Source organism: Azospirillum sp. TSH20 (genome assembly GCF_003115935.1).
Taxonomy (GTDB): Bacteria; Pseudomonadota; Alphaproteobacteria; order Azospirillales; family Azospirillaceae; genus Azospirillum.
Map to the genome: position 1 here is coordinate 1 of NZ_LGQU01000027.1, position 54,627 is coordinate 54,627.

At 68.1% G+C, this 54,627-nt stretch carries 59 protein-coding genes (1 of these 59 only partly in view); 24 read left to right on the plus strand and 35 right to left on the minus strand.

Annotated features, from left to right (window positions below):
- Window positions 1–197 precede the first annotated feature (197 nt).
- From TSH20_RS08320 to htpG, 4 genes are all read left to right on the plus strand, one after another.
- Window positions 198–719 (plus strand): GNAT family N-acetyltransferase, encoded by a 522-nt coding sequence (locus TSH20_RS08320; protein ID WP_247871075.1) that lies wholly within the window; start codon window positions 198–200, stop codon window positions 717–719.
- Between the two features lie 101 nt (window positions 720–820).
- A complete protein-coding gene (locus TSH20_RS08325; RefSeq protein ID WP_085087706.1) occupies window positions 821–1,489 on the plus strand; it encodes a glutathione S-transferase family protein in 669 nt (222 codons plus the stop codon).
- Between the two features lie 93 nt (window positions 1,490–1,582).
- Window positions 1,583–3,217, plus strand: a complete 1,635-nt coding sequence (locus tag TSH20_RS08330) for a hypothetical protein (RefSeq protein WP_109074292.1) — start codon at window positions 1,583–1,585, stop codon at window positions 3,215–3,217.
- A gap of 160 nt (window positions 3,218–3,377) precedes the next feature.
- Complete coding sequence (gene htpG, locus TSH20_RS08335; protein WP_109074293.1) at window positions 3,378–5,258, plus strand: molecular chaperone HtpG; 1,881 nt, start codon at window positions 3,378–3,380, stop codon at window positions 5,256–5,258.
- A 196-nt stretch (window positions 5,259–5,454) separates the two neighbouring features.
- Here the strand turns inward: htpG and TSH20_RS08340 are convergent, their stop codons facing one another.
- Entirely contained in the window at window positions 5,455–6,666 is a 1,212-nt protein-coding gene (locus tag TSH20_RS08340; protein ID WP_109074294.1) for an ATP-binding protein, read from the minus strand.
- 383 nt (window positions 6,667–7,049) lie between these two features.
- Between TSH20_RS08340 and TSH20_RS08345 the strand changes: the two genes are divergently transcribed.
- From TSH20_RS08345 to TSH20_RS08360, 4 genes are all read left to right on the plus strand, one after another.
- Window positions 7,050–7,481 carry a Fur family transcriptional regulator gene (locus TSH20_RS08345; RefSeq protein ID WP_085090580.1) on the plus strand — a complete coding sequence of 144 codons (432 nt, stop codon included), beginning with the start codon at window positions 7,050–7,052 and terminating at the stop codon, window positions 7,479–7,481.
- Window positions 7,482–7,676: 195 nt separating this feature from the next.
- Window positions 7,677–8,081: a hypothetical protein gene (locus tag TSH20_RS08350; protein WP_109074295.1), complete on the plus strand. Its 405-nt coding sequence runs from the start codon at window positions 7,677–7,679 to the stop codon at window positions 8,079–8,081.
- An 82-nt stretch (window positions 8,082–8,163) separates the two neighbouring features.
- A complete protein-coding gene (locus TSH20_RS08355) occupies window positions 8,164–8,901 on the plus strand; it encodes an HAD family hydrolase (protein ID WP_109074296.1) in 738 nt (245 codons plus the stop codon).
- A 76-nt stretch (window positions 8,902–8,977) separates the two neighbouring features.
- Window positions 8,978–9,352 (plus strand): response regulator, encoded by a 375-nt coding sequence (locus tag TSH20_RS08360; RefSeq protein WP_109074297.1) that lies wholly within the window; start codon window positions 8,978–8,980, stop codon window positions 9,350–9,352.
- Here the strand turns inward: TSH20_RS08360 and sigJ are convergent.
- The 10 genes from sigJ to TSH20_RS08410 all read right to left on the minus strand — a co-directional run bounded on the left by sigJ (window position 9,349) and on the right by TSH20_RS08410 (window position 16,069).
- A complete protein-coding gene (gene sigJ, locus TSH20_RS08365; protein ID WP_109074298.1) occupies window positions 9,349–10,233 on the minus strand; it encodes an RNA polymerase sigma factor SigJ in 885 nt (294 codons plus the stop codon). The two genes, TSH20_RS08360 and sigJ, sit on opposite strands and share 4 nt — an antisense overlap.
- Window positions 10,230–10,682, minus strand: a complete 453-nt coding sequence (locus TSH20_RS08370) for a carboxymuconolactone decarboxylase family protein (RefSeq protein ID WP_109074346.1) — start codon at window positions 10,680–10,682, stop codon at window positions 10,230–10,232. The genes sigJ and TSH20_RS08370 overlap by 4 nt, the downstream gene beginning before the upstream one ends.
- Window positions 10,683–10,766: 84 nt before the next feature.
- Window positions 10,767–11,024: a hypothetical protein gene (locus tag TSH20_RS08375; protein ID WP_109074299.1), complete on the minus strand. Its 258-nt coding sequence runs from the start codon at window positions 11,022–11,024 to the stop codon at window positions 10,767–10,769.
- Window positions 11,025–11,040: 16 nt separating this feature from the next.
- Window positions 11,041–11,517 carry a DsrE family protein gene (locus tag TSH20_RS08380; RefSeq protein WP_109074347.1) on the minus strand — a complete coding sequence of 159 codons (477 nt, stop codon included), beginning with the start codon at window positions 11,515–11,517 and terminating at the stop codon, window positions 11,041–11,043.
- 57 nt (window positions 11,518–11,574) lie between these two features.
- A complete protein-coding gene (moeB, locus tag TSH20_RS08385; RefSeq protein WP_199231842.1) occupies window positions 11,575–12,363 on the minus strand; it encodes a molybdopterin-synthase adenylyltransferase MoeB in 789 nt (262 codons plus the stop codon).
- Between the two features lie 85 nt (window positions 12,364–12,448).
- Entirely contained in the window at window positions 12,449–13,246 is a 798-nt protein-coding gene (locus tag TSH20_RS08390; RefSeq protein WP_109074301.1) for a hypothetical protein, read from the minus strand.
- Between the two features lie 168 nt (window positions 13,247–13,414).
- Entirely contained in the window at window positions 13,415–14,374 is a 960-nt protein-coding gene (gene cysK, locus TSH20_RS08395; RefSeq protein WP_109074302.1) for a cysteine synthase A, read from the minus strand.
- Between the two features lie 148 nt (window positions 14,375–14,522).
- A complete protein-coding gene (locus tag TSH20_RS08400) occupies window positions 14,523–14,978 on the minus strand; it encodes an Rrf2 family transcriptional regulator (RefSeq protein ID WP_042701959.1) in 456 nt (151 codons plus the stop codon).
- Window positions 14,979–15,131: 153 nt separating this feature from the next.
- Window positions 15,132–15,425, minus strand: coding sequence for a DUF2218 domain-containing protein (locus TSH20_RS08405; RefSeq protein ID WP_109074348.1), 294 nt, complete (start codon window positions 15,423–15,425; stop codon window positions 15,132–15,134).
- A gap of 20 nt (window positions 15,426–15,445) precedes the next feature.
- A complete protein-coding gene (locus TSH20_RS08410) occupies window positions 15,446–16,069 on the minus strand; it encodes a PadR family transcriptional regulator (protein WP_109074303.1) in 624 nt (207 codons plus the stop codon).
- Between the two features lie 251 nt (window positions 16,070–16,320).
- Here TSH20_RS08410 and TSH20_RS08415 point away from each other — a divergent pair, with 251 nt between their 5' ends.
- The 6 genes from TSH20_RS08415 to TSH20_RS08445 all read left to right on the plus strand — a co-directional run bounded on the left by TSH20_RS08415 (window position 16,321) and on the right by TSH20_RS08445 (window position 23,177).
- A complete protein-coding gene (locus tag TSH20_RS08415; protein ID WP_109074304.1) occupies window positions 16,321–18,249 on the plus strand; it encodes a hypothetical protein in 1,929 nt (642 codons plus the stop codon).
- Between the two features lie 53 nt (window positions 18,250–18,302).
- Entirely contained in the window at window positions 18,303–19,307 is a 1,005-nt protein-coding gene (trxB, locus tag TSH20_RS08420; protein WP_109074305.1) for a thioredoxin-disulfide reductase, read from the plus strand.
- A 294-nt stretch (window positions 19,308–19,601) separates the two neighbouring features.
- Window positions 19,602–20,612: an ABC transporter permease gene (locus TSH20_RS08430; protein ID WP_109074306.1), complete on the plus strand. Its 1,011-nt coding sequence runs from the start codon at window positions 19,602–19,604 to the stop codon at window positions 20,610–20,612.
- Window positions 20,609–21,529, plus strand: a complete 921-nt coding sequence (gene nikC, locus TSH20_RS08435; protein ID WP_109074307.1) for a nickel transporter permease — start codon at window positions 20,609–20,611, stop codon at window positions 21,527–21,529. The genes TSH20_RS08430 and nikC overlap by 4 nt, the downstream gene beginning before the upstream one ends.
- A gap of 2 nt (window positions 21,530–21,531) precedes the next feature.
- Window positions 21,532–22,392, plus strand: a complete 861-nt coding sequence (locus TSH20_RS08440; protein ID WP_247871074.1) for an ABC transporter ATP-binding protein — start codon at window positions 21,532–21,534, stop codon at window positions 22,390–22,392.
- A gap of 5 nt (window positions 22,393–22,397) precedes the next feature.
- Complete coding sequence (locus TSH20_RS08445) at window positions 22,398–23,177, plus strand: ABC transporter ATP-binding protein (protein WP_109074308.1); 780 nt, start codon at window positions 22,398–22,400, stop codon at window positions 23,175–23,177.
- A gap of 22 nt (window positions 23,178–23,199) precedes the next feature.
- On the opposite strand, the gene TSH20_RS08450 is transcribed toward TSH20_RS08445, so the two are convergent.
- Genes TSH20_RS08450 through TSH20_RS08460 form a run of 3 tightly spaced genes read right to left on the minus strand, consistent with a single transcriptional unit; the run spans window position 23,200 to window position 25,686 of the window.
- On the minus strand, window positions 23,200–23,445 hold the full coding sequence (locus TSH20_RS08450; protein WP_014248848.1) for a helix-turn-helix domain-containing protein: 246 nt from the start codon (window positions 23,443–23,445) through the stop codon (window positions 23,200–23,202).
- A gap of 31 nt (window positions 23,446–23,476) precedes the next feature.
- Complete coding sequence (locus TSH20_RS08455; protein ID WP_109074310.1) at window positions 23,477–23,752, minus strand: BrnT family toxin; 276 nt, start codon at window positions 23,750–23,752, stop codon at window positions 23,477–23,479.
- Window positions 23,753–23,802: 50 nt separating this feature from the next.
- Window positions 23,803–25,686, minus strand: coding sequence for a GGDEF domain-containing protein (locus TSH20_RS08460; protein WP_109074311.1), 1,884 nt, complete (start codon window positions 25,684–25,686; stop codon window positions 23,803–23,805).
- 612 nt (window positions 25,687–26,298) lie between these two features.
- Between TSH20_RS08460 and TSH20_RS08465 the strand changes: the two genes are divergently transcribed.
- On the plus strand, window positions 26,299–27,852 hold the full coding sequence (locus TSH20_RS08465) for an ATP-binding protein (RefSeq protein ID WP_109074312.1): 1,554 nt from the start codon (window positions 26,299–26,301) through the stop codon (window positions 27,850–27,852).
- A 22-nt stretch (window positions 27,853–27,874) separates the two neighbouring features.
- Here TSH20_RS08465 and TSH20_RS08470 read toward each other — a convergent pair whose 3' ends face one another.
- The gene (locus TSH20_RS08470) at window positions 27,875–28,396 is read right to left on the minus strand and encodes a substrate-binding domain-containing protein (protein ID WP_109074313.1); all 522 of its coding nucleotides are present in this window, start codon (window positions 28,394–28,396) and stop codon (window positions 27,875–27,877) included.
- Between the two features lie 193 nt (window positions 28,397–28,589).
- On the opposite strand from TSH20_RS08470, the gene TSH20_RS08475 reads away from it, so the two are divergent.
- Window positions 28,590–29,483, plus strand: a complete 894-nt coding sequence (locus tag TSH20_RS08475; RefSeq protein ID WP_109074314.1) for a LysR substrate-binding domain-containing protein — start codon at window positions 28,590–28,592, stop codon at window positions 29,481–29,483.
- A 19-nt stretch (window positions 29,484–29,502) separates the two neighbouring features.
- Here the strand turns inward: TSH20_RS08475 and TSH20_RS08480 are convergent, their stop codons facing one another.
- A complete protein-coding gene (locus tag TSH20_RS08480; protein ID WP_109074315.1) occupies window positions 29,503–30,528 on the minus strand; it encodes a zinc-binding alcohol dehydrogenase family protein in 1,026 nt (341 codons plus the stop codon).
- A gap of 241 nt (window positions 30,529–30,769) precedes the next feature.
- On the opposite strand from TSH20_RS08480, the gene TSH20_RS35280 reads away from it, so the two are divergent.
- Window positions 30,770–31,144, plus strand: coding sequence for a hypothetical protein (locus tag TSH20_RS35280; RefSeq protein ID WP_199231841.1), 375 nt, complete (start codon window positions 30,770–30,772; stop codon window positions 31,142–31,144).
- Window positions 31,145–31,150: 6 nt separating this feature from the next.
- Here TSH20_RS35280 and TSH20_RS08490 read toward each other — a convergent pair whose 3' ends face one another.
- From TSH20_RS08490 to groES, 6 genes are all read right to left on the minus strand, one after another.
- A complete protein-coding gene (locus TSH20_RS08490; RefSeq protein ID WP_109074350.1) occupies window positions 31,151–32,326 on the minus strand; it encodes a hypothetical protein in 1,176 nt (391 codons plus the stop codon).
- 153 nt (window positions 32,327–32,479) lie between these two features.
- Window positions 32,480–33,181 carry a LuxR C-terminal-related transcriptional regulator gene (locus TSH20_RS08495; protein WP_247871073.1) on the minus strand — a complete coding sequence of 234 codons (702 nt, stop codon included), beginning with the start codon at window positions 33,179–33,181 and terminating at the stop codon, window positions 32,480–32,482.
- Window positions 33,182–33,603: 422 nt separating this feature from the next.
- Window positions 33,604–34,521, minus strand: coding sequence for a DMT family transporter (locus TSH20_RS08500; protein ID WP_109074317.1), 918 nt, complete (start codon window positions 34,519–34,521; stop codon window positions 33,604–33,606).
- Between the two features lie 15 nt (window positions 34,522–34,536).
- Window positions 34,537–34,911, minus strand: a complete 375-nt coding sequence (locus TSH20_RS08505) for a hypothetical protein (protein WP_109074318.1) — start codon at window positions 34,909–34,911, stop codon at window positions 34,537–34,539.
- Between the two features lie 236 nt (window positions 34,912–35,147).
- Window positions 35,148–36,791, minus strand: a complete 1,644-nt coding sequence (gene groL, locus TSH20_RS08510) for a chaperonin GroEL (protein WP_109074319.1) — start codon at window positions 36,789–36,791, stop codon at window positions 35,148–35,150.
- Between the two features lie 48 nt (window positions 36,792–36,839).
- Window positions 36,840–37,130 carry a co-chaperone GroES gene (gene groES, locus TSH20_RS08515; RefSeq protein WP_042702035.1) on the minus strand — a complete coding sequence of 97 codons (291 nt, stop codon included), beginning with the start codon at window positions 37,128–37,130 and terminating at the stop codon, window positions 36,840–36,842.
- 355 nt (window positions 37,131–37,485) lie between these two features.
- On the opposite strand from groES, the gene TSH20_RS08520 reads away from it, so the two are divergent.
- The 4 genes from TSH20_RS08520 (at window position 37,486) to TSH20_RS08530 (ending at window position 39,832) form a co-directional block, all read left to right on the plus strand.
- Window positions 37,486–37,749: an usg protein gene (locus TSH20_RS08520; protein ID WP_109074320.1), complete on the plus strand. Its 264-nt coding sequence runs from the start codon at window positions 37,486–37,488 to the stop codon at window positions 37,747–37,749.
- Between the two features lie 106 nt (window positions 37,750–37,855).
- Complete coding sequence (locus TSH20_RS34910; RefSeq protein ID WP_158281972.1) at window positions 37,856–38,005, plus strand: hypothetical protein; 150 nt, start codon at window positions 37,856–37,858, stop codon at window positions 38,003–38,005.
- Between the two features lie 145 nt (window positions 38,006–38,150).
- Complete coding sequence (locus tag TSH20_RS08525) at window positions 38,151–38,645, plus strand: lysozyme (RefSeq protein WP_109074321.1); 495 nt, start codon at window positions 38,151–38,153, stop codon at window positions 38,643–38,645.
- A gap of 113 nt (window positions 38,646–38,758) precedes the next feature.
- Window positions 38,759–39,832 carry a COX15/CtaA family protein gene (locus TSH20_RS08530; protein ID WP_109074322.1) on the plus strand — a complete coding sequence of 358 codons (1,074 nt, stop codon included), beginning with the start codon at window positions 38,759–38,761 and terminating at the stop codon, window positions 39,830–39,832.
- Between the two features lie 232 nt (window positions 39,833–40,064).
- Here TSH20_RS08530 and TSH20_RS08535 read toward each other — a convergent pair whose 3' ends face one another.
- The 8 genes from TSH20_RS08535 to ccoN all read right to left on the minus strand — a co-directional run bounded on the left by TSH20_RS08535 (window position 40,065) and on the right by ccoN (window position 47,707).
- Window positions 40,065–40,727 carry a cyclic nucleotide-binding domain-containing protein gene (locus TSH20_RS08535; protein ID WP_244434101.1) on the minus strand — a complete coding sequence of 221 codons (663 nt, stop codon included), beginning with the start codon at window positions 40,725–40,727 and terminating at the stop codon, window positions 40,065–40,067.
- 182 nt (window positions 40,728–40,909) lie between these two features.
- The gene (gene ccoS / locus TSH20_RS08540; protein WP_109074323.1) at window positions 40,910–41,113 is read right to left on the minus strand and encodes a cbb3-type cytochrome oxidase assembly protein CcoS; all 204 of its coding nucleotides are present in this window, start codon (window positions 41,111–41,113) and stop codon (window positions 40,910–40,912) included.
- Window positions 41,034–43,550: a heavy metal translocating P-type ATPase metal-binding domain-containing protein gene (locus TSH20_RS08545; RefSeq protein ID WP_109074324.1), complete on the minus strand. Its 2,517-nt coding sequence runs from the start codon at window positions 43,548–43,550 to the stop codon at window positions 41,034–41,036. The genes ccoS and TSH20_RS08545 overlap by 80 nt, the downstream gene beginning before the upstream one ends.
- 45 nt (window positions 43,551–43,595) lie before the next feature.
- Window positions 43,596–44,126, minus strand: coding sequence for a FixH family protein (locus tag TSH20_RS08550; protein WP_109074325.1), 531 nt, complete (start codon window positions 44,124–44,126; stop codon window positions 43,596–43,598).
- 254 nt (window positions 44,127–44,380) lie between these two features.
- Entirely contained in the window at window positions 44,381–45,271 is an 891-nt protein-coding gene (gene ccoP / locus TSH20_RS08555) for a cytochrome-c oxidase, cbb3-type subunit III (RefSeq protein ID WP_109074326.1), read from the minus strand.
- A 3-nt stretch (window positions 45,272–45,274) separates the two neighbouring features.
- Window positions 45,275–45,436, minus strand: coding sequence for a cbb3-type cytochrome c oxidase subunit 3 (locus TSH20_RS08560; protein WP_012972963.1), 162 nt, complete (start codon window positions 45,434–45,436; stop codon window positions 45,275–45,277).
- A 15-nt stretch (window positions 45,437–45,451) separates the two neighbouring features.
- Complete coding sequence (ccoO, locus tag TSH20_RS08565; protein WP_109074327.1) at window positions 45,452–46,189, minus strand: cytochrome-c oxidase, cbb3-type subunit II; 738 nt, start codon at window positions 46,187–46,189, stop codon at window positions 45,452–45,454.
- 21 nt (window positions 46,190–46,210) lie between these two features.
- Entirely contained in the window at window positions 46,211–47,707 is a 1,497-nt protein-coding gene (ccoN, locus tag TSH20_RS08570; RefSeq protein WP_109074328.1) for a cytochrome-c oxidase, cbb3-type subunit I, read from the minus strand.
- A gap of 246 nt (window positions 47,708–47,953) precedes the next feature.
- Here ccoN and TSH20_RS08575 point away from each other — a divergent pair, with 246 nt between their 5' ends.
- Both TSH20_RS08575 and TSH20_RS08580 read left to right on the plus strand, forming a co-directional pair.
- A complete protein-coding gene (locus TSH20_RS08575) occupies window positions 47,954–48,526 on the plus strand; it encodes a hypothetical protein (RefSeq protein WP_109074329.1) in 573 nt (190 codons plus the stop codon).
- Window positions 48,527–48,580: 54 nt separating this feature from the next.
- On the plus strand, window positions 48,581–49,792 hold the full coding sequence (locus TSH20_RS08580) for a class I SAM-dependent rRNA methyltransferase (protein ID WP_109074330.1): 1,212 nt from the start codon (window positions 48,581–48,583) through the stop codon (window positions 49,790–49,792).
- A gap of 27 nt (window positions 49,793–49,819) precedes the next feature.
- Here the strand turns inward: TSH20_RS08580 and TSH20_RS08585 are convergent, their stop codons facing one another.
- Together TSH20_RS08585 and TSH20_RS08590 are read right to left on the minus strand one after the other, a co-directional pair.
- A complete protein-coding gene (locus TSH20_RS08585; RefSeq protein ID WP_109074331.1) occupies window positions 49,820–51,178 on the minus strand; it encodes a methyltransferase in 1,359 nt (452 codons plus the stop codon).
- 40 nt (window positions 51,179–51,218) lie between these two features.
- Window positions 51,219–51,641 carry a thioesterase family protein gene (locus TSH20_RS08590; RefSeq protein WP_109074332.1) on the minus strand — a complete coding sequence of 141 codons (423 nt, stop codon included), beginning with the start codon at window positions 51,639–51,641 and terminating at the stop codon, window positions 51,219–51,221.
- Between the two features lie 180 nt (window positions 51,642–51,821).
- Here TSH20_RS08590 and TSH20_RS08595 point away from each other — a divergent pair, with 180 nt between their 5' ends.
- A complete protein-coding gene (locus tag TSH20_RS08595) occupies window positions 51,822–52,067 on the plus strand; it encodes a hypothetical protein (protein ID WP_014248877.1) in 246 nt (81 codons plus the stop codon).
- A gap of 3 nt (window positions 52,068–52,070) precedes the next feature.
- Here TSH20_RS08595 and TSH20_RS08600 read toward each other — a convergent pair whose 3' ends face one another.
- The 3 genes from TSH20_RS08600 to TSH20_RS08610 form a co-directional block, all read right to left on the minus strand.
- Entirely contained in the window at window positions 52,071–52,898 is an 828-nt protein-coding gene (locus tag TSH20_RS08600; protein ID WP_109074333.1) for an ABC transporter permease, read from the minus strand.
- A 25-nt stretch (window positions 52,899–52,923) separates the two neighbouring features.
- Window positions 52,924–53,808, minus strand: a complete 885-nt coding sequence (locus TSH20_RS08605; protein WP_109074334.1) for an ABC transporter permease — start codon at window positions 53,806–53,808, stop codon at window positions 52,924–52,926.
- Window positions 53,809–53,921: 113 nt separating this feature from the next.
- Window positions 53,922–54,627 carry the 3' portion of an Hpt domain-containing protein gene (locus TSH20_RS08610; protein WP_109074335.1) on the minus strand. It continues 71 nt past the right edge of the window, so the window shows 706 of its 777 coding nt (coding positions 72–777); its start codon lies beyond the right edge, outside the window; it ends in the stop codon at window positions 53,922–53,924.

Genomic DNA, 54,627 nt, shown 5'->3' on the forward strand with positions numbered 1-54,627 from the left:
AGGCCCGCAAGGGGAACCCCCCCCGCCGACACGCCTCCCGCCGAGAAGCCCCCTGCCGAGAAGGCCCCGGCCGAAAAGACCGCCACCGGGAAGGCGGCCGGGGACAAGGCGACGCGCTGAACGCTCCATTCTCCGGACAGGACGAAAGGACCGTTCCCGGACGCCCCGCCGGTGGAATACTCTGACCGGAGATCCGGTTGATCCTCAGGATCGAGCGCAACGGGCAGAAGGAGGAAGGCATGCCGGCCGGGGAAGGGGTGCGCATCGCGATCCGTTCCGCCCGCAGCGCCGACTCCGAACGCTGTGCCGAGATCTTCCTGCACGGCCGCCGCCAGGCCTTCTCCTGGCAACCCGCCGACCGCTTCGGGCTGGACGATTATTACGACTGCGTGCGCGAGGATGCGGTGCTGGTCGCCGAGGCGGCCGAGGGTGGGACCGGGGCCGGGACGGTGGTCGGCTTCGTCTCGCTCGATCCCCAGGCCGGCGTCATCCACAACCTGTTCATCGACCCCGGATGGCACAAGCGCGGCATCGGCTCCGCCCTGCTGCGCGAGGCGCTGGCCCTGCTGCGCGGCGGCCCCCACCCGGTCGAGCTGGCCTGCGCCGCCCGCAACGCCGCCGCCCGCGCCTTCTACGAACGCAACGGCTGGACGCCGGTGGCTCCCCCCTCCGACCAGCCGGACACGCTGGTGCTCTACCGCCTGTCGCGGATGGGGTGAACCGCTTGCCGCCTGCCCCGCCGACCCACCCCCAACGAGACCCGCAGGCCCGGATGCGCAGGCTGTTTTCCTTTGCGGCGTTGCGGTAAAGTCGCGCCGCCATGCGAACCCTGTACCACCACCCGATCCACGCCCTGTCGCGCACCGCGCGCGTGATGCTTGCCGAGAAGGCCCTGCCCTTCGAACCCGTGGTCGAAAGGCCATGGGAACGGCGCACCGATTTCCTGAAGCTGAACCCGGCCGCCGAGGTTCCGGTTCTGGTGGAGGAGGACGGGACGGTCGTCGCCGGCGGCCTCGCCGTGATCGAATACCTGGAGGAGGCCTATCCCGACACCCCCCTGCTGCCGCGCGAGATCGCGGCGCGGGCGGAGGTGCGGCGGGTCGCCGACTGGTTCCTGAACAAGTTCGACCGCGAGGTGACCGAGAATCTGGTGGGCGAGAAGCTGATCAAGCGGCTGTCCGGCCAGGGCCACCCCTTCGCCCCGGCGATTCGCGCCGGGCTGGCCAACGTCACCTATCATCTCGACTACATCGCGTTCCTGTCGGAACGGCGGCCGTGGCTGGCCGGGTCGGTCTTCACCCTGGCCGACATCGCCGCCGCGGCGCAGCTGTCCTGCCTGGACTATATCGACAACGTGCCGTGGGACCGCAGTCCGGAGGCCAAGGATTGGTACGCCCGGATCAAGTCGCGTCCCAGCTTCCGCGCCCTGCTGGCCGACAACATCACCGGCTGCCCGCCGCCCAAGCACTACGCCGACCTGGATTTTTAACCGCCTCTTGGGTTTTGGCCCATCAGGGGCATGGACCGGCCTCGCGTATCAAGCTTAACGTGCTCCCAAATCGTACCTGGGAGAAGTTCCTCGATGCGTCTCAGCCGTCTTTCGCCCGTCCCGGCCCTGCCGGTCCGTTCCCTGAGGCCCGCCCTGATCGCCGGCGGCATGCTGGCGCTGGTCGCCGGCTGGTCGCCCGTCCAGGCCGCCCCCGCCGTCGACGACGCCGGGGCCAAGGCGCTCGCCGCCTCGTTGAAGAAGGACCTGCCCCGCTGGTTCCCGCCGCCCAGCGAGGATGGCGAGGGCGTCGGCTTCGAATGGCAGGGCGAGCCCACCGTCAAGCCGGCCGGCGACCATTACGACGTCGCCCTGCCCCGCCTGTCGGCCGAGGATGCCGAAGGCACGCTGTTCGACATCGGCACCGTCCTCTTGTCGGTGACGCCGAAGGACGACGGCCAGTATGGCGTGGCGATCACGCTGCCCAGCGCGATCAAGGTGCAGAACCTCGACGACAACGACGAGTATGTCGACGCCGCCACCATCTCCATCGGCAAGCAGTCCTTCACCAGCACCTGGTCGGGTGCGCTGGAGACGCTGCTGGCCGTCGATGCCGCCTACAACGACATCGCGGTCAGCGCCGCCGACGGCAAGGGCAAGATTTCCGTCGCCTCCATGACCATGGTCCAGGACCTGAAGCCGGAGGCCGGGACCGGCGGCGCCACCCTGTGGAGCGGCCCGGCCGCCTTCGCCTTCGGCGGCCTGTCGGTGCAGGACGAGAAGAAGAAGGAGTTGGTCAAGATCGGCGGGGTCACCGCCGAGGCCACCTACACCCGGGTCGACCTGACCAAGGTCAGCGCGCTGCAGAAGCTGTCGGAACAGACCGCCGCCAAGGGCGTGGCGCCGACCAGCGCGGAACTGTTGCCGAAGCTCCAGGGCATGTTCGGCGGCATCAGCGGCGCGATGCGCCTGTCCAACCTGTCCTTCGTCAATCCCGAGGACGGCACCCAGGTCTCTCTCGGCCAGCTCGCCTTCCGCAGCGGCCTGACCGACCTCGACCAGGCGATGTCGACGGTCAGCATGGGCATGGAGGCGCGCGACTTCTCCATGACGCCGTCGCCGGCGCCCGCCGCCTTCACCCCGCGCGCCTTCGAGGTCAAGCTGTCGGTCGCCAAGCTGCCGAACAGCGCCCTGTGGAAGGCCTTCACCGAGCTGGCCAAGGCCGCCGAGGCCGAAGAGACCCAGCCGAAGAAGGGCGCCAAGGCCAAGGCCGCCCCGCCGCCGCCCTCCTCCGAGATGGTGATGCAGCAGGCGATGGCCGCCATGGGCGAGGCCGGGACGGAGCTGCGGATCGACGCGCTGAACCTCGACACTCCGGCGACGGCCGGCACCGCCACCGGCGCGGTCAAGGTCGCCACCCAGGCCGCCTTCGGCGTCACCGGCGGCGCCACCGTCCTGCTGCGCGGCATCGACGCCGCGGTGAAGGCGATGCAGCCGGCGCCGGGCGCCAAGCCCGATAAGGAGACCCAGGACCTGCTGGGCGGTCTGGCGATGGTCCAGGCCATGGGTCAGGCCGGCAAGGACGACACCGGCGCCGATGTCCGCAGCTACAAGTTCGAGGTGACGGAGGCCGGCCAGCTCCTGCTGAACGGCGCCGACATGACCCCGCTGCTGGCCGGCGGCGGCGAACCGGCCCCGGCCCCGGCGGAACAGCCGAAGAAGAAGAAGTAAGGGGGCGCGCGGTGGGAGGGGGCCGTCGGCCCCCCACCCGCGACACCCCGCCGCACACCTCCCGCGGTTGCACTCCACAAGCCTCTTGAACGGCGGAGACGCTTTCACATATCTCCGCCGTCTTGACGCCCACCCGTGCAAAACCAACGAAGGTGCCCCCATGACCGAGGAACGGCTCAGTTTTCAAGCCGAGGTCAGCCGTCTGCTCGACATCGTCGCCCACTCGCTCTACAGCGAGAAGGAAGTCTTCCTGCGCGAACTGGTCTCCAACGCGTCGGACGCCTGCGACCGCCTGCGCTACGCGGCGCTGACCCAGCCCGAACTCTCGGCCGACGATCCGAACCTCAAGGTCCGCCTGCTGGTCGACAAGGACGCGCGGACCCTGACCGTCGCCGACAACGGCATCGGCATGAACCGCGAGGATCTGGTCGAGAATCTCGGCACCATCGCCCGCTCCGGCACCGCCGCCTTCATGAAGTCGCTGGAAGGCGCGGAGAAGGGCGACGGCAAGAAGGACGTCAACCTGATCGGCCAGTTCGGCGTCGGCTTCTATTCCGCCTTCATGGCCGCCGACAAGGTCACCGTGCTGACCCGCAAGGCCGGCGAGGCCACCGGCTGGCGCTGGGAATCCGACGGCAAGGGCGAGTTCACCATCGCCGAGACCGACGGCCTGTCGCGCGGCACCAAGATCGTCCTGCATCTGCGCGAAGGCGACGACGAGTATCTCGACGAAGCCCGTCTCGGCGGCATCGTCCGCAAATATTCCGACCACATCGCCATCCCGATCCTGTTCGGCGAGGGCGAGGATGCCAAGGCGCTGAACAGCGCGTCGGCCCTGTGGACCCGGTCGAAGTCGGAGATCACCGCCGACCAGTACAAGGAATTCTACCACCATGTCGGCCACGCCTTCGACGATCCGTGGCTGACCCTGCACTGGCGGGCAGAAGGGGCGCTGGAATACACCAACCTGCTCTATGTGCCCTCGACCAAGCCCTTCGACCTGTTCGACCCCAAGCGCGCCCACCGGGTGAAGCTGTACGTCAAGCGCGTCTTCATCACCGACGCGGCTGAAGGGCTGATCCCGCCCTACCTGCGCTTCCTGCGCGGCGTGGTCGACAGCGAGGATCTGCCGCTGAACATCAGCCGCGAGATGCTGCAGCACAACCCGATGCTGGCCAAGATCAAGGCCGGCATCACGCGGCGCGTCCTGTCGGAACTGTCGAAGAAGGCCAAGGACACCGAGAACGCGGCCGAATACGACAGCTTCTGGGAGAACTTCGGCGCGGTGCTGAAGGAAGGCCTCTACGAGGACTATGAGCACCGGGACGAGCTGCTGAAGCTGCTGCGCTTCCGCACCACCGCCGGCGAGGAACTCGTCTCGCTGGAGCAGTATGTCGCCCGCATGAAGGAGGGCCAGGACGCCATCTACACCATCAGCGGCGACGACATCGACACCCTGCTGCGCAGCCCGCAGCTGGAAGGCTTCAAGGCCAAGGGCGTCGAGGTTCTGCTGCTGACCGACCCGGTGGACGAGTTCTGGATGCCGTCGGTCGGCGTCTATGACGGCAAGCCCTTCAAGTCGGTGACCCGCGGCGGCGCCGATCTCGGCAAGATCAAGGGCGAAGAGGCCGAGAAGCCGGAGGAGAAGACGCCGGAGGGCGAGCTGACCGACCTGCTGGCCCTGCTGAAGCTGACCCTGTCCGACGCGGTGAAGGATGTCCGCAAGTCCGAACGCCTGACCGACAGCGCCGTCTGTCTGGTCGCCGACGACAACGACATGGACATGCACCTGGAACGCCTGCTGAAGCAGCACAAGCAGCTGAACGGCGAGGTCGGCAAGCGCATCCTGGAGATCAACCCGTCCCACGCCCTGATCAAGCGTCTGGCCGAACGGGCCAAGGGCACCGGCGCCACCGACGCGCTGGAGGATGCCGCCTGGCTGCTGCTCGACCAGGCCCGCATCGTCGAAGGCGAGGCCCTGCCCGACCCCGCCGCCTTCGCCCGCCGTCTGGCAAGCGCGATGGAGAAGGGTCTGGCGTAAGGTTCGACCTGCAACGGTTTCCCTCTCCCGCCCCGGGAGAGGGAAGGGGCCCATGCGGAGCATGGGAAGGGTGAGGGGTTAGGCACGAAGCTCTGCGGTTCGGGATCTTTGGATCACCCCTCACCCTCCCCGCCTTCGGCGGGTCCCCTCCCTCTCCCGGGACGGGAGAGGGCAATGCGGGATAGGGGCTTTTCCTTTACCCCCGCCCCACCCGCTCGGCCGGGAAGACCAGCGACATGGTGGTGCCCTCGTCGCGGCGGCTGACGACGTCCAGACGGCCGCCATGCAGTTCGATCAGGCGCTTGGTCAGCGGCAGTCCCAGGCCGGTGCCGATCTGGCTGCGGGCCAGCGCGCTGTCCACCTGCCCCCAGGGCTCCAGCGCCTTGCCCAGTTCCTCCCCGGTCATGCCGATGCCGGTGTCGTGCACCGACAGCCACAAGGCGCCATCCGCCGCCATGCGGGCGCCGAGCGTCACCACGCCATTGATCGGGGTGAACTTCACCGCATTGGACAGCAGGTTCAGCAGCATCTGGCGCAGCTTGCGTTCGTCCGCCCGCAGCGGCGGCAGGTCCAGCGGCACCTCGGTGGCGATGCTCACGCCATGGCGCGACGCCCGCTCGGCCAGCAGCCGCGCCGTGCCGATCGTCACCCGCACCACGTCCACCGTGCCATCCACCAGTTCCAATCGGTCGGCGTCGGCCTTGGACAGGTCGAGCAGGTCGTTGATCAGCTCCATCAGGTGCCGGCCGCTCTCGGCGATGTCGCGGGCGTATTCGCGATAGAGCGGGATGGCGTGCGGCCCCAGCACCTCCTGCTCCAGCAACTCGGCGAAGCCCATCATCGCGGTCAATGGCGTGCGGATCTCGTGGCTCATGTTGGCGAGGAAGGCGGTCTTGGCCCGGATCGCCTGCTCAGCCTGCCGGCGCGCCTCCTCCAACTGGCGGGCGCGCAGTTCCGTCTGTTCGGCCGAGCGCGCCATCAGCCCGGTCACCGTGCCGACGCCGAGATAGCGGCCCTGCTCCGCCACCAGGAATCCCGTCACCAGCGCCGCCGGCTTCAGCTTGGCCAGCCGTCGCCCGATCTCCGCCAGCGGGGTCGCTCCTTCGATCAGCAGCGGATGCGGATCCATCGCGGCGGAGACCAGCCGCCGGCCACCCCCCTCTCCCCCGCCGTCCGGCAGCAGCCGGCCACGCTCCAGCAGCCCGGCGACGCGGCCGTCGCCGTCGACCACCGGCAGGGCGGCAAGCTCCGGCTGGCGCTGGAAGCGGGCGAGCGCGGCGGCACACTCCTGGTCCAGGGTCAGCGGCGGCACCGGAACGGCCAGCCCCGCGGCGGTGAAGGCAGACTCGTCCATGGCCGGCTCCGCCGGATTCTTCAGGACGGGAGGCGGGACATCGAATGGCTTCATTGCGGCTCCTCCCCCTCCCCATCCGGCATGGCCACGTCCGATCAGGCGCCGTCCCGGACTGCACGGCGCTCCGTCCGACAAAACCTAGCAGGGGATTATGAGCAATTGGTTTCCGTTCCAACCATCCGTCCCCGCCGAACGATAGCCTGAAAGTACTATGGCTTTGGCCGGCAAAGCATCTTCCGCTCGGCCGTCCGGCGGGGGCGTGGGTGTTTGAGAATGCGTCCGAAACACAGTATATTGCTCGGATATTCGGGGTGCCGCGAAGAGCCGGCCGGGATGGAACATCCGGTCGGCGTTTGGTGCTGGCGTCCCGGGGATCAGGGAGACCGGAGGGGCGAAGCGTCGCCCATCAAACAAAGACAGGAATACAGGGGATGTCCATGCCCTCGCGCCTTGAAGAACTGTGCGTGAAGAAGGGATTGAAGATGACCGACCAGCGCCGCGTGATCTCGCGCGTGCTGTCGGAGGCGACGGACCACCCCGATGTGGAGGAAGTGCACCGCCGTGCATCCGCCATCGACCCGCGCATTTCCATCGCCACGGTCTATCGCACGATGCGGCTGTTCGAGGAGGCGCACGTCATCGACCGGCTTGATTTCGGTGACGGCCGTGCACGCTACGAAGAGACCAGAACCGATCATCACCACCATCTGATCGATGTCGACTCAGGAGAAGTGATCGAGTTCACCAACGATGAAATGGAACGGCTGAAGGAAAGCATAGCCCGCGAACTTGGCTATGACCTGATCGGCCATCGGTTGGAACTGTACGGTGTTCCGCGCAAACGCCGCACTGACAAATCTGAGTCTTAACTGTATACGGAACTTGCTGGCGATGCGCACAAGGGGTGCCGGCTGACTCTCCCTTCCCCGGAATCTCCACACGCGTGACGGGCGGGTCAGGCAGCCATCGCTTGCGGGGTGCATCGGGTGCCGGGCTGGACCTTGCCGGCCGCTGGCCCAAGGTTAGGCGAGGAGCAAACCTCACTGACCGGAACCGGCCGCACCATGGATGATCGTCCCGACAATCGCCAAGACCGACGCCCCGACGCCCGGCCCGAAAGCCCGCTAAGCACGGCCGGGCCGGACATTCCCAAGACCGCAGCCAACGCCGCAGGCTCGGGTCCCGACCCCGTCCTCGAACGGCTGGACCGCCTGTCCGACCTGCTGTTGCGCCGCATCGACCGGCTGGAAGAGCGGGTCCGCAGCCTGGAACAGGACAATGGCGAGATCATCAACCTGCTGATCGCCGTCAAGGCCGGGCTGGAGGAAGCGTCAGGCGACCTGATCGCCCAGCTGGAGGAGGTGGACGACACCGCCGGGCCGGAATTCGCATCCGACGACGGGTCGGAAGATGGCGCGGAGGACGGACCGCTCTTCGAAACGCCCTGCGGCCCCACCATGCTGCATTGATCGGCTCTGCCGGGGCCGGCTTGGCCGGAGTCCGCTTGAAAATCCTTGCCTGCCGCCCCGCGGCGGCCGGATAACCATGGTCATGCAAACGACGTCCGTTCCGCCCCGCGGCATCGAGCCCCGGATCAGCCTCACGCCGCCCGCGCCGCTGCTGGCGACGGCTCCCGATTCGCCGGTTTCCGGGCCATTGGTTTCCGGGCCGGCCGGCGTGGCCTTCTTCGACTTCGACGGAACGCTGATCCATGGCGACAGTCTGCCGATGTTCGTCGGCGAGGTGATCGGCCGGCGCCGCGCCGCCCTGGCGCTGGCCGACGCCATCCGGTCGGCCCTGCACCGCCATGTCCGCGGCCGCGGGCCGGGCTGCGATTTTCCGGGCTCGGTCAAGGCGATCTACCTGAAGCGCACCCTGCGCGGCTTGCCGGTGGCCGACGCGCTGGCCGCGGCGGAGCGGATGATCCCGCGCGTGCGCTGGCACCAGCCGATGCTCGACGTGCTGAAGGATCATCGCCGGCAGGGCCGCCGCGTGGTGGTCGCCACCGGCGCGCTCGACCTCTACATGCCGGCACTGCTGCGCGGGCTGGAGGTGGACGACCTGCTGGCGACGGGCATGGAGGTGGTGGACGGCACGCTGACCGGCCGGCTCAGCACCGCCAACTGCGTGCGGCTGGACAAGGCGGAGCGGGTGACCGGCTGGATCGCCGACAACGGCCCGGTCGCCGCCACCTGGGGCTATGGCAACCATCCCAGCGACCTGCCGATGCTGGCGCTGATGCACAAGGGCGAAGTGGTCCGTATTCGACGAAGGTCGAACCACAGGTAGCGGCGGTTTACAACCCGGCCAACCATCCGCATACTCCCTCTGTCCATAATAAAAACATGATGGACGGAGGGGAAACGTGGCTTTCAGCATCGAAGCGAACATCCGGGTGCCGGGTTACGGCGGGCGCCGCGCCGTGGTCGCCGATGCCGACCGCATCCAGCGCGAGGCGCTGGCCGGCCATCTGTCCGGCCGCGGCTTCCAGGTCTCGCAGACCGCCGATGCGCTGGAGGCCCTGACCCTCATCGGCGCGGAGGCGCCGGTCGTGGCATTGCTGCCGCTCGACCACGAGGGCGACGAGGGCGACCGCGCCGCGGCGCTGGCGGCGATGCTCTATCCGCAGACGCGAATCCTGATGACCGGCCCGCGGATGCCGAACCTGCCCTTCCCCATCCTGCCCCGCCCGGTCGATCTGACCGCGCTCGACCGCTGGCTGGACGAGGCGACGGCTTAAAAGCTCCGCACCCGCTCCAGCTTCTGCGGGTTGGCCACCTGATAGACCCGCAGGATCCGGCCGTCAGCAACGTCGAAGGCCAGCACGCTGCGGAACGACGACCCGCTCAGTTCGGCAAGCAGCCCCGGCCCGCCATTGACCCGCACCGGCACGAATCGGAAGCTGACGGCGCGCTTGCGCTGGACGCCGATCAGGAAGCGGGCGATGCGGTCGGCACCGAACAGCGGCTTGACCGCCGTCCGCACCATCCCGCCGCCGTCGCTCAGCCACTGGGCGTCGTCGGACAGCAGGGCGACGATGGCGGCATAGTCGCGCCGCACGCTGGCCTCGGCGAAGGCGGCGGCCAGACGGCGCCCGGCATCCGGATCGGCCAGCGCGGCGGACGGCTCGGCCATCCGGGCGCGGGCGCGCCGCATGATCTGGCGGCAGGCCTCGACCGACTTGCCGAGCATCGCCGCGATCTCCGCGTAATCCAGATCCATGGCCTCGCGCAGGACGAAGACCGCCCTCTGGTCCGGCGCCAGCCGCTCCAGCAGCAGAAGCATCGCCATCGGCACCGACTCGGACTCCGCTCCGTCCTCCGCCCCGTCATCCCAATCGGCGACCTCGGGCTCGGGCAGCCACAGCCCGTAATAGCGCTCCCGCGCCACCCGGGCGGAGCGCAGCCGGTCGAGCGCCAGCCGCGTCACCAGGGTCGTCAGAAAGGCGGGGGCCGACCCGACGCTGCCGGGCGCCACCGCGGACCAGCGCAGCCAGGCATCCTGCAGCGCGTCCTCCGCCTCCGCCACCGAACCAAGCAGACGGTAGGCCAGGGCGCGCAGCCGCGCCCGCTCGCCCGCGAAGGCGGCGAGCGCGGTGTCCGGGTCGGCCAGCGCCGTCACGCCGCCATCCCGACGGCGGTGCCCTCGACATGCTGGGCGATGCCGACGCGGTTCCAGGCGTTGATCTGCGCCGCCGTCACCGTCAGTTGGGCGATCTGCTCGGCGCTGAAATGGCGTTGCAGCGCCCGGTAGGCGTCGTCGATGCGATCATGCTGGGTGCGGGTCAGCACCTCGGCCCAGGCGAAGGCGGCGCGCTCGTCAGGCAGGAACAGGTCCGACCGCTCCCACTCGGCAAGGGCGGCGATGCGCTCTTCCGACTGGCCGTCGTGGCGGGCTTCCTTGGTATGCAGGTCGATGCAATAGGCGCAGCCGTTGATCTGTGACACGCGCAGGTCGATCAGGTGGACCAGCCCGGTCGGCAGGCCGCTGCCACGGATGGCCTTGGCGGTGGCGAACAGCGTGGCGTACAGAGACGGGGCATCGGCGGCGACGGTGAAACGGAAAGCCATGGTGTTCATCCTCGTTTGGAGTGTCATCGCACCCATGACGGGGCACACATCTCCAGCGTGACGCATGGCTGCCTTGCACTTGGCTCAGGCGTCGCTCAGCAGCCCCACCGCCTCGCGCAGGATGACGATCTTGGCGGCGAACCGCCCCTCGGGATCGCTCTCGCCGATCAGCTGGATCATGATCCCAAGCGCATGGGCGACGCGCGGCGCCATGCCCGGCCGCTCCCGCACACGGGTCGCGAGGTCGGACAGCGCCGGCCGGTAGGGGCGCCCTTCGAACCCGTCGGTGGCGATCGACTCGAACCGGTTGGCGAGGTCAAGGATCTCGCGGTTGTCGCTCATGCCCGTTCCAGCCATCTCAGATGAACAACATGGCGCCGCCGCCCGGCGCCCCGCCGGACGCATGGTTCAGGAAGGTGACGACTCCGCCGGTGGCGACCGGCACGTCGGCTCGCAGCGAGACGCCCGGCGGCAGCCCCAGCGCCCGCAGCCCCATCTCGCAAGCCATCACCGTGACGCCCATGGCGACGCAGGCCTCCAGCAGCTCCTCGAAGGTGGCGAGGCCGTGGGTGGCGAAATAGCGGTCGCGCGCCACCGGCGTGCTGCCGTCGTCGGCCGGGTCCAGATCGTGCCAGCCCAGCACCCCCGGCTCCGTCTCATGCACCAGGGCGCGCAGAGCGCGGCCGGTGAAGAACAGCGTGACCTTGCGGTTGGTGGCCGCCGCGGCGCTGGCCATCACCAGCGCGTAATGGACGCGGTCGAAGCCGCCGGCGAATAAGACGATAGACAGGGCCGACGTGCCGCCGGCTCCCGTCGCCGGTATTGGGTTGGGCATGGTTTCAGGCAGGGCAGTGGACATGGTGGCCGCCTCCCGTCGTTGCCGTGGCGCCCGTCAATGGGCGGAGAGGTCGTGGATCGTCGGATGATCGCCGCAAAGCGCGCAGTCTGGATCCCGCTTGATGGAGATGCGCTGATAGGACGCATAGAGCGTGTCCATCATCAGCAGGCTGCCCGACAGGCTCTCGCCCAGCCCCAGCAGTTCCTTCAGCACCTCCGTCGCCTGCAGCGAACCGACGGAGCCGGCCAGCGCCCCGAGGACCCCGCCTTCCGAGCAGGACGGCACGGCGCCGCGCGGCGGCGGTTCCGGGAACAGGCAGCGATAGCAGGGGTGCGGCGCGCCCAGATGCGCCTTGAAGGTGGTCAACTGCCCGTCGAAGCGCAGGATCGCCGCCGACACCAGGGTCTTGCCGGCCAGGAAGCAGGCGTCGTTCAGCAGGAAGCGCGTGGCGAAATTGTCCGATCCGTCGGCGACCAGATCATAGCCGGCCATCAGCTCCATCGCGTTGTCGCGGCTGATCCGCGTCTGGTGCGTCTCGACCCGGACATCCGGGTTCAGCGCCCGGATGCGGGCGGCGGCGCTCTCCACCTTCGGGCGGCCGAGCGACGACTCGTCGTGGATCACCTGACGCTGCAGGTTCGACAGGTCGACCGTGTCGTCGTCGACGATGCCGATGGTGCCGACGCCGGCCGCCGCCAGATAGAGCAGCAGGGGCGCGCCCAGGCCGCCGGCACCGACGACCAGCACCTTGGAACGCAACAGCTTTTCCTGGCCGATGCCGCCGACTTCCGGCAGCACGATGTGGCGGGAATAGCGGTGAAGCTGGGTATCCGTGAAGTCCATGGCCCGCAGCATAGCGCAAGGACGCGCCGTTGCAGCAACATTCGACGCCGCGTTTTCCGCAGGCCGGCAGTGCCGCCGGAAACCGCTAGGCCTTTGTCGAGGTGGTCGTGGGCTTCGCTTCCGACGCCCACTGGCGCAGCCGGTCCTGCCGTTCGCGCAGCGTCTTCTGGATGGCGCTTTCCTGGTTGAGGCCGCTTTCCGTCAGGTCCGGATTGCGCGGGACGAAGCTCAGCCGGAAATCGGTCGGGCTCTTCAGGTCGGACGGCGGCACCACAACCATGGTGTACTGACCGGGTTCCAGCTTGTAGGTCGGTTTCTGCAGGAAGGTCTGCTGCGCGTCGGGCTTTCCGGAGTCGCTGGCGGCCACCACCTTGCCGTCCTTGTCCATCATCGCCCAGCGCGTGTTGGGCAGCGAGATGTCGGCGGTGAAGGTGCCGCCCTGCACGACGTTGAAGGTGTGCTTCTGAATGCCGGTATCGCCGTTGCCGGATGGCTGGGCAGTGCCCTTCAAGGTCGCGCCGCCGCCGGTCACCAGGACGTTCTGCCGCTCCGTGACGTCCATCGAATAGTCGCGCACGCCGGCCGCACGGTTGGCCTGCGAAAAGGTCGCCGTGTAGGTGCCGGGTCCCAGCCGCGCGCTGGCGTCCGCCGCCGATTCCTTCGACCGGATGGTGGTCACCACCTCGTTGCGGTCGTTGCGGATCTCGACGTTGGTGAAGGTGTTGTTGATCTTGAAATTGAACTCGCCGGACTTGCTGACCGTGAAGGTCTGGGTGTCGGCGTTGGCACCGTCCGAACCGATCTTGGTCGTCTTCCCCTTCAATTGGGAGAAGGCGCTGCTCGACAGGTTCGGAACGTAGGTGGCGGCGGTAATATCCGTCATGGCGGTCACTCCCCGGCGGCGGCACGGACGGAACGGCGGTGCGGTCACCGGGAAGATTAGCCGAAAGGGCGAATTCCGTCAAATTTCGGGCCGGAATTTCGCCGCCAAGCTGCGAACCGAAGCTGCGAGTGGGGGGCAAGGATCGCCCCCACCCGCACGGGCGCAGTGTTACTCCAGCCCTTCGAACAGGGCGGTCGACAGGTAGCGTTCGGCGAAGGACGGCAGGATCACGACGATCTGCTTGCCGGCATTCTCCGGACGGGCGCCGATCTCCAGCGCCGCGGCCAGCGCCGCGCCGGACGAGATGCCGACCGGCACGCCTTCCAGGCGGGCGACGTCGCGGGCGGTCTCGAAGGCGCGCTGGTTGGAGATGCGCACCACCTCGTCGATCAGCTCCTTCTTCAGGATTTCCGGCACGAAGCCGGCGCCGATACCCTGGATCTTGTGCGGGCCGGGCATGCCGCCGGACAGGACCGGGCTGTCCTCCGGCTCCACCGCCACCGCCTTGAAGGAGGGCTTGCGCGCCTTGATGACCTCGGCGGTGCCGGTCAGCGTGCCGCCGGTGCCGACGCCGGAGATCAGGAAATCGACCTGACCGTCGGTGTCCTTCCAGATCTCCTCCGCCGTGGTGGCGCGGTGGACGGCCGGGTTGGCGGCGTTCTTGAACTGCTGCAGCAGATAGGCGTTCGGGTCGGCGGCCAGGATCTCCTCCGCCTTGCGGATGGCGCCCTTCATGCCCTCCGCCGCCGGGGTCAGCACCAGTTCGGCGCCCAGCAGCTTCAGCATCTTGCGCCGCTCCACCGACATGCTTTCCGGCATGGTCAGGATCAGCTTGTACCCCTTGGCGGCGGCGACGAAGGCCAGCGCGATGCCGGTGTTGCCGGAGGTGGGTTCGACCAGCGTCGTGCGGCCGGGGGCGATGGTACCGGCGGCCTCGGCGGCCTCGATCATGGCGCGGCCGATGCGGTCCTTGACGCTGGCCAGCGGGTTGAAGAACTCCAGCTTGCCGATGATCTGGGCCTTCACCCTCGCCTCGGCGGCGAGGCGGTCCAGCCGCACCAGCGGCGTGGCGCCGATCGTGTCGAGGATGCTGTCGTAGATCTTGCCGCGGAACTCCGGTGCAGCCATGATTCCACCTCTGAGATTTGTGTTATAAGTGAGTTCAACACCACAAGTGGAGCATTATCCAGCCCCGGGACCCTGTCAAACAGGAAGTGGTGCTGCCGGGCCGTCCGAACGACCCCCAGCGAGTCAGCCGTGGCACCACATCAGGGCGTCAGATGGTGAAGTCGATGCGGTCCTCGGTCTCGCTCTCCACCCCGGCGCGGCGCGCGCGCATGCACAGATCCTCGATGGTGATGGTGTCGAGCTTCGCCATGCACTCTTCCTGCAGTTCACCCCACAGCGGGCGCACCACCTGATGGCCCAGCACGGAGCCGGCCGGCTCTTCGATCGGATCGGTGGCGGTCTCCATCGCGCGGACGACCTTGACGATCTCGCCCAGCGTGATGCGCCGCCGTTCCCGCGCCAGCCGGTAGCCGCCGCGCGGGCCGCGCACCCCGGCCAGCACGCCTTCACGCACCAGCTGCTGCAGCACCTGTTCCAGATAGCGCTTCGGGATGCCCTGGCGCCGGGTGATCTCCCCCGACTGCACCGGCTCGGTGCCCGCGTTGTAGGCGATGTCGAGGACCGCCTCGATGGCGAACATCAGCTTCTTGGAGATGCGGAGCATCACGAACGACTCCCGGTGATCTGTCCATGGGCGGCCCGGCGGTGGGAAACCGCCTTCTCTCCCATTCCCGCCTGTTGGTTAAGAGCCGTTTTACACCGCCAACGCGGTAATTCTCAACAGGATTTGTCGCAGACAGATTCGGGAAAATGCGCCTCACCCCACCCCGGTCCAGGCCACCTCGCCCAAATCCTCGCGGAAGGCGAAGCGCTTCAGGTGGTCGATCACCACCCCCTGCATGCGCTCCATCTGTCCGGCGTCCGCCACCTCCAGGGTCAGCGTCAACCCGGAGTCGTCGGCCGCCATGCGGCAGCGGCTGTCGGGACCGAAGGGGACGAGGCCCTGGGTCTCGTCATAGGTGACCTCGAACTTGTGCGCCCAATGCTTGCACAGCTGGGTCATGTAGCGGCGCCCGTTCGGCGTCGCGATGCACGCGGTCGATGCGGCCATGGTCATCGCCTCCTGTCCGGTCAGATGCGTTCGACGCTGCGGGCGGCGTTGTCGATGATGTCGGCGATGGCCTGGGTCTGCTCCGTCGTCAGGTCGCCGCGCGACAGGCGCATGCGCAGGGCCATCTTGAAGTTCTCGACGGCGCGGACGATCTGCGGCGACGATTCACGCTGGCGGCAGGCCTTCGCATGAGCGATGCGCTCGCGCACCGCCGCCACCGTCGGCTCCGCCGCCGCCAGCGCCGCCGTGCCCTCCGGCATGATCTCGTAGAGCTTCTTGTTGCCCTCGGTGGCGCCGACGCGGATGTGGCCCTGCTCCTCCAGCAGGGTCAGGGTCGGGTAGACGACGCCGGGGCTGGGGCTGTAGGCGCCGCCGACCATCTCCTCGATCGTCTTGATCAGGTCATAGCCGGAGCGCGGCTTCTCCGCGATCAGCCACAGCAGGACCAGCCGCAGGTCGCCATGGTCGAAGATGCGCCGCTCCCCCCGGCCGCCTTTCCCATGGCCGCCCCAGCCTTCCCAGCCGCCGCGATGACCGTGGCGACCGTGCCGGCCGCGCCCTTCCCCCCGACCCTCCGCCATCTCGTCGTCGAACTCGGGACGCGAGAAGCGGCGGCCGTGATTGTGAAACAGATGCCGAAACATGGAACCCTCTCTTGATGCAGTTTCGATATAACGAAAACTTAGATATATCGAAACCCGCTCTTAGACAAGAGGCGATTTTCGGGTGGACGCTCCGGCGGCGACCCATTCGGCGCCCCATGTGGCGCCCCTGCGGCCCTCAGGTGACGCCCGGCCCCCGGACAAATCGGGTTCGTCCGCAAATCTCTGTCGCCCGCCCGGCCGAAGGGGCTATAACCGACGCCCTGGCATTGCTTTCGCGTGTGTGTGTCCTCATGCCCCTTCGGATCGAGACCTTTTCCAACGTCACCGGCGGCTCAAGCTTCTTCAAGGCGGTGGGCCACCCGCTGGCGGCGCCCAAGGCCGCGATCCTGATCGCGCGGCTGGCCTCCTTCGGACCAGTGGCGGTCTATGACCCCCTGGGCCTGCTGTCGGGGCTGGCGGAGTTCTATGACCTGTCGTCGATCGACATCGGCGGGATCTATGTCCAGGACGTGGAGCAGGTCGGCCGCGAGGTGTTCGGCCACGCCGCCCGTCCGGTGACCGACCTGCCGTCCAGCGGCGCCCGCACCGTCTTCGTCGTCGCCTTCGATTCCCAGCGGCTGGAAGGCCACATCGCGCATCTGATCCCGAAGCAGGCCGGCGTCGTTTCGCTCGACGCCATGCGCGTGCCGGAAGACATGCTGAACGATCCCGGCCATTACCTGTCGAAGTTCAACTGGGCGACCAACTTCGCCTGGTTCCGCGACGGCGACGGCCACCACACCCGCGTGGTGTCGGCCAATTACTGGCCGCGTTACGGCGCCAAGGGCACCCGGCTGTGGGCCTGCCTGTTCGACGGCGAGGGCCGCCCCATCGCCGACTGGACGGAGCCGATGCCGCCGACCGACGGCACCGTGGTGATCGACAGCCGGCAGGTGCGCGAGCGCTTCAACCTGTCCGACTTCTGCGGTTCGCTGTTCCTGCACGTCATCGGCGCCGCCGGGCACGACGTGGTCAAATACGCGCTCGACACCTATGGCGACGACGACAGCGTGCTGTCCTGCACCCACGACGCCAACGCCTGGCCGGCCGACCTCTATGCCGGCCTGCCCGCCCCGCGCGAGGGCGAGCGGGTGACCCTGTGGATCCAGAACAGCCACCCGACCCCGATCCCGGCCGGCGCCGTCGGCCTGAACCTGATGGGGTCGGCCGACATCCGCAGGCTTGACCAGACGGTCCCGGCCTTCGCCACCGTCGAGTTGGACGTCGCCAGCCTGTTCCCCGAGGCGCGCTGGCCCCAGCAGTTCGAGGTGCAGGCCGGCAAGCATTTCGTCCGGCCGCGCTATGAGATCGTCGCCGCCGATGGCCGCCGCCGCATGGCCCATGCCAATGTCGAGCGCACCGACCTGAAGCCCGACCCCAAGTTGCCGCAACTGACCGGTGGCGCCATGAACAAGGGCGTCGTCGGTAAGGGCCACATCCTGCCGGCGCCGCTGCTGCCGATGGGCCGCTGGCGCACCATTCTGCTGCCGACGCCGATGAGCACGGCGCAGACCGAGCTGCCGGTGAAGGCGGTGGTCTACGACCGCAACGGCGCCGCGGTGGCCGAACACCGCTTCGGCAACCTGAAGCGCTCCGACAGCGTGGCGCTGGACGTGACCGGGCTGGTCGCCGACAAAAGCGTCGTTGACGGCTGGGGCCATGTCGAACTGGTCTATGATTTCGAAGCCGGAACGATTGCCGACGGCTGGCTGCACGCACTGGTCCGTTACGAGGACGTAACGACCGGCCATGTGGCGGAGACCAGCTTCGGCAGCCACATGTTCAACATGGCGATGGTCTATCGCGACGAGCCGCAGAGCTACCATGGCCGCCCGCCCGGCCTGTCGACCCGCCTGTTCCTGCGGCTGGGCACCGACCCGTGGGACACGCTCTGCCACCTCGTCTACCCTGCCTCGACCCGGTGGCATGACACCTCCGACACCAGCCTGATCCTGGTGCGGCGCGACGGCGTCGAAGTGGCGCGCAAACGGCTGGCGATCCCCTGCGGCGGCTCGCGTTTCTGGCGCTATCACGAGATGTTTTCGGAAGCGGAACGGTTGGCGGCGGGCGAGCATGCCTATGTGCTGATTCGCGACACCACCTGCCGCCTGTTCGGCTACCATGGCTGCCTTGCTGCCGGTGACAGCGCCTTCAGCCTCGACCATATGTTCGGTTTCTAGAGCCGTTCCAAAACGCACCACGTCATTTGCCGATACACAGCGGGATCAGACCCATGGCCACGACCCACCACACCAAGGTCCTCATCATCGGCGCCGGCCCGGCCGGCTACACCGCCGCCATCTATGCCGCACGCGCCAATCTGGAGCCGCTGATGGTCCAGGGCATGCAGCCGGGCGGCCAGTTGATGATCACCACCGACGTGGAGAACTACCCCGGCTTCGCCGATCCGATCCAGGGCCCCTGGCTGATGGAGCAGATGCAGAAGCAGGCGGAGCATGTCGGCACGAAGATGGTGTTCGACCTGATCACCGGCGTCGACTTCACCCAGCGTCCCTTCGTCTGCAAGGGCGACAGCGGCGACACCTACACCGCCGACAGCGTCATCATCGCCACCGGCGCCCAGGCGCGCTGGCTCGGCATCTCGACCGAGGAGATCTATCGCGGCTTCGGCGTGTCGGCCTGCGCCACCTGCGACGGCTTCTTCTTCCGCGGCAAGGAGGTCGCGGTGATCGGCGGTGGCAACTCGGCGGTCGAAGAGGCGCTGTACCTGACCAACCACGCCACCAAGGTGACGGTCATCCACCGCCGCGACAGCTTCCGCGCCGAACGCATCATGCAGGACCGCCTGTTCCGCCACCCGAAGATCGAGGTGGTGTGGGACAGCACGGTGGAGGAGATCGTCGGCGAGGGCGACGGCACCATGGGCAACCCGCGCAACGTCACCGGCGTCCGCGTGAAGAACGTCAAGTCGGGCGAGGAGCGCGTGATCCCGGTGACCGGCGTCTTCGTCGCCATCGGCCACGAGCCGGCGACCGGCATCTTCAAGGGCAAGGTGAAGATGGACGAGTCGGGCTACATCATCACCGCCCCCGATTCGACCGCCACCGACATTGCGGGCGTCTTCGCCGCCGGCGACGTGAAGGACAAGGTCTATCGTCAGGCGGTCACCGCCGCCGGCATGGGCTGCATGGCCGCGCTGGAGGCCGAACGCTGGCTCGCCCACCACGAGCCCGCCGCCGGCGCGCATGGCGATCCCAGCCCGGCGGGGACTTGGTGATCTGAGGCGGCGTTAGACCCCCACCTAACCTCCCCCGCTCTCGGCGGACCTACGGTCCGCCTGCCGCGTCAGCACAAAGCGAAGCTTTGTGCGAGAGCTGAGCGGGGGAGGGACTGCCGCTGCCCTCCCGCATAAGCACTTGTCCCCTCCCCCGCCCAGCGGGGGAGGGTTAGGGTGGGGGCAAGGGGCGCATCCACCGCACCCACCTCCCCATACCCCCCTATGCCCTTGACGGGCTTTGCAGAAAGCCCCGACTGTGATTCCCTAGCGCCTCCAAATCGCGAGGGAGTCCTCTTGCCTACGCTGAAACGCGGCCTGACCCTGCTGGTCACGGTCGCCGCCACCCTGCTGGGCCTGCTGCTGGTCACGTTCCTGATCGGCCGCGTCGTGCCGATCGACCCGGTGTTGTCTGCGCTCGGCGACCGGGCGAACGCCGAAAGCTATGCGCAGATGCGCACGCAGCTCGGCCTCGACCTGCCGCTGTGGCAGCAGTTCCTCCGCTATGTCGGCGATGTGCTGCAGGGCGACCTCGGCACCTCGGTGCTGACCTCCCGCCCGGTGCTGGAGGATGTGCTGCGCGTCTTCCCGGCGACGCTGGAGCTGGCGACGGTCGCCGTCGTGCTCGGTGCCCTGCTGGGCGTGCCGGCCGGGGTGTTCGCCGCCACCCACCGCGGGCGCTGGCCCGACCATGCCATCCGCCTGCTCGGCCTGATCGGCCATTCGGTGCCGATCTTCTGGCTCGGCCTGATGGCGCTGCTGCTGTTCTACGCCAAGCTGGACTGGGTGCCGGGACCGGGGCGGGTCGACGTCTTCTACGAGGGCATGGTCGATCCGGTGACCGGCATCGTCACCGTCGACGCCCTGCTGGCCGGCGAGACCGAGATGTTCTGGAACGCCGTCCAGCATCTGGTTCTGCCGTCGGCCATCCTCGGGCTCTACAGCGTCGCCTACATCGCGCGGATGACGCGCGGCTTCATGCTGGACCAGCTGCGCCAGGAATACATCACCACCGCCCGGGTGAAGGGCCTGTCGGAGACCCGCGTGGTCTGGCGCCATGCGCTGGGCAACATCGCGGTGCCGCTGGTCACCGTCATCGCCCTGTCCTATGCCAGCCTGCTGGAAGGGTCGGTGCTGACCGAGACGGTGTTCGCCTGGCCCGGCCTTGGGCTCTACATCACCAATTCGCTGCTCAGCGCCGACATGAACGCGGTGCTGGGCGGGACGCTGGTGGTCGGCGCGGTCTTCATCGCGCTGAACCTGCTGTCCGACCTGCTCTATCGCCTTCTGGATCCCCGGGCCCGATGACCGCGCGCACCGATACCCAAACCGCCGGCTGGCGGGACTGGCTGACCACCGACACGCCGCAGTCCCGGGCGCAGGCCCGGCTTGGCCGCGCCTGGGCCGGCTGGACCGCCTTCCGCCGCAACCGGCTGGCCGTCGCCGGGCTGCTGATCGTGCTGGCCCTGGTCGTCGTCGCGGCGCTGGCCCCCGTGCTCGCGCCCTACCATCCCTATGCCCAGAATCTGGACAACCGGCTGATGCCGCCGAGTGCGGCCCATTGGCTGGGCACCGACGCCTTCGGCCGCGACATCCTCTCGCGCCTGATCCACGGCGCGCGGCTGACGCTGATGATCGTGGCGCTGGTGGCGGCGACGGCGCCGCTGGCCGGGCTGGTGATCGGCACGGTCGCCGGCTATTTCGGCGGCTGGGTCGACACCGTGCTGATGCGCATTACCGACATCGCGCTGGCCTTCCCCAAGCTGATCCTGGCGCTGGCCTTCGTCGCCGCGCTTGGCCCCGGCATCGAGAATGCGGTGATCGCCATCGCCATCACCTCCTGGCCGCCCTATGCCCGCATCGCACGGGCGGAGACGCTGACCGTCCGCCGCGCCGACTTCATCAGCGCCGCCCGGCTGCAGGGCGCGTCCAGCCTGCGCATCATCCTCGGCCACATCATGCCGCTGTGCGTCGCCTCGCTGATCGTGCGGACGACGCTGGACATGGCCGGCGTGATCCTGACCGCCGCCGGGCTGGGCTTCCTCGGCCTCGGCGCCCAGCCGCCGCTGCCGGAATGGGGGGCGATGATCGCCAGCGGCCGGCAATATGTGCTGGAGCAATGGTGGGTCGCCGCCATGCCGGGCTTTGCCATCTTCATCGTCAGCCTGGGCTTCAACCTGCTGGGCGACGGGTTGCGCGACGTGCTGGACCCGAAGGGGGATTGACGATGACCAACCAAAAGATGGCGGACAACACTCCCCTTCTGGAAGTCTCCAACCTCCGCGTCGCCTTCCCCACCCGCACCGGCATGGCCGAAGCGGTGCGCGGCGTCTCCTTCACACTCGGCCGGGAGAAGCTGGGCATCGTCGGCGAATCGGGCTCCGGCAAGTCGATGACCGGCCGATCGATCCTGCGCCTCGTGCCGCCGCCGGGCCGGGTCACCGCCGACCGGCTGGCCTTCAACGGCGAGGATCTGCTGGCGGCCTCGGCCAAGCGCATGCGCGACATCCGCGGCCGGCGCATCGCCATGGTGATGCAGGACCCGAAATACTCGCTCAATCCGGTGATGACCGTCGGCCGCCAGATCGCCGAGGCCTACCGCGTCCACAGCAAGGCCGGGGCGGCAGAGGCCAAGCGCCGCGCGCTGGAGATGCTGGCCGCCGTGCGCATCCGCGATCCGGAGCGGGTCTATGACCGCTATCCGCACGAGGTGTCGGGCGGCATGGGCCAGCGCATCATGATCGCGATGATGCTGATCCCCGACCCCGACCTGCTGATCGCCGACGAACCGACCTCGGCACTCGACGTCACCGTGCAGATGCAGGTGCTGGCGATCCTCGACGACCTCTGTTCCCAGCGCGGCATGGGCATGATCTTCGTCAGCCACGACCTGAACCTCGTCGCCTCCTTCTGCGACCGCATCCTCATGATGTATGCCGGCCGGGTGGTGGAAAGCTGCCGCGCGTCGGAGCTGCACGCGGCGCGGCACCCCTACACCCGCGGCCTGCTGGCCAGCCTGCCGAAGATCGACGAGCCGCCGGGCGACCTGCCGGTGTTGAGCCGCGACCCCGCCTGGCTGGAGGCGTAAGGACGATGATGATCGACATCCGGGACCTGCGGGTCAGTTTCGGCGATGGTGCCGACACCGTCACCGCAGTGGACGGCGTCACCCTGTCGGTGCGGGAGGGCGAAAGCTTCGGCCTCGTCGGCGAATCGGGCTCCGGCAAGTCCACCGTCCTGCGCGCGGTCAGCGGCCTGAACGACGACTGGACCGGCCGCATCGCCGTCGCCGGCACGGAGCAGGGACCGAAGCGGCAAAAGGGCTTCTACAAGCTCTGCCAGATGGTGTTCCAGGACCCCTATGGTTCGCTGCACCCGCGCCACACGGTGGACCGCATCCTGGCGGAGCCGATCGCCATCCACGGGCTGGGCGATGCCGACGCCCGCATCGACCGGGTGCTGCGCGACGTCGGTCTCGGCCCCGCCTTCCGCTTCCGCTACCCGCACCAGCTCTCCGGCGGCCAGCGCCAGCGCGTCGCCATCGCCCGCGCCCTGGTGCTGGAGCCGCGCGTCCTGCTGCTGGACGAGCCGACCTCGGCGCTCGACGTGTCGGTCCAGGCGGAGATCCTGAACCTGCTGCGCCGGCTGCGGGCGGAGCACGGCCTGACCATGGTGCTGGTCACCCACAACCTCGCCGTCGTCGCCAACCTGTGCGACCGGCTGGCGGTGATGAACCGCGGCCGTCTGGTGGAGGAGATGACGGTCGAGGAGTTGCGCCGGGGTGCGGCACGCGAGCCCTACACGTTGCAACTCCTGCGCGCCAGCCTGGGCTATGACCGCGCAACGGCGGAGAGCTTCCGGGATTATGCGTGAGGGAGGCGCCCCCGCGTTGAGATCACTCCGCCGCCAGAACCTGGGCGACCATATCGGGCTGCTTTTCGATGACCCGCAGGTAGGAGGCAACGGCGGCGTCCGGCTCCCGCCGCCCCTGCTCCCACTCCTGTAGCGTGCGCAGCGGAATGCCGAAGCGCTCGGCAAATGCCTCCTGCGACAGACCGGTCGAACGGCGAACCCGCTTCGCCAGAGGCGGGTGCCTCATGGCGGCGAGTTGCTCATCGGTGAAGGTTTCGTGGTCGCTCATCGGGATCACCATGGGTCTAGGATGCCGTTGCTCAGGAGTTGGCCTTGAAATAGTGGGCCGCCTCGCGTTTGTCGGCCTCCCGCACTGAAATGAATCTTACCCCCTCGGTACGTTCAGTGTAGGTGACGGCGTAGACCTTGCCGTTGACCATGCCCAGCGCGTTGAAGCGCTCCTCGCCATAATCCATGGACAGATCGGGCGCTTCGATCAGGTGACGGTCGCGAAGGACCTCGGCCCCAAAGGACAGGTCCAAGCCGTGCTTGCGGCGATTGAGCAGGTTCTTGACCGGATCGAATGGCTCACCCATGGAAGGCCATGCTACGTCATTGACGGAGTCCGCGCCAGAGAGATATCACATCACCCCAGCCGCACCACGCACAGCTTGTCGTCCGCCCCTTTGGCGGCGGCCTTGTGGTCGGCGATCGCGGCATTGACGGCGTCGGGGGTCAACTGGCCGCCGCCGGGCGGGATCACCACGGCCACCCCGCTGGCCGCCAGCAAGGGGAAACGCCGCAGCGCCCCATAACGGTCCTTCGCCAGAAACCCGCCGCTGACCCGCGTTTCGGCGTCGTACAGGCTCTCGGCATCCGAACGGAACAGCGCCAGCAGTTCCACCAGCCGGGCCAGCACCTCGCCCTCCTCGCCGCCGCTGACGCCCAGGAAAAAGTCGTCGCCGCCGATATGCCCCGCGAAGGCGTCGGCAGCCCTGGCGGCCGTCCCGGCGCTGCCGGCCCAAGCCTTCAGCCGCTCGCTGAACATCAGGATGGCGCGGTCGCCCTGACGGAAGCCGAAATTGTCGTTGAAGGGTTTGAAGTTGTCGAAATCCAGATAGGCCAGCACATGGCCACGGCCCCCATCGGCCAGCGCCCCTTCGATGTGGCGCAGGATCGCCGCATTGCCCGGCAGCCGGGTCAGCGGGTTCTGGTCGGTCGCCATCGCCAGATTGCGTTCATGCACCAGCCGCAGCAACGCGCCGCTCGACAGCACACCGGCATAGGCGCCGCCCTCGACGATGACGATCCCGTCGGCGGCGGATTCGGTGGAGAAGGCCTCGATCACCCGGTCCAGCGGGGTGGAGATGTCGCAGACCGGCGAACGGATGACCAGATCGTCCAGCCGGTCGCCCAGGCCGCGGTTGCGCAGCAGTTCCCCGCCGAAGCGGGAATAGACGTAACGCTTCAGGTCGCGCTCGCGGATCAGGCCGAGCGGCCGGTCATGCTCGTCGACGATGGGCGCGATGGGGGCGCTGCCGTCGCGGCGGAAATAGTCCAGCAGCTCGGTCTTGCGCGAATCCACCCGCAGCGGCGGCAGCCTTTCGATCACCTCCGACAGGCGGCGGTGCGACTCGCTGGGCTGGCGACGGTCCTGGCGGTTGAGGTCCTCGACCATCGCATAGCGGTTGGGCAGCCCGGTCAGATCCACCCGCGGCCGGGCGATCAAAAAGCCCTGGGCGAAGTCGCAACCGAGATCGCGGCAGGTGTAGAACTCGGTCGCGGTCTCCACCCCCTCCGCCACGATCTGGATGCCCAGCGCGTGGGCGTGGCCGGCCAGCGCCGCCACCAGCGCCCGCTTGCGCGAGTCCGCATCGATGCCGGCGATGAAGAAGCGGTCGATCTTCACGTAATCCGGCCGCGCCTCGTACAGCGTGCGCAGGCCGGAATGGCCGACGCCGAAATCGTCGATGGCGATCCCGACCCCGCTCTGGCGGTAGCGGTCCACCGCCGCATCCACCGCGACGCCGCTGGGCACCGGCCGGCTTTCCGACAGCTCCAGCACGATGCCGCTGTTGCGCGCGGCTGCCGGATCGCGGGCGAGCCAGGGCGAGTCGGGCCGGCCGATCAGCCGGGCGTCCAGGTTCAGGAACAGCTTCGCCTCGCTCCAGCCCGACAGCGCACGATAGGCCGCGACCGCCTTGGCATGCAGCGCCGTCTCCACCGTCGCCAGCAGGCCGGCGGCCTCGGCGGCGTCCAGCAACTCGCCCGCATTGGCGAAGCCGGTGCGCTCGAACCCGCGCAGCAGCGCCTCATAGCCATGGCAGCGGCCGGACCGCAGCTGGACGATGGGTTGGAAGGCATAGCGCAAGAGCCCAACCGCCGATGCCCAATCGAACGCCGTAGCGGCACCCTCGGCGGAGCGGACGGCGGTCCAGTTCGCGCCATAAGATTCGGCGGCATCATTCGCCGTCCGTCCGGCTTTGGCGCCGGCCATGGTCCCGGCTTTTGTCGTGGTCAGCACAGTCATCGCTCGGTCCGCCAGCGCCGATCCGGCATGAGATCAGCATCCGCTTGTAACAGAGCTTGTTTGCGGTTTCGTGACCGCAGCGCCACGTTGTTGCGCAACGCGCCCTCCCGCCGCAGACGCGGGGAAACAGGCAGAATCCGAATTTCGGTTGATCACAGCCCTATCGCACACACGGTGCGGTGGAATGCGCATTGCCCGCACCACCGCGCATCGCTATGCGTGCAATGGTGGGAACCGGGCGGCGGAATGGCCACCGCCCGCGTCCCACCTACCTGGGAGCACAGAGTGGAAAAAGCACTCGTCCTCCTGGTCCTGGTGCTGCAGCTGATCAAGGCGATCCTTGACCTGCTGAAGTAACAGGACCGGACGGGGGGTGCGGCTGGCACCGCACCCTCCTGTCCGCCAAAATATGGTCAAACCGCCCTCCACCGCAAGACCCACCCTACCACCGGAACGCTCATCCGGGCCGCTGCCGCTCAATCGGCCGGAGAGTGCCTCCCCCTCCGCCGCCCGGCCGTCCCGAATCGAATCCTCGTATCGCCGCGCCTGCCTGCGCTATAGGAAGTCCCCCTTCTTCACGGGGGCGGTTCGGGTGAGTGGGAGGCGAGCGGGATGAAGGTCGGCATCGACATGGGGGCGACGAACGCGGGCAGCGCCGCGACGCTCGACCTGGAGGAGCTGCTGGCGACCCGTCTGCTGGTTCAGGGTAATTCCGGCTCGGGCAAGTCGCACCTGTTGCGCAGGCTGATCGAACAGAGCGCCCAATGGGTGCAACAGGCGGTGATCGACCCGGAAGGCGACTTCGTCACCCTGGCCGAACGCTTCGGCCATGTGGTGGTCGAAGCCGACGAGCACAGCGAGGCGGCCTTGCAATCCGTCGCCGCCCGCGTGCGCCAGCACCGCGTCTCCGTCGTCCTGAACCTGGAAGGGCTGGACGCGGAAATGCAGATGCGCCACGCCGCCGCCTTCCTGGGCGGGCTGTTCGATGCCGACCGCGACTTCTGGTATCCGATGCTGGTGGTGGTGGACGAGGCGCAGCTGTTCGCCCCCTCGGCCGCCGGCGAAGTGTCGGACGAGGCGCGCAAGGTCTCGCTCGGCGCCATGACCAACCTGATGTGCCGCGGGCGCAAGCGCGGACTGGCCGGGGTGATCGCCACCCAGCGTCTGGCGAAGCTGGCGAAGAACGTCGCGGCCGAGGCGTCGAACTTCCTGATGGGCCGCACCTTCCTCGACATCGACATGGCGCGCGCCGCCGACCTGCTGGGCATGGAGCGCCGGCAGGCGGAGATGTTCCGCGACCTGGAGCGCGGCCACTTCATCGCGCTCGGCCCCGCTTTGTCGCGCCGGCCGCTGCCGCTGCGCATCGGCGCGGTGGAGACCCAGGGCCGCACCGGCAGCCCGACCCTGATGCCGCCGCCCGCCACCCCGGTGGCGGATGCCCGCGACCTGATCTTCACCACCACCGAGCCGGAGCCGCCGCGCTACGTCCGCCGCCCCTCGACCTCGGCCAGCGCCGACCTGATGGCGCAGCTGGCGCGCGGCCGTCCCGCCGCCCCGCCGCCGTCAATCGACGAAAGCGCCGCCGAACAGCCGGCCCTGCTGCCCTTGGAGCCGGAGGAAACGCCCGAACAGGCGGCTGAGCGCGAAGCCCAGTACGACCAAGTTCTGGCCGAGGTTCTGGCCGACCCGGAGGCGCCCTACCGCTCGCTGGCCGTGCTGTACCAGGATTTCCTGGTGCGCTGCCGGGGTCGCGGGGTGGATGGCGACCGGCTGGCCCTGCCCGCTTTCCGCCGCCGTCTGGCGACCGCCCGCGCCGGGGCCGGCAGCGGCGACGATCCCGCCTGGCAGCGCGCGATGGAGGTCGCCGCCACCCTGGCGGAGGACATCCAGCCGGTCTTCCTGCTGCTGGCCCGCGCCGCCCTGGACCATGCCCCCTGCCCGTCCGACGCCGACGTGGCGCGCGCCTGCGGCAGCCGGTCCAAAGGACGTGGCCGCCGCCTGCTGACCTACATGGAACAGCGCGGCTTCATCACCAGCCGCAGCGGCCTCGGCAACACCCGCGCCATCACCCTGCCGGCGCTGGGCTGGGAAACCGCGCTGGGCGACCCGAATGCCGACGACGCGGCCGACGCACCCGATGAGGGCGGGCTGTTCGCGGCGGGTTGATCCGCCATCAGTTCCCCGCCCGTCAACTCCCCGCCGTCGGCGCGCTCACCGGCTTGCCGGTCTGGCTCCAGCTGGTGACGAAGTCGTTGACGCCGGGCACCGCCATCATGTGCGAATCCTTGACGTAGACGAAGCGCTTCGACCCGAAATCATACTCGGTCAGCGTGATGCCGGCGGCGCGGCAGCGCTTGTACTCGGCGGCGCTGATCGGACGGTCGGAGGCCACCATGTCGGGGTGGTCCAGACCGACTCCGGCGCAGAAGGAGCGGAAGCCGGCAGCGGTGCCACGGGCATCGAGATGCGGCTTGGTGTCGGGACCGCCGTTATATTTGGCCGCCGCCTGATCGACGGTGCCGCGCAGGGCCGGGCTGCCGACGATCCAGATGCCGCGGGCTTCCGGCGGCGGCTTGGGCACGGCCGGCGGCGGAAGAGCGGCGGTCTGTTGCGGCGGCGGCATGGAACCCGGCATTTGACAACCGGCGAGCAGGGCGGCAGCGGCAAGCGCAAGAGCCAAGCTGCCGGCCGGCGCGGAAAAGCGGATCATCGGGCGTCTCTCTCCTCAAGCAACGTCAGGCATCCGGACGGCAAGGTCCGGAGGCTGACAATGAGGACGCTCCCGCCCGGCTTCAACGGCCCGGCCGCCGCTTGTCCCACAGGCTGCCCCGATGCGCCGCTCGCCATCCATGAACGATCGCGATAGGATAAGCCCTACCGATCACCATCCGGAATGCATCCTCATGTCCCTGCCCGATCTGGAGATCGACGCTCTGCGCGCCTTCGTCACCGTGGCGGAGGCCGGCGGCTTCACCGCGGCGGCCGAACGGCTGGGCCGGACGCAGTCGGCGATCAGCGTCAAGGTCAAGAAGCTGGAGGACATGCTCGGCCGCCGGGTGTTCGAGCGCACCAGCCGGTCGCTGGCGCTGACCCCTGACGGCGAACTGCTGATGGGCTATGCCCGCCGCATGCTGGACCTGAACGACGAGACGGTGCGGCGCTTCACCGAACCGGCGGCGGAGGGCGAGCTGCGGCTGGGCGTCGCCGAATATTTCCTGTCCGACCATCTGCCCCATGTGCTGCGCCGCTTCGCCAAGCTGCATCCGCGCCTGCACATCGACGTGCGGGTGGGCCTGTGCAGCGATCTGGTCACGGCGCTGGATACCGGAGAGCTGGACCTCGTGATCTCGCGCCGCGATGCCGGCGACAGCCGCGGCCGCGCCATCTGGACCGAGCCGATGCGCTGGATCGCCGCCCCCGGCCTGGAAATCCCGGCCGACGGCCCCTTGCCCTTCTGCGCCCTGCCGGCCCCTTGCGTCTTCCGCAACCGCGGGTTGGCGGCGCTGGGCGAAACCGGGCGGTCCTGGCGGGTGGTCTACACCAGCGCCAGCGTCATGGGGGTGCAGGCCGCCGTCCGCGCCGGGCTGGGGGTGGCGGTGCTGAGCGAATCCTCGGTGCCCGACGGCGTGCGCCGGCTGGGGGTGGAGGACGGCCTGCCCGAGTTGGGCAATGTCGAAATGGCGATCTTCGGCGAGACGCCGCGCAACCGCCGTCTCGCCGAACCGCTGGTCGGCTTCATCGTGGAAAGCCTGGCGGCGATGCGCCCGGCCCGCCCGCCGCTCGCCCTGGCGGGGTAGAGCGGCGGGGGAACGCGGATCAGAAGCCTTCCAGCACCACCTTGCCGCGGGCCTTGCCCGACTCGATCAGGGCATGGGCCTTGCGCAGGGTGGCGGCGTCGATGCGGCCCAGCGTTTCCGTCAGCGTCGTGCGCAGGGTGCCGGCGTCGACCAGCCGCGACACCTCGGTCAGCAGCTCGTGCTGGGCGATCATGTCGGCGGTCTGGAACAGCGATCGGGTGAACATCAGCTCCCAATGCAGCGAGACGCTCTTGCGCTTCAGCAGGCGGACATCGATGGGCTCCGGATCGTCGATCAGGCCGATATGGCCCTGCGGCGCCACCAGCTCGACCAGATCCTGGAAATGGTGGTCGGTCGCGTTGGTGGAGAAGACGTAATCGACGCCGGACAGCCCCAGCGCCTTCACCTGCTCCGCCATCGGCCGGCTGTGGTCGATCACGTCATGGGCGCCCAGTTCGCGCACCCAGTCGGCGGTCTCCGGACGCGAGGCGGTGGCCAGCACCCGGACCTTGCTCAGCCGGCGGGCCAGCTGGATGGCGATGGAGCCGACGCCGCCGGCCCCGCCGACGATCAGCAGCGACTTGCCCTCACCATTGTTTTTCTCACTGGCATCGCGCGGCAGGCTCAGCCGGTCGAACAGCATCTCCCAGGCGGTGATGGCGGTCAGCGGCAGGGCGGCGGCCTCGGCGACGCTCAGGCTGGCCGGGCGGACGCCGACGATGCGCTCGTCGACCAGATGATATTCGCTGTTGGTGCCGGGGCGGTCGATGGCGCCGGCATAGAACACCGCGTCGCCGGGACGGAACAAGGTCACGTCCGGCCCGACCGCCTCGACGATGCCGGCGGCATCGAAGCCGAGGATGCGCAGGTCACCCTCGGCCGGCGAGGCGTTGCGGCGCAGCTTGGTGTCCACCGGGTTGACCGACACCGCCTCCACCCGGACCAGCAGGTCGCGGCCGGCGGCGGCCGGGCGGTCGATCTCGACGTCGATCAGCGCGTCGGCATCGGTGATGGGCAGGGACTTGCGGTAGCCGATGGCTTTCATGATGGCCTCGTCTTCATGCTGTGGAGGAAGTCGAGACACAGGATGACGGCGCCAATCGGATATGTGAAATTCATAGTTCTTGTTTCATCCATCAGAAACCGCGATGGACGATCCGCCGCCGCACCTGCTCCGGACAGGGTGACGCCAAAGAGGTATGGAATAGCCGGGTGGGTTGGGCTGTTTGTACCGATGACCGCTTTCCTCACCGATCCCGGTCCTCCGCAAGACAGGAAGCAAGGCCATGCGCACCATTCGTCCGATGATCCTGCCGAAGATGCTGACCGCCCTGCTTCTGGCCGCGGGTGCCGCCGCGCTGTCCGGCTGCGTCGCCTACGATGGCTACGACCCCTACGATCCCTACTATCCCGCTTACGGCGGGCCGGTGGTGGTGCCGCCGCCCACTGTCTATGCGGTGCCGCCGCCGGTCATCGTGCAGCCCGGTTACCGCTACCGCTCGTGGGATGGCGACCACGGCCGGAGGGATCGCGGCTGGAGGGATCGCGGCCGGGGGGATCACGATTGGGGCGATCGCGGCTGGCACCAGCGGGGGCGGGACCACAACGGCGACCCCCATGCCTGGGAACGCCCCGGCGGTCCGCATGGCTGGGGCCGATAAGCCTCGTCAGGCGGCCGATGCCGGAACCTGATCGGCGCGGTTGCGCAGCACCAGGATGGTGTGGTCGTCGTCGCACACCGCGCCGTCGCGCAGCAGGACCAGCGCCGCCAGCGTCGGGTCGACCGTGCGCAGGTCACGGCGGATGAACAGGGCGGGCAGCCGGGCGCATCCGCCGGTGTAGAGCACGACATGGTCGCCCGGTCCCCACAGCAGATGGACGGCGGCCGGTGCCAGCGGGTTGAAGCCGATCATCGCCCAGCGCGCGCCGAGCGCCGTCAGCTCCTGCGGGCGCACCACCGCCCCGGCCACGGTGCCGAGCGCGGTATAGTCGACGGCCTTGGCGTCGAATCGCAGAACCGCGACGGCGGCCCGTCCGATCTGCGCCAGGGTCTTGTCCTCGGAAAGCCCCAGTTCGGGCCGCCCCTTCAGATCGCGCCGGATCGCATTGACCACCATGGGCGCCGGCAGGCCGGGCACCGTGGCGGCGACCACCGTCTCCACCTGCCGGACCACCGCGGGCGTCATCACCGTGGGGGGATAGGGAGGAGGACCATAGACCTCACCTCCCCCGGCATCGGATCCGGCTCCGGCAGCCACGCCTGCATTGCCGCCGGCCACCGTGTCGCCGTCGATCATCAGCGCGATGCCGCAGGGGCCATACTCGCCGCGGGCGGGCGCGCAGCCGACGAACCAATGGTCGATGAAGGGGCCGCCCCGCGCGACCTCCCCCCCGCTCCGCTCGACCATGACGGCCCCGGTCTGCACCATGGCGTCGGCGGTCGGCCCGTCGTCCGCCCCGGGCCGCAGCACGCGGGCCAGCAGTGCCGAGCCGATGCCCGGCGTCACATGGATGTGGAAGCGGTCGGCCAGCGCCCGAACCGTTTCCAGCGCGATGCCGAGACCCGCATCGCCCCCGGATGGCGCCGGCAGTTCGGCGGTGGCGGGATCGCGGTCGTAGGCCAGGCATTCGACACCGGCGCCCGATCGCATCCGCGCGATCAGCAGCGTGCCGTCCGGCCGGCCCAGCGCATGCTCGGCCAGCGCGGCCACCAGCCGGTCCAGCCGGGCCGCCTCGTCGGCCGCCAGAACGCCCTCGGCCCGCTCCGCCGCGATCCGACGCGCCGTGGCGATGTCGTCGGGCGACGCCACGGCGATGCGACGGTGACCATGATCGGGGAACATCGGACCGCTCCTGTCGGCGTTCTGGTTGCTCATCGCCAGAACATTACAATCCTCTTGTGGTCAAGCCCACGTAAAGGACACGTCTCGTCTCATTTTTCGCCCGGCCGGAACCGGACGAAGCGCAACTTCCAGGATTCCGCCTCGTGCCCTGCGTCAGGATGCTGCCACTTCCATCAGTGCCGGCTGGGCCGGCTGGCGGACGGGAAGCCCATGGAGCAGGTCGCGCCCGCGCAGCATCTCCGCCGCCTCCCACAGGCGGCCCAGCCCGACGATGGACCGGCAGCCGGTCTTTTCCATGATGCGGGCGCGGTGGACCTCCACCGTCTTGATGCTGATGCCCAGTTCCCAGGCGATGGTCTTGCTCTGCTTGCCCTCGACGATCAGTTCCAGAACCTCCGACTCGCGGCGGCTCAGCAGGGCCAGCCGGCGGACGGCGTCGCGGCTGCGGTCGCGCTGCTGGGCATGGGGATTGCCGGAGGCGAGACAGGCGCGCAGCCGCTCCAGGAAGGCCGGGATGGCGAAGGGATGGGCGATGCAGTCCATGGCGCCTGCCTTCATCGCGGCCACGGCGGCGTCGACGTCGCCCTGCTCGGTCACCACCAGCACCGGCAGGTCATGCCCGTGCAGCGAGGCCTCGGACATGAATTCGATGGCGGTCATGTCCGGCAGGTCGCTGCGCAGGACGATGCAGGAGGACGCGGTGCCCAGCACGGCCAGCGCATCGGCGGCGGTGCTGTGGACCCGGCAGGCGATGCCGACGGCGCCCAGCGCCCGCGAGAGCGTGCTGCGCGACAGCAGGTCGCCGTCGACGATATGAACCAGGCAGGCGGCTTGCTGGTAAGCGGGCGCGGACATTTGCAGGGGCATCTTGGGACCTCCACCACATCGGACCGGCGAACAGCGCCGGCTCCACATGACGATCGATCCGACACCGAACCGCCGCCATGACCCATATTTTAGCGGTCGTCCCTTATTGACCGCCGCAGGCGCGAGGGATAGTGGGGGTGTCTAAAAGGATATCGGGGATATTATACGGGCGAACACCCGAACAAGAAGCCCAATCAAGACGCTATCCCGTGGCGCGGGAAAAACCTGATGGCGAACTTCGCGAGAAAACTCGCAAGTTCTTCTTCTGGACCGATACCAGCCCGCGGAAAAACGCCCTCCCAACTTTGTCCCACGTGAAACAATCAAATCCCAGCTTTTTATTTCGCCGGCACATTCCGAAAATTTCTCTTTTCCGGTAATTTTATTGCTGCGCCTGCCCCCGCCCCCGCTCAGGCCCGGCGGCGGGTCGCCAGGACGATGCCGGCGGCGATCAGCGCGATGCCGACCCCGTGATACAGATGCGGCTGCTCGCCCAGGAACAGGATGGCCAGCAGGCTGCCGAAGACCGGCACCAGATGGATGGCGAGACCGGCGGTGTTGGGACCGAGCAGCTCCACCGCCCGGTTGAAGCACAGATAGGCGGCGATGGACGGGAACAGCACGGTATAGCCGACCGCCAGCAGCGTGACGCCGCTGGCCTGCACCGGGTGTCCGCTCAGACTCTCCCAGATGTAGAAGGGCAGCAATTCCACCGCGCCGATGGCGAAGGTGACGACGACGAAGCTCAGGCCATGGATCGCCGGCCGGCGGCGCAGCAGCGTGGTATAGGCGGCATAGATCACCACCGCCGCCAGCATCCAGACGTCGCCGGCATTCAGCTCCAACCCCAGCAGAGTCGCCGGATCGCCGTGCGAGATCAGCGTCGTCGCGCCGACCAGGGAGACGGCGATCCCCACCCCCTGCATCGCCCCGATCCGGTCGCGGAACAGGACGAGGCTCATCAGCACGATCATCACCGGCATCGACGACTGCAGCATCACGCAGTTCAGTGCCGTCGTCGTGTTCAGCGCGATGTATTGGAAGGTGTTGTAGATGCCGATGCCCAGCGTGCCCAGCAGCAGGACGCTCTTCCACCGCGCCAGGATCGGCGTGATGTCGTGGCGCAGATGCGGCCAGGCGAAGGGCAGCACCACCAGCATGCCCAGGCACCAGCGCCAGAAGGCCAGCCCGATGGGCGGCACCGCCCCGGCGACCGCGCGCCCCAGGACCGCATTGCCGGCCCAGAACAGGGGCGGCAGCATCATCAGCAGCCAAGCCTGATCGGCCAGACGGGAACCTTTGGCGGAGGCGACGCGGTCGGCGGGCATCGGGCTGTCCGTGCTTCAGCTGCGGCGGCGGGGCGAGGCGAAGACGCTGGACGCGGACAGGGCGCCGGCGCGGTCGCTGCTGTCTTCGGCGCGGAAGACGCTGGGGCGGGATTCGCGGCGGGGATGGCGCGGCGCGTCTTCACGGCCCTCGCCACCACGACCCTCGCGGCCTTCGCGGCCCTCACGACCTTCGCGGGGCGGCTTGGCGGGCTGGCGCAGTTCGGCGTCGAGTTCGGCGATGCGCTTGACCAACGCTTCACGGATGGCGGGGGCCGCGTGGGCTTTCAGCGTCGCCAGCTGCTCCTTGAGCTGAACCAGCTGGCGCTGCTTCTGCTCGCGGGTGCGCTTGATGGCGACGTTGTCGGAATGCTGGCCCTCGAAGGAGCGCATGGAACAGGCCCTCGTTAAAATATACGGAAGTCAGGAGGCCGGCGCCCCACGCTGGGGCACCCGGCAAGAGAGGGGCGGATTATTGGGAGGCGACCGCGGCAAAGCAAGGTGGAGTTCGCCTTGACATTTCAGGATCAGGGGTGCGGCGGCAGAGGTCCACTCTCGGGCAAAGGAAAAGGGCGCCCCCTTGCGGAGGCGCCCCTTTCCGAACCATTGAACGGTCGAACGGTGGGCTATTAGAAGCCCATGTCGTCCATGCCGCCCATGCCACCCGGCATGCCGCCCGGAGCAGCCTTCTTCTCCGGCTTCTCGGCGATCATCGCCTCGGTGGTGATCAGCAGGCCGGCGATCGAGGCCGCGTCCTGCAGGGCGGTGCGAACCACCTTCACCGGATCGATGATGCCGGCGGCGACCAGATCGGTGAACTCACCCTTCTGGGCGTCGTAGCCGAAGTTGGCATCGTTCTGGTCCAGCAGCTTGCCGACCACGATCGAACCGTCGGTGCCCGCGTTGTAGGCGATCTGACGGACCGGGGCCTGCAGGGCGCGGCGGATGATGTCGATGCCGACGCGCTGCTCGTCGTTGGCCGGGACCAGCTTGTCCAGAGCCTTGCCGGCGTACAGCAGGGCCGAACCACCGCCGGCGACCACGCCCTCTTCCACCGCGGCGCGGGTGGCGTGCATGGCGTCGTCAACGCGGTCCTTGCGCTCCTTCACCTCGACCTCGGTCGCACCGCCGACGCGGATGACCGCGACGCCGCCGGCCAGCTTGGCCAGACGCTCCTGCAGCTTCTCGCGGTCGTAGTCCGAGGTGGTCTCCTCGGCCTGGGCGCGGATCTGGCCGCAACGGGCTTCGATGTCGGCCTTCTCGCCGGCGCCGTCGACGATCGTGGTGGTCTCCTTGGAGATCACGACCTTCTTGGCGGTGCCCAGCATGTCGAGCGTGACGTTCTCGAGCTTGATGCCGAGGTCTTCCGAGATGACCTGGCCGCCGGTCAGGATGGCCATGTCCTCCAGCATCGCCTTGCGGCGATCACCGAAGCCCGGGGCCTTCACGGCGGCGATCTTCAGGCCGCCGCGCAGCTTGTTGACGACCAGGGTGGCCAGCGCCTCGCCCTCGATGTCCTCGGCGATGATCAGCAGCGGACGCGACGACTGCACGACCGACTCCAGGACCGGCAGCAGCGGCTGCAGACCCGACAGCTTCTTCTCGTGCAGCAGGATGTACGGATTCTCGAGATCCGCGATCATCTTGTCGGCGTTGGTGATGAAGTACGGCGACAGGTAGCCGCGGTCGAACTGCATGCCCTCGACGACGTCCAGCTCGGTGTCCAGGCTCTTGGCCTCTTCCACCGTGATGACGCCCTCGTTGCCGACGCGCTCCATCGCCTGGGCGATCATCTTGCCGATCTCGGCTTCGCCGTTGGCGGAGATGGTGCCGACCTGGGCGATCTCGTCGTTGGTCGTGACCTTCTTGGCGCGGGCCTGGATGTCGGCGACGACGGCGGCGACGGCGATGTCGATGCCGCGCTTCAGGTCCATCGGGTTCAGGCCGGCGGCGACCTTCGTCACGCCTTCGCGGACGATGGCCTGGGCCAGCACGGTGGCGGTGGTGGTGCCGTCACCGGCCAGATCGTTGGTCTTCGAGGCGACCTCGCGGACCATCTGGGCGCCCATGTTCTCGAACTTGTCCGACAGTTCGATTTCCTTGGCGACCGACACACCGTCCTTGGTGATGCGCGGAGCGCCGAAGGACTTCTCGATCACGACGTTGCGGCCCTTCGGGCCCAGCGTGACCTTCACGGCGTCGGCGAGGATGTCAACGCCACGCAGCAGCTTTTCGCGCGCGGTGGGGCCGAACTTGACGTCTTTGGCAGCCATGTCTCGATTCCTTTAACTTGTAAATTTCGAAGGATACGGGCGGAGGACTTAGGCCTCGATGACGCCCATGATGTCCGATTCCTTCATGATCAGGTAATCGACGCCTTCGATCTTCACTTCCGTGCCCGACCACTTGCCGAACAGGATACGGTCGCCGGCCTTGACGTCCAGCGCCACGACCTTGCCCGACTCGTCACGGGCGCCGGGGCCGACGGCGATGATCTCGCCTTCCTGCGGCTTTTCCTTGGCCGTGTCGGGGATGATGATCCCACCCTTGGTCTTGGTGTCGGACTCCAGACGCTTGACGACGACGCGGTCGTGCAGCGGGCGGAACTTCATGGAATGCCTCCTTGGATCAAGGCTTGGTTCTGACTGACGTGAATTGGCGCGGGCGGCGGCTGTTAGCACTCCCACCCGGCGAGTGCCAGACAGCTAATAGAAGCGGTTTGGGGATTCAAGAGGCTCATTTCGGAATTTGTCGCGAATGCCGGCAGCACTCACCGAAACATGCTGCTAACACACTGAAAGCGCTGGATGTTTTCCGTTGCACCCCGACCCGCTCCGCGGCAAGATTTCTTCAAACGGTCACGAAGGACCCGACCGTTCCGGCGCCTGCCTCCATGCCGGAACGGCACCGGAAGGAACCGGACACCGCCAGACCCACCCGATCCCCCCACCGAACGGGAGACCGCGCATGGCCGATCTCAGCCTCCAGCTCCGCGATTTCCGCCTGACCACCGCCGAGATTCTCTACCATATGCCGGACCATCCCGGCCTGCTGCAGTCCTACCTGTGGCAGGAGCTGGACCAGGCACCGGACTATCCGGTGCTGCGCCGCTTCCTCGATTTCTGGCAGCGCAATCTGGATGGCAAGCTGCATTCGGTGCGGCTGGCGAGCCAGACCCTGATCACCCCCGGCGAGCTTCGCCACGTCGCCGCCGATTTCCGCCTTCACTGATCCCGGCCGGCGCCCTTTCACCCCCCTGTGACTGCCGTCACAGCACCACGCCCCGGTATTCGCTAAAATTTTAGCGAATACCGGGGCTGCAGAGGTGGAGGGGACGATGGCGGCGAAGCGGAAGGCGGTGGACTGGCGGACTCGTGAGAGCCGGCTGGTGGAGGCGCTGCTGGAGGTCACGACCATTGCCGGGCTGTTCGCGCTGCTGTTCGCCCTGTTCGTGCTGTTCGGCGCCGCGCAGACGCTGACACCCTGACTCTCCGGCAGCCCATCCGATGGACTTGCGGCGAATTACGACAATTTGCATTCTATCCTTCCCGCTAAGCGCGTATCTCGCATAGGATCACTCCCGTTGCGGGCGGATGGTGTCCGCCCGGCGCGCCAACCGGGAGTTAGCATCCATGACCACCAAGCCGGTCTGCCAAGCCGCGGTCGATCTCGTGAAGCATTTCGAGGGCCTGTACCTCAACGCCTATCTCTGCCCGGCCGGCGTTCCCACCATCGGTTACGGCCACACCGCCGGGGTGAAGATGGGCCAGACCATCACCGCCGAGCAGGCCGACGCCTTTCTCGCCTCCGACCTGACCGAGGCGGCGGGCCGCGTCGACGGGCTGGTGAAGGTGGCGCTGAACGACGACCAGCGCGGCGCCCTGTCCTCCTTCGTCTTCAATCTGGGCGCCGGCAGCCTGCAAAGCTCGACCCTGCTGAAGCTGTTGAATGCCGGCGATTACGCCGGGGCCGCCGACCAGTTCGGCCGCTGGGTCTATGCCACGGTGAACGGCAAGCCGACCAAGCTGGCAGGCCTCGTCGCCCGCCGCGCGGCGGAAGAGGCGCTGTTCCAGGGCCAGACCGCCCAGCCCCAGACCGGGGTGACCACCGCCGACGGCACCGTCTGATCCGCCGTCCCGGCGGGCACGGGGCAAGAGGCGCCTGACAAGAGGCGTTTGACGGGACGGGATGTTCGCACCACATTGGCGAACATCCCACCGCCGTGCTCCGGAATGCCGCCTTGACCGCCTTCGCCTCCGACAGCCTCGCCGCCGCAACTCGCCCCAACCCGAACCGGCCGATCGCCGTCTGGCTTCTGGTCTGCGCCGCCATGGTGCTGGCCATGGCCGTGATCGGCGCCATCACCCGGCTGACGGAATCCGGCCTGTCGATGGTGGAGTGGAAGCCGCTGATCGGCATCCTGCCGCCGCTGTCCTCGGCGGAATGGAACCGCGTCTTCGACCTGTACAAGGCGACGCCGGAATTCCGCATCTACAACAGCCACATGGATCTGGCCGGTTTCCAGTCGATCTTCTGGTGGGAGTGGTTCCACCGGCTGTGGGGCCAGCTGATCGGCTTCGTCTTCCTGATCCCCTTCCTGCGCTTCTGGATGCAGGGCCGCATCTCGGCCGAGCTGTGGCCGAAGCTGGCCGGGCTGTTCCTGCTGGGCGGGCTGCAGGGCGGCATCGGCTGGTTCATGGTGAAGAGCGGGCTGGTCGATTCGCCGAACGTCAGCCATTACCGGCTGGCCCTGCATCTCAGCACCGCGATCCTGATCTATGCCCTGCTGCTGCGCACCGCGCTGGGCCTGCTCGATCCGCTGCCGCTCGCCGGCTGGCGGCCGGAATCGGCGCCGTTGCGCCGCCACGCCCGCTGGGCGCTGGGGATGGTCGCCGTGACCATCGTCTGGGGCGCCTTCGTCGCCGGATCGGATGCCGGCTTCGCCTACAACACCTTCCCGCTGATGGCCGGCCATTGGATCCCGCCGGAGGTCGACACGCTGACCCCCTGGTGGATCAATCCGTTCGAGAACACCGCGGCGATCCAGCTGATCCATCGCGTGCTGGCGATCCTGACCGGCGTGGTGGTGCTGGTGCTGGCCGCCCGCGTCCTCAATGCCCGCCTTCCCGGCCGCGCCGGCCGCGCGGCGCTGGCGTCGGGCGCCATGGTCCTGCTGCAGATCGCCATGGGCATCGCCACGCTGCTGACCGTGGTGTGGATTCCCATCGCCGCCGCCCATCAGGCCGGCGCGATCCTCGTGGTGTCGATGCTGGTGTGGCTGCTGTTCGAACTGCGGTCGATCGGTAGGGAGTAACGCGCGCTGGCTGTATTCTTGCCAGCGCGCAGAGATGCCTGGCAAGATCTACACGGATGTCACGGATTTATACACGGATTACACGGATTTTTTCATGACTTGCCAAGGCGGCTGCTCTTCGGAAGGCCAAGGCCTTGCGGAAGAACATCCGTGACATCCGTGTTTAAATCCGTGACATCCGTGGAGAATTTGTCGAACACGCCCGCACCCCGCAAAAGCGCGAGGCTGCGCGTCACGCCCCCTCGGCCAGATCGTACATCGCGTCGAGGTCGGCGATCAGGACCTTGTTGCCTTCCTGCAGCGAGATCACCCCGGCGGTCTTCAGCTGGGTGAAGGTGCGGCTGACGGTTTCGGTGGTCAGGCCCAGATAGTCGGCGATGTCGGCGCGGCTCATCGGCACGAAGACCGGGTTTTCCTTGTGGCCACGGCGGGCGGCGCGCTGCGACAGCATCAGCAGGAAGGAGCAGATCTTCTCCTTCGCCGTCTTGCGGCCGAGCAGAAGCATCTGGTCCTGCGCGGCGGCCAGCTCGTTCGACGCCATGGAGAACAGGCGCCGCTGCATCTTGGGGAATTCCTCCAGCAGCGCGTCGATCTTCTTGCGCGGGAAGCGGCAGAGCGAGGCGCTGGTCACCGACTCGGCGGTGTAGGCATAGCTGTCGTTGACGGCCAGCCCCAGGAAATCGCCGGTCACCAGGAAGCCGGTGATCTGGCGACGCCCGTCCGGCAGCAGCTTGTACAGCTTCACCGTGCCCGACGTGACGTTGTAGAGCGCGTCGGCGGCGTCACCCTCGGCGAACAGGGTGTGGCCGGCGTCGATGCGCACATTCTGCAGAATGTCGGCAAGACGGCGCAATTCCTCGGGTTCCAGCGCGGCGCACACCGTCAGGCTGCGCACGGGACAGGCCCCGCAGGGATTCATTTCCGTCGCAGCGCTCTTATCGCGAGCCCGGACCATATCGAAGGGTGGCATGGACGAACCCAGCCTTTCATTCCGCATGCGCTCATATTGGTGGCAATCGCTCGGAATCGCAACCTCGCACGCATACGTCCCTTTCATTGCCCGTACAGAATGTGGGCCTATTGCCCGCGCCCGGCCTCCGCCGGCTTGGCAGCCTCATGTCCGGCGCGGGCGGGCGGCGGCAGATCATCGTCGAACAGCACGCGGTGGGCCGCCCCGTCCAGATCGTCGAACTGACCGGATTTAAGCGCCCACAGAAAGGCCCCCAGCCCCAGACCGCCCAGGCTCAGCGCGATCGCGATCAGATAGAGAAGCTCGTCCATCACCCGAATCCTTACCCGACGCTTCCCGCGCGGCGATGTCCCGCACGGGAAGATCCTTGACGACGGCGCCGCGGGCCAGCCGCAGCGCGTTGAGAATGACGATCAGCGACGAGGACGACATGGCCAGCGCCGCCAGCAGCGGCGTCAGCAGCCCCCCCATCGCGAGCGGCACGGCGCACAGGTTATACACCAGCGCGATGCCGAAATTCTGCTTCACCAGACGGCCGGACCGACGGGCGACCTCCACCGTCTCGACGATCGGGCGCAGCAGCCGGCCCTGGAACACCACGTCGGCGGCGGTCTGGCTGACGTCCACCGCGGTGGAGGGCGACATCGACACCGCGGCGGCGGCCAGCGCCGGGGCGTCGTTCAGCCCATCGCCGACCATCAGCACGGTGCGGCCCTCCGCCGCCAGGTCCGCCAGCGCCGCGGTCTTGTCGGCCGGCGTCTGCTCTGCCCGCCAATCGGCGATGCCCAGCCGCTCCGCCACCGCCGCCACCGCGCCCTTGCGGTCGCCCGACAGCAGCTTCACCTCCAGCCCGCGCGCCTTCAGCGCCGTCACCACGGCGGCGGCATCCGGACGCGGGGCGTCGAGGAAGACGATCCGGCGCGGCTCCTCGCCCGGACGGGCCAGCCACAGCTCCGGACCGGCGGCATCCTCGGCATCCGACGGCGCGCCGGTAAAACGGCGGCTGCCCAGCCGCACCTCGCCGTCCGCCGTCTGCAAGGACAGGCCGGCGCCGGCGATCTCGCGCACACCGGCAGCCACCGGAACCTCCGGAGCGGCGGCGGCCAGCGCGCGGGCCAGCGGATGGCGGCTTGCCGCGGCGAGCGAGGCCGCCAGCGCCAGATCCTCCGCCGGCAATCCGTCCAGCTGCGGCACCGGGCGCCCTTCGGTCAAAGTGCCGGTCTTGTCGAACACCACCGTGTCGATGGCGGCGAGCCGTTCCAGCGCGGTCGGGCTTTTCAGCAGGGTGCCCTGCCGCATCAGCCGGCCGCTGGCGATCACCTGCACCACCGGCACAGCCAGCGCCAGCGCGCAGGGGCAGGTGATGATCAGCACGGCGATGGCGTTCATCAGCGCGTCCTGCCACACCACCCCGCCCAGCAGCATCCAGGCGGCGAAGGTGGTCAGCGCGGTCAGATGCACGACGGGGGCGTAGAGGCGCGACACCCGGTCGGCGATGGCGACATATTTGGCGCGGCCCTGCTCCGCCACCTCCATCAGCCGGACGATCTCGGCCAGCAGCGTGCCCTCCCCCACCGCGGTGACGGTCAGGCGCAAGGGAGCAGTCAGGTTCAGGGTGCCGGCGAAGACCTGATCGCCCGGCCGCGCGGTGCCCGGCACCGTCTCGCCGGTGATGAGCGCGGTGTCGAGGTCGGACACACCGTCGGACACCCGGCCGTCGACGGGAATGCGCTCGCCGGCGGCGACCAGGATGGTGCTGCCGGGGCCGACCTGCTCCGGCGCGACCACGGCGCTGGTGCCGTCCGCGTTCAGGATGGTGACGGCGTTGGCGCGCAGGCCCAGCAGCTGTTCCGCCGCCGACCGCGCCCGGCCGCGCGCCCGCTGGTCGAGATAACGGCCGATCAGCAGGAAGAACAGCAGCATCACCGCGCCGTCGAAATAGGCGTGCTCGCCGCTGTGGATCGTCTCGAACAGGCTCATGCCGGTGGCGAGCAGGACGCCGATGGTGATCGGCACGTCCATGTTGGTGCGGCCATGGCTGAGCGCCGACAGCGCCGAGCGCGCGAAGGGCCGCAGCGCATAGGCGATGGCCGGCATGCAGACCAGCGCCGAAATCCAATGCATCAGGTCGCGGGTGGCGGTGCCCATGCCCTGGCTGTGGCCGGCCCAGACCGACACCGACAGCAGCATGACGTTGCCCATGGCGAAGCCCGCCACCGCCATGGCGCGCAGCAGCTCCTTCTCGCTCTTCGCCTGGGCGCCGCCCAGCCGCTCCGGGTCGAAGGGCACGGCGCGGTATCCCAGCTGCGCCACGGTGCCGACCACCGCGTTGGCGTCGGTCTCCTTGGGGTCCCAGCGCACGGTCAGCCGGCGCGTGGTCATGTTCATGCGGGCCTGACCGATGCCCGGCTGGCGGCTGAGGGCCGATTCGATCAGCCAGACGCAGGCCGCGCACTGCATGCCGTCGACCATCAGGTGCAGGCTGCGGCTGCCGTCGGACTCCTCGCGGGCATGCGGCTCGTAATCGGCGGCCGGGGTCTCGTCGGGGCGCAGCGGGCGGGCGGTGGGATCGACGCTGCGGCGCTCGTAATAGCGCTCCAGCCCCAGCCCGCGGACGAGGTCGTACGCGGCGGCACAGCCGGTGCAGCAGAAGGGACCGGCGCCGTCACCGGCGGTCATGGCACCGGCGATCGTCCCGTTCTGCGCGCCTTCGCCCAGCTCTTGTCCGCAATGGAGGCAGACGGTCATCTCAACGTCACCCTGACTGTCCCGGTCGCGGCGGTGTCGCCGCCGTCACTGCACCCAGACGCGCTTCTGGTCCTGATAGTCGCCGGTGGCGTGGGTGATGACGAAGCGCATGTCCCACTGGCCTTCCAGATCCAGCTCCACCGGGGCGCCATAGCGGCCCTCGCCCAGATAGGGCAGCGTCAGGCTCTTGTCGTGCCCTTCCGCGGTCGGGCGGATCATCGTCACGGAGACGGTGGCGTCCTTCAGGACCTGACCCTGCTTGTCACGCGCGGTGATGGCGATCACCGCCTTGCGCGGCTCGGTGCTGGTGAATTGGGGCTCGACCTGCCAGCCGCGCTCCGCCTGGGCACGGGCGCCGGCGAGGTCGTTGTTGTAGCCGAGACCCTTGATGAAGTGGTTCTCGGTCTCCACCCCGGTCCAACTCGACATCGCGAAATGGACCATCACCCCGTTCACCGCCAGGACGATCATGAAGACGCCGACGAAGATCCAGGGGATGTACCATCCCGGCTGGCGCGGCGCCTTGCCACGCTTCGGGGGGACGGGGCGGTTTCCGGTGGCGGTGCTGATGCTCATGGTCGGTGGCTGCCCTTCGACTGGTCGGCTGCTTTCGATCGGCGGCGTTCGATCGACGATGTGTGTGGCCGGTCGGGAGGCACTATGGCGACCGATTGCCGCAGGTACATTGCGATGGATCAAATGACAGGAAGTTAACGAAGCGGCCGTCCGACCGCCAGTTGCGCATAAGAAAAAGGCGCCGGGGAGTACCCCCCGACGCCTTTCCGGTCAGTTCCGAACCGGTTCCCCGGCCAGCCAGCTTACCTGCCGGCTTACTTGCCGCCGCCCAGGTTGTGGACGTAGACCGCCAGCGACTTGATCGTCGCGTCGTCCAGACGCTTGGACCAGGCCGGCATCACGCCGGCACGGCCGTTGGTCACCGTCTCCATCAGCGTCGCCTTGTCGCCGCCGTAGAGCCAGTTGGCCTGCTTCAGCGGCGGAGCGCCGACGCCGTCGATGCCGGCGGCAACCGCACCCTGGGCTGCGTCGCCGTGGCAGGCGGCGCAGTTCTCGTCATAGACGGTCTTGCCCTTGGCGACCTTGCCCGCATCGGCAGGCTTGCCGTTCAGCGACAGAACATAGTCCGTCACCTGATCGATCTGGTCGCGGGTGAGGATGCCGTCCTTGCCGAAGGCGGTCATGCCGGTGCCCGGCGTGCCGCGGGTGTCGCCATCGTCAGACCGGATGCCGTGCTGGATGGTCTTGTAGATGTCGGCCGAGGCACCGCCCCACAGCCACACGTCGTCGGCCAGCGTCGGGAAGCCCTTGGCACCCTGGCCGCCGGCGCCGTGGCAGGCGGCGCAGTTCTCGTTGAAGTAGGACCGGCCGCCGGCCATCGCGAAGCCCAGCAGGTCCTTGTCCTTCTGGATTTCGTCGACCGACTTTGCGGCGATGGCGGTCAGGTACTTGGCCTGGCCGGCCTTCGCTTCCGCCAGCTTAGTATCCAGTTCTTCGCGCTGGGAATAGCCGAGGATGCCCTTCGTGTAGGTCTTGCCCAGCGGCCAGGCCGGGTAGAACACGTAATAGGCCATCGCCCAGGCGATGCAGACGTAGAAGAGATACAGCCACCACTTGGGCAGCGGATTGTTCAGCTCGCGCAGTCCATCCCACTCGTGGCCGGTGGTCTCGACGCCGGACAGCTCGTCCTTGTAATTCTGTGCCATGGTCTAAAGCTCCTGACCATCATCCTTGAGCGGGATCTGGGCGGCGTCGTCGAAGGTGCGGCGGTTGCCGGGCCACATGGCGTAAACCAGGATGCCCGTCAGCAGCAGCATCAACCACACCGTCCAGAAGGACCGAAGCATCACCGTGATCGAATCCAAGTCCATGGATTCCTCCCCCGATTACTGCTGCAGCTGCTTGGACTGGTACTTGGTGAAGTCCACCATGGTGCCCAGCACTTGCAGGTAGGCAACCAGAGCGTCCATTTCGGTGACGGTCTTGCTGCCGGTGAAGTTCGCGACCACGGCCTTCGGGTAGCGCTTCGTCAGGCCGGCGGTGTCGCCGTCCGGGTTCTTCTGCGCTTCCAGATCGGCCTTGGCGTTGGCGATCTGCTCGTCGGTGTAGGGCACCCCGACGATCTTCAGGGTCTTCAGGTGGTCGGCGATGTCGCCGTAGCTCAGCGGACGGTCCTTCATCCAGCCGTAGGTCGGCATGATCGACTCCGGCACGACCGCGCGCGGGTTCACCAGATGGGCGACCTGCCAGTCGTTGGAGTACTTGCCGCCGACGCGGGCCAGATCCGGGCCGGTGCGCTTGGAGCCCCACTGGAACGGATGGTCGTACATCGACTCCGCCGCCAGCGAGTAGTGACCATAGCGTTCGACCTCGTCACGGAACGGACGGATCTGCTGGCTGTGGCAGTTGTAGCAGCCTTCGCGGAAGTAGATGTTCTGCCCGGCCAGCTCGAGCGGGGAGTAGGGACGGACCCCCTCCACCTTCTCGATGGTCGATTCGATCGTGAAGAGCGGGACGATCTGAACCAGACCGCCGATCGACACGGTGATCAGCACGAGCACGATCAGCAGAAGGGTGTTCCGCTCGATCAGGTCGTGGCTGAAGCCCTTTTTATCCTGAGCCATTTCTCGCATCCTTCCCTAGCGTCAGGCCGCGCCGACCGTCGCCTTGTGCGGCGTGGTGACATAGGGCTTCTCGATGCGGACATCGCCCTTCGCCGTGCGCCACAGGTTGTAGACCATGATGAGAGCGCCGGTGACGAACAGGACGCCGCCCATCGCGCGGATCACGTAGAACGGGTGCATCGCCGCGACGGTCTCCACGAAGGAGTACTGCAGGAAGCCCAGGTTGTCGTAGGCGCGCCACATCAGGCCCTGCATGATGCCCGACACCCACATGGCGGTGATGTACAGCACGATGCCGATGGTGGCGGTCCAGAAGTGGTAGCTGACCAGACGCAGGCTGTAGAGCTGCGAGCGCTTCCACAGCACCGGAACCAGATAGTAGATCGCGCCGAAGGAGATGAAGGCGACCCAGCCGAGAGCGCCGGAGTGCACGTGGCCGACGGTCCAGTCGGTGTAGTGCGACAGGGCGTTGACCGGCTTGACCGACATCAGCGGGCCTTCGAAGGTCGACATGCCGTAGAAGGCGACCGAGGTGACCAGGAAACGCAGGACCGGGTCGGTGCGCAGCTTATCCCAGGCGCCCGACAGGGTCATGATGCCGTTGATCATGCCGCCCCAGGACGGCATCCACAGCATGACGGAGAAGGTCATGCCCAGCGTCTGCGCCCAGTCCGGCAGGGAGGTGTAGTGCAGGTGGTGAGGGCCGGCCCAGATGTAGAGGAAGATCAGGGTCCAGAAGTGGACGATCGACAGGCGGTAGGAATAGACCGGCCGCTCGGCGCGCTTGGGCACGAAATAGTACATGATGCCCAGGAAGCCGGCGGTCAGGAAGAAGCCGACCGCGTTGTGGCCGTACCACCACTGCACCATCGCGCTCTGCACGCCCGACACGTAGGTGTAGGACTTCATGCCGAACAGCGACACCGGAACGTTGACGTTGTTGCCGATGTGCAGGATGGCAACGGTCAGGATGAACGCCATGAAGAACCAGTTCGCCACATAGATGTGCGACTCGCGCCGCGTCATCACCGTGCCGATGAACTGGACCGCATAGAGCACCCAGACGACCGTCAGGTACAGGTCGAGGATCCACTCGGGCTCGGCGTATTCCTTGCCCTGGGTGAAGCCCAGGACGTAGCTCAGCGCCGCGAGCACGATGAAGACGTTGTAGTTCCAGAAGATGAACTTCGCCAGCCCTTCGCCCCCGAAGAGATGCTGGCGGCAAGTCCGCTGGACCGAATAGAGCGAGGTGGCGAGCAGCACGTTGCCGCCGAACGCGAAAATCACGGCCGAGGTGTGGACCGGGCGCAGGCGCCCGAAGCTCGTCCACTCCAGCCCGAGATTCAGCGCCGGGAAGGCCAGCTGCAGAGCGATGAAGGTGCCGGCCAGGAAACCGACCACGCCCCAGAACACTGCAGCGATAACGAAGAGTCGGATGGCGTCCTCATTGTAACGCACGTCTTCCGACACCCGCTGGCTGCCCAGGGTGGCCCCTGAAGTCAGAGTCGCTGATGTCATACAATCTCTCCCGTTTGCCCCGGGCGGCCGTGGGGCCGCGCCTTCTGGGTTGCACCACCACTGGGTACGTACTGTTAAGGAGCGGGACAGGTTGCACTCGGAAATGCCGAAAGGGACGCCGGGCGCGCCTGTCTCCAATGGACGCCACTATGTGTATGGGGGGGTTCAGCAACATTGATCTACGTCAACGACCCTTGCGGCCCGGGGCTGCCATCGTTCAGTGTCCTTGCAATCGGCCGGACTGAAATGGACGACAGTTTCATCGCCAAACCCCTTGGTCGGCGCCAGATCGACCAGGCCTATCCGCTGGTCTGCGCCATCGCGCCGGGCCTGGGGATCGACCAATGGCGCGCATTTGCCGCAGCGCTGCTCGACAGCGCAACCATGGGCAGCAGCCCCAAGGGCGGGGGCAGGGGAGATGCCGGGACGGACGGCCTGCCCGCGGCCAGGGGCATCATGACCGTGCAGAACGCGCAAGGGTACATGCACGGCCTGTTCTCCTACGCGGTCGAACCGCAGCTCCTCCATGGCCGGACGCTGTGCGTCGACAACTTCGTCGTGCTCGACCTGTTCGACGTCGCCGGCCCCGCCGAGACCCTGCTGCAGGCGATGGAGGGGCTGGCCCGGCGGCTCGGCTGCACCGCCATCCACACCACCCTGCCGGAGCGCTACCTGCCCCGGGACTCCCGCCGCAACCCGATCCCCGATTGCTTCCACAGCGAAGGCCACCGGCAGGAGACCGTCCGCTTCTGCAAGGATCTGGTCGTGGTCAACGACAACGCCCCCGACCTGCCGGACGGCAGCCTGCGCGCCGAGTAGGTGGACAGGACAGCCAGCCATTGCGCGCCGGCGAATTGCCGCTAGGATGCGGCCATGAGCGACACCGGCACCAAACCCGTCAAGAAATACCCGCCGATCCATCTGCAGGCCGGCCGCCAGCGGCGCGTCATGCATGGACATCCCTGGGTCTATTCCAACGAAGTCCAGATGGACAGCATCGCCAAGGCGGTGCCGCCCGGCAGCCCGGTGCGGCTTCTGGACCCCGGCGGGACGCCGCTGGGCATCTACACCTTCAATCCACACACGCTGATCGCCGCCCGGCTGCTGTCGAACGACCCGGCGACCGTGGTGGACCACGCCTTCATCGCCGGCCGGCTGCGCCGCGCGGTGGAGCTGCGCGACCGGCTGTTCGACCGCCCCTTCTACCGCGTCGTCCATGCCGAGGCCGACGGGCTGCCCGGCCTGATCGTCGACCGGTTCGACGATGTGGTGACGGTCCAGGCCAATTCCGTCTTCATGGACAGCCGGATCGACGACATCCTGGCCGCCATCGACGAGGTGTTGGCGCCACGCGCGGTCATCCTGCGCAACGACGGCAGCCAGCGCGCGCTGGAAGGGCTGAGCGAGGAGACCCGGCTGGCCAAGGGCGAGATCGACGGCCCGATCCGCCTCGAAGAGAACGGCGTGACCTTCTTCGCCAACCCGCTGGAGGGCCAGAAGACCGGCTGGTTCTACGACCAGCGCGACAACCGCGCCTTCATCGCCTCGCTGGCCAAGGGCGGCCGGGCCATCGACTTCTACAGCTACAATGGCGGCTTCGGCATCCAGTGCGCGGTGGCCGGCGCCACCCATGTGGTCGCGGTCGACCGCTCCGCCCTGGCGCTGGAGAACGCCACCCGCGCCGCCGAGGCGAACGGCGTCGCCGACCGCTTCGAGGCGCGCAAGGCCGACGCCTTCCAGGAGATGGAACGGCTGGGCGAGGCCGGCGAGACCTTCCAGGTGGTGGTCGCCGATCCGCCGGCCTTCGTGAAGTCGAAGAAGGATCTGGCGGCCGGCACCCGCGCCTACCGCAAGATGGCGCGTCTGGCCGCGAAGATCACGGCGCCGGGGGGCTTTCTGCTCTGCGGGTCGTGCAGCCACAACGTCGATCCGCCGACCTTCGCCGAGCAGGTCGCCCGCGGCCTGCACGACGCCGGCCGCACCGGCCGCATCCTGCGCAGCGCCGGCGCCGGCCCCGACCACCCGGTCCACCCGCACCTGCCGGAGTCGGCCTATCTGAAGGCGATCGTTCTGCAGCTGGATTGATGCGACGGGGAGGCTGCGACAGCCTCCTCACCGCTCGAACAGGCCGACCAGTTCCACATGGGCCGACCACAGGAACTGGTCGACCGGCCAGACCTTCACCAGGCGATAGCCGCCATCCACCAGTACCCGCGCGTCGCGGGCGAAGCTGGCTGGGTTACAGGACACCCCCACCACCCGCGGCACTTTGCTGCCGGCGAGCGCCGCCGCCTGGGCCGCCGCCCCGGCGCGCGGCGGGTCGAACACCACCGCGTCATAGCGGTTGAGGTCCTTCACCCCTAGCGGGTTCTCGAACAGGTCGCGCCGCTCCACCGTCAGCCGCAGCCCTTGCACCGCGCGGCCGAGCGCCGCCACCGCAGCCTCGTCGCCCTCCACCGCATGAACCGCCGCCTGTTGCGCAAGCGGAATGGAAAAGGTGCCGATGCCGGCGAACAGGTCGGCGATGCGGGATGCCTGCCCCACCGCCTCGCGCACCGCAGCGACCAGGGCGGCCTCGCCCTCTGCGCTGGCCTGCAGGAAGGCGCCGGGCGGCGGCTGGATTGGAACGCCTGCGAAACGGATGAAGGCCGGCCGACGGTTCGCCACCGGCTCCGCCGCCGCGCGGTCGGTGGGCTGCCAGGCGATGCGGGCAATGCGCTCCGGCTCGAAAGCGACCAGCGCCTCGCGGGCACCGCGATCCAGGCTGCGCGGCCCGACCAGCAGCAGGTCGGCGCCACCCTCCAGATCGGTCAGCACCACGTCGGCGTCACCGCCGTCCGGCAGGATCGCCGCCAGCACGGCGCGCAGAGGCTCCACCAGGGCGAACAGGCGGGGCGCCAGGATCGGACACTCCTCCAGATCGACCAGCCGGTGGCTTTGCCGCTCGTTGAAGCCGAACCAGACGCGCTTGCCGCGCTTCAGCGCCGCGAAGCGGGCGCGCCGGCGGGCACCGGCAGGCGTACGCGCCAGCGGCTCCGGTACGACATCGCCGAGCCCGACCCGCTCCAGCGCGCTGCGCACCATCCCACTGTTCCAGGCGGCGTACGTCGCATCGTCCATCTGCTGGAGCGTACAGCCGCCGCAGCGGCCGAAATGGCGGCAGGGCGGAGTCTGGCGGCCGGGGCCGGGTTCAAGAACCTCAAGCAGGTCTGCCCGTACGCCCTCCCCTTTCCCGTCGCCCTCGGCGACACGTACACGCACGCGGTCGCCGGTCACCGTGTAGGGCACGAACAGGCGAAGACCCTCGGCGAACGCGATCCCGTCGCCGCGCGCACCGACGTCGGCGATGGCGACCTCCATCTCCCGCATCTCAGTAGGCGCATGGGTGGGCGGCTGGGCGGTCTTGCGGGCGGGCGGGCGTCCCTTGGCGAAGGGGCGCTTGCCGGAAGGGCGCTGGGGTGAGCGCGTCATATGTCGGGGTTCCGATGGTACGGGGCTGCGGCGCCTCCCTTTACGCCTCCAGCAGCTTGGCGCGCAACGGTTCCGGGATCGGGGTCGGGCGATGGGCCGCCTTGTCGACGATCACCGCCACCGCTTCCTGCGTGGCGATGCAGAGGTCGCCCAGGAAGATGGCGCAGCCCAGCGTGATCGAACTGTTGCCCAGCCGCAGCGTCCGCGCGCCGATCCGGACCGTGTTGGGATAGAGCAGTTCCGCCTTGTACTCGATCACGCTGCGGGCCAGGACGACGGTCCACGGAACCTCGTCGGTGAAGCCGCCGACCTGATGGATCAGGGCGACGCGCGCCTGTTCGAAATAGACGCCGAGGGCGTTGTTGTTGACATGCCCCACCGCGTCGAGGTCGTTGAAGCGCACGCGCTCCTCCCACCAGAAGCGGTAGAGGTCGGGGCTGGTCAGGTCGGGCGTGCCGGTCATGCCGTCTTCCTTGCCGTATAGGTCAATGCATCTCCGGACTGTGGCGTATGGTCCGGGGCGGCGCAAGCCCGGCCTCCCGTTTCGCGGTCCCTATTTGCGGTCGCGACAGCGAATTCCCGCGCCAATCGCCGATTGGCCGTGTTATTGGAGTCGGACCAACCCTCCGCAACGGACCGGACGATGAGCAAGGACACCACCAACCAGACGGCCGAAGCGCTGTTCGAAAAGGCGCTGTCGATCGCCGAAAAGCATCTGGATGAGGCGATCAAGGAAGGTGGCCCGCTCGGCCCCTACATCGCCGTCGCCATGATCGAGGCCGCGGTGAACGCCGCCGTGGACGAGACCAGCCACGAAGACGTCATCGACATGCTGCGCGACCTCGCCGCCCAGATCGAGGCGGACGCCGACGAGGCGGAAGAGGACTGAGGATTACGCCGACTCCAAGGCGGCTGCGGACCCTGCCTGCCGGCGCGCCTCGCGCCGGCGCAGGATCTCGTAGACCATAGCCCCCAGGATGGTCAGCGCGATCAGCACCAGCGACAGCGCGTTGACCGCCGGGGTCAGGCCGGTGCGCACCTTGGTCGCGATGTAGACGGTCAGGGTGGTGTCCAACCCGCGCACGAACAGCGTGGTGTTGTAGTTCTCGAAGCTCTGCAGGAAGGCCAGCAGGGCCGCCGACAGGATCGCCGGCATCAGGTACGGCAGCGTGATGCGCCGGAACACCTGCCCATGGGTGGCGCCGAGGTCGAGCGCGGCCTCCTCCAACGCCGGATCGAACCGCTCCAGCCTTGCCGAGAACAGCAGCATGGCATAGGCGGCGATGAAGCTGGACTGCGCCACCACGGTCAGGAACAGCCCGCCGCTGACCCCGAACCACTCCCGCCAGAACACCAGCGTCGAAATGCCGACGATCACCCCCGGCGTCAGCAGCGGCGACACCATCAGCGCGTAGAGGAAGGTCTTGGCCCGGCTGTGCAGCCGGTCGAGCAGCAGCGCCGCCGCCAGCCCCAGCGGCACCGCCAGCGCGATCACTCCCGCCCCGACGATCAGGCTGGTGCCCAGCGCCGCCCACATGCGCTGATCCTCCCACAGCGCCTGGAACCAGCTGAGCGTGAAGCCCATCCACGGCGTCACGGTGGGAAAGCGGCTGCTGTTGAAGGTCGCCGCCGCCATGATGCCCAGCGGCAGGAACAGATAGCCGAAGAACAGCACCAGATAGGCGCCGGTCAGCAGGCGGCGGAGTCGGGCGGCGGTCATGGCTTGAGGCTCACTTCGCGATGGCTCATTTCGCTATATCGGCCAGCCCGACGCGGAACAGCCGCATCGCGCCGAGGATGAAGCCGATGCACAGCACCAGCAGGATGAAGGCGTAGGCCGCCCCCTGGTTCCAGTTCCCACCCTCGAAGAACCAGTTGTAGATGATCTCGGTGAACCAGCGGCTGTTCGGCCCGCCCAGCAGCGCCGGCACGGCATAGCTGCCGGCGGCCAGCATGAAGGTCATGATGCAGCCGACGGCGATGCCGGGCTTCGCGTGCGGCAGCACGATGCGGCGATGGATGCGCAGCCAGCCGGCGCCCAGATCCCGCGCCGCCTCGATCTGGTTGCGGTCCAGCGATTCGATGGCGTTGTAGAGCGGGAAGACCATGAACAGGATGTAGACATACACCATCCCGACGATCACCCCGCCGTCGCCGCCCAGGAAGCGCTGCGGCTCGTCGATGATGCCCAGCCCCAGCAGAATCGCGTTCAGCGGCCCGTTGAACGCCAGGATGATGTACCAGGAGAAGGTGCGCAGAAGCTCGTTGATCCAGAAGGGCACGACCAGCATCAGGATCAGCAGCGGCAGCCGCCGCTTCGGCGCCACCTGCGCCAGATAGAAGGCGACCGGATAGCAGACCGCCAGCGTGGTCGCGGTGACCAGCGCGCTGGCCCAGATCGTCTTCAGGAAGATCGACAGATGGATGCTGTTGGTCCACAGCGTCAGGTAATTCTTGACCGTGAACACGTCCTCCGGCCCGCCGATCTTGGACGGCGGCAGCGACGGCCGGAAGGAGAAGCCAATCATCATCAGCTGCGGCAGCACCACCAGCAGCGCCAGCCACAGCGCCACCGCCAACAGGATCACTCCGGTCAGAACCGGGCCGTACCGGCGAAGAACCTCCGTCATTCGGGCGCTGCTCCAGCCTGTGGGACCGGTTTGACGCCTAACATGAGGATTCCCGCCGGCGCAAGCGCGGCTATATGACGATGACGTTCAGCAGAGGGGGGCCGCCGCCCCGCTCAGCCCAGATTGTGCTTTGCCACCACCGCGGCGAAGTCGTCGCCGAAATGCTCGCCGACGCGGATGACGGAGACGCCGTACGGAATCTCCTTCAGCGACGGGTGATCGAGGTTCAGCGAGGTCAGCAGGGCCATCGGCACATGCTGGGTCACGCTCATGGCGCGCAGGCCGCGGATCAGGTCCAGGCCGGACAGCCCGTCCATCACCATCGAGGCGATGACCATGTCCGGCGGCACGCGCACGGCAAGGCTGATCGACTCGATCGGGTCGGTCACCGTCATGGTGCGGAAGCCGCAGGCCGCCAGCTCCGTCCCCAGCTTCTTGGCGACGACCTTGGACGGGGTCACCAGCATGATCTCGACGTTGCGGACATCGACGTCGGTGACCTGGAACTCGTAGCGGACCGGCAGGGCACGGATGATCCGGTTGGTCTCGGCCAGCAGCGGCTGTTCGGCGCGGTCGACCAGTTCGGCGATGCGGTCGATGAAGATCTGGGCGTCGACCAGCTGCTTCTCGTCCAGCCGCTTCAGGCCGCTGAGGTAATCCTCCAGACGGTGGGCGACGAGGCTGACGGTGGGATAGCCGAAGCTGGTGCCCATGCCCTTGAAATTGTGGGCTTCCAGCCGCAGGACGCCGATGGTGTCCGTGTCGCTGCGCTCGCCCTTCACGCGGTCCGCCAGCGCCGCGTTCATCAGCTCCAGCCGA

Bases quoted from the DNA above. Each gene is read 5' to 3' on its own strand.
- nikC (WP_109074307.1), top strand. From the start codon at position 20,609: ATGACCGCGCGCACCGATACCCAAACCGCCGGCTGGCGGGACTGGCTG.
- TSH20_RS08450 (WP_014248848.1), bottom strand. From the start codon at position 23,445: ATGAGCGACCACGAAACCTTCACCGATGAGCAACTCGCCGCCATGAGG.
- TSH20_RS08495 (WP_247871073.1), bottom strand. From the start codon at position 33,181: ATGTCCGCGCCCGCTTACCAGCAAGCCGCCTGCCTGGTTCATATCGTC.
- groL (WP_109074319.1), bottom strand. From the start codon at position 36,791: ATGGCTGCCAAAGACGTCAAGTTCGGCCCCACCGCGCGCGAAAAGCTG.
- TSH20_RS08390 (WP_109074301.1), bottom strand. From the start codon at position 13,246: ATGACGGATATTACCGCCGCCACCTACGTTCCGAACCTGTCGAGCAGC.
- TSH20_RS08580 (WP_109074330.1), top strand. From the start codon at position 48,581: ATGAGCGACACCGGCACCAAACCCGTCAAGAAATACCCGCCGATCCAT.
- TSH20_RS08445 (WP_109074308.1), top strand. From the start codon at position 22,398: ATGATGATCGACATCCGGGACCTGCGGGTCAGTTTCGGCGATGGTGCC.
- TSH20_RS08470 (WP_109074313.1), bottom strand. From the start codon at position 28,396: ATGATCCGCTTTTCCGCGCCGGCCGGCAGCTTGGCTCTTGCGCTTGCC.
- TSH20_RS08455 (WP_109074310.1), bottom strand. From the start codon at position 23,752: ATGGGTGAGCCATTCGATCCGGTCAAGAACCTGCTCAATCGCCGCAAG.
- groES (WP_042702035.1), bottom strand. From the start codon at position 37,130: ATGAAGTTCCGCCCGCTGCACGACCGCGTCGTCGTCAAGCGTCTGGAG.
- TSH20_RS08460 (WP_109074311.1), bottom strand. From the start codon at position 25,686: ATGACTGTGCTGACCACGACAAAAGCCGGGACCATGGCCGGCGCCAAA.
- TSH20_RS08355 (WP_109074296.1), top strand. From the start codon at position 8,164: ATGCAAACGACGTCCGTTCCGCCCCGCGGCATCGAGCCCCGGATCAGC.
- TSH20_RS08345 (WP_085090580.1), top strand. From the start codon at position 7,050: ATGCCCTCGCGCCTTGAAGAACTGTGCGTGAAGAAGGGATTGAAGATG.
- ccoS (WP_109074323.1), bottom strand. From the start codon at position 41,113: ATGGACGAGCTTCTCTATCTGATCGCGATCGCGCTGAGCCTGGGCGGT.
- TSH20_RS08505 (WP_109074318.1), bottom strand. From the start codon at position 34,911: ATGCGCTCCTTCGAGGGCCAGCATTCCGACAACGTCGCCATCAAGCGC.
- moeB (WP_199231842.1), bottom strand. From the start codon at position 12,363: ATGGACTTCACGGATACCCAGCTTCACCGCTATTCCCGCCACATCGTG.
- TSH20_RS08415 (WP_109074304.1), top strand. From the start codon at position 16,321: ATGCCCCTTCGGATCGAGACCTTTTCCAACGTCACCGGCGGCTCAAGC.
- TSH20_RS08410 (WP_109074303.1), bottom strand. From the start codon at position 16,069: ATGTTTCGGCATCTGTTTCACAATCACGGCCGCCGCTTCTCGCGTCCC.
- TSH20_RS08380 (WP_109074347.1), bottom strand. From the start codon at position 11,517: ATGCCCAACCCAATACCGGCGACGGGAGCCGGCGGCACGTCGGCCCTG.
- TSH20_RS08560 (WP_012972963.1), bottom strand. From the start codon at position 45,436: ATGGACTTGGATTCGATCACGGTGATGCTTCGGTCCTTCTGGACGGTG.
- TSH20_RS08405 (WP_109074348.1), bottom strand. From the start codon at position 15,425: ATGGCCGCATCGACCGCGTGCATCGCGACGCCGAACGGGCGCCGCTAC.
- TSH20_RS08525 (WP_109074321.1), top strand. From the start codon at position 38,151: ATGACCACCAAGCCGGTCTGCCAAGCCGCGGTCGATCTCGTGAAGCAT.
- htpG (WP_109074293.1), top strand. From the start codon at position 3,378: ATGACCGAGGAACGGCTCAGTTTTCAAGCCGAGGTCAGCCGTCTGCTC.
- TSH20_RS08550 (WP_109074325.1), bottom strand. From the start codon at position 44,126: ATGAGCATCAGCACCGCCACCGGAAACCGCCCCGTCCCCCCGAAGCGT.
- TSH20_RS08575 (WP_109074329.1), top strand. From the start codon at position 47,954: ATGGACGACAGTTTCATCGCCAAACCCCTTGGTCGGCGCCAGATCGAC.
- trxB (WP_109074305.1), top strand. From the start codon at position 18,303: ATGGCCACGACCCACCACACCAAGGTCCTCATCATCGGCGCCGGCCCG.
- TSH20_RS08600 (WP_109074333.1), bottom strand. From the start codon at position 52,898: ATGACCGCCGCCCGACTCCGCCGCCTGCTGACCGGCGCCTATCTGGTG.
- TSH20_RS08370 (WP_109074346.1), bottom strand. From the start codon at position 10,682: ATGGCTTTCCGTTTCACCGTCGCCGCCGATGCCCCGTCTCTGTACGCC.
- TSH20_RS08605 (WP_109074334.1), bottom strand. From the start codon at position 53,808: ATGACGGAGGTTCTTCGCCGGTACGGCCCGGTTCTGACCGGAGTGATC.
- TSH20_RS08330 (WP_109074292.1), top strand. From the start codon at position 1,583: ATGCGTCTCAGCCGTCTTTCGCCCGTCCCGGCCCTGCCGGTCCGTTCC.
- TSH20_RS35280 (WP_199231841.1), top strand. From the start codon at position 30,770: ATGCGCACCATTCGTCCGATGATCCTGCCGAAGATGCTGACCGCCCTG.
- TSH20_RS08375 (WP_109074299.1), bottom strand. From the start codon at position 11,024: ATGAGCGACAACCGCGAGATCCTTGACCTCGCCAACCGGTTCGAGTCG.
- TSH20_RS08545 (WP_109074324.1), bottom strand. From the start codon at position 43,550: ATGACCGTCTGCCTCCATTGCGGACAAGAGCTGGGCGAAGGCGCGCAG.
- TSH20_RS08590 (WP_109074332.1), bottom strand. From the start codon at position 51,641: ATGACCGGCACGCCCGACCTGACCAGCCCCGACCTCTACCGCTTCTGG.
- TSH20_RS08595 (WP_014248877.1), top strand. From the start codon at position 51,822: ATGAGCAAGGACACCACCAACCAGACGGCCGAAGCGCTGTTCGAAAAG.
- cysK (WP_109074302.1), bottom strand. From the start codon at position 14,374: ATGGCTGCACCGGAGTTCCGCGGCAAGATCTACGACAGCATCCTCGAC.
- ccoP (WP_109074326.1), bottom strand. From the start codon at position 45,271: ATGGCACAGAATTACAAGGACGAGCTGTCCGGCGTCGAGACCACCGGC.
- TSH20_RS08400 (WP_042701959.1), bottom strand. From the start codon at position 14,978: ATGCTCCGCATCTCCAAGAAGCTGATGTTCGCCATCGAGGCGGTCCTC.
- TSH20_RS08585 (WP_109074331.1), bottom strand. From the start codon at position 51,178: ATGACGCGCTCACCCCAGCGCCCTTCCGGCAAGCGCCCCTTCGCCAAG.
- TSH20_RS08325 (WP_085087706.1), top strand. From the start codon at position 821: ATGCGAACCCTGTACCACCACCCGATCCACGCCCTGTCGCGCACCGCG.
- TSH20_RS08465 (WP_109074312.1), top strand. From the start codon at position 26,299: ATGAAGGTCGGCATCGACATGGGGGCGACGAACGCGGGCAGCGCCGCG.
- TSH20_RS08475 (WP_109074314.1), top strand. From the start codon at position 28,590: ATGTCCCTGCCCGATCTGGAGATCGACGCTCTGCGCGCCTTCGTCACC.
- ccoN (WP_109074328.1), bottom strand. From the start codon at position 47,707: ATGACATCAGCGACTCTGACTTCAGGGGCCACCCTGGGCAGCCAGCGG.
- TSH20_RS08490 (WP_109074350.1), bottom strand. From the start codon at position 32,326: ATGTTCCCCGATCATGGTCACCGTCGCATCGCCGTGGCGTCGCCCGAC.
- TSH20_RS34910 (WP_158281972.1), top strand. From the start codon at position 37,856: ATGGCGGCGAAGCGGAAGGCGGTGGACTGGCGGACTCGTGAGAGCCGG.
- TSH20_RS08350 (WP_109074295.1), top strand. From the start codon at position 7,677: ATGGATGATCGTCCCGACAATCGCCAAGACCGACGCCCCGACGCCCGG.
- TSH20_RS08440 (WP_247871074.1), top strand. From the start codon at position 21,532: ATGACCAACCAAAAGATGGCGGACAACACTCCCCTTCTGGAAGTCTCC.
- ccoO (WP_109074327.1), bottom strand. From the start codon at position 46,189: ATGGCTCAGGATAAAAAGGGCTTCAGCCACGACCTGATCGAGCGGAAC.
- TSH20_RS08480 (WP_109074315.1), bottom strand. From the start codon at position 30,528: ATGAAAGCCATCGGCTACCGCAAGTCCCTGCCCATCACCGATGCCGAC.
- TSH20_RS08520 (WP_109074320.1), top strand. From the start codon at position 37,486: ATGGCCGATCTCAGCCTCCAGCTCCGCGATTTCCGCCTGACCACCGCC.
- TSH20_RS08500 (WP_109074317.1), bottom strand. From the start codon at position 34,521: ATGCCCGCCGACCGCGTCGCCTCCGCCAAAGGTTCCCGTCTGGCCGAT.
- TSH20_RS08340 (WP_109074294.1), bottom strand. From the start codon at position 6,666: ATGAAGCCATTCGATGTCCCGCCTCCCGTCCTGAAGAATCCGGCGGAG.